Annotated in this window: 56 protein-coding genes, 3 tRNA genes and 1 pseudogene (2 of these 60 cut by a window edge); 27 read left to right on the top strand and 33 right to left on the bottom strand. The window is 49.8% G+C overall.

Annotated features, from left to right (window positions below; genetic code table 11):
- Positions 1–37: the 5' end (the start) of a peroxide stress protein YaaA gene (gene yaaA, locus ACO6S1_RS17525; RefSeq protein ID WP_422343838.1), read on the bottom strand. Its footprint begins 722 nt before the window's first position; the window shows 37 of its 759 coding nt (coding positions 1–37); its start codon is at positions 35–37; its stop codon lies beyond the left edge, outside the window.
- Positions 38–251: 214 nt separating this feature from the next.
- Here yaaA and ACO6S1_RS17520 point away from each other — a divergent pair, with 214 nt between their 5' ends.
- A complete protein-coding gene (locus tag ACO6S1_RS17520; RefSeq protein WP_422343837.1) occupies positions 252–1,538 on the top strand; it encodes a hypothetical protein in 1,287 nt (428 codons plus the stop codon).
- Positions 1,539–1,605: 67 nt separating this feature from the next.
- On the opposite strand, the gene ACO6S1_RS17515 is transcribed toward ACO6S1_RS17520, so the two are convergent.
- Positions 1,606–2,079 carry an Lrp/AsnC family transcriptional regulator gene (locus tag ACO6S1_RS17515; RefSeq protein WP_422343836.1) on the bottom strand — a complete coding sequence of 158 codons (474 nt, stop codon included), beginning with the start codon at positions 2,077–2,079 and terminating at the stop codon, positions 1,606–1,608.
- 178 nt (positions 2,080–2,257) lie between these two features.
- Here ACO6S1_RS17515 and ACO6S1_RS17510 point away from each other — a divergent pair, with 178 nt between their 5' ends.
- The 4 genes from ACO6S1_RS17510 to ACO6S1_RS17495 all read left to right on the top strand — a co-directional run bounded on the left by ACO6S1_RS17510 (position 2,258) and on the right by ACO6S1_RS17495 (position 5,371).
- Complete coding sequence (locus ACO6S1_RS17510) at positions 2,258–3,919, top strand: sensor histidine kinase (protein WP_422343835.1); 1,662 nt, start codon at positions 2,258–2,260, stop codon at positions 3,917–3,919.
- A gap of 219 nt (positions 3,920–4,138) precedes the next feature.
- Positions 4,139–4,972 carry a polysaccharide deacetylase family protein gene (locus ACO6S1_RS17505; RefSeq protein ID WP_422343834.1) on the top strand — a complete coding sequence of 278 codons (834 nt, stop codon included), beginning with the start codon at positions 4,139–4,141 and terminating at the stop codon, positions 4,970–4,972.
- A 138-nt stretch (positions 4,973–5,110) separates the two neighbouring features.
- A tRNA-Ile gene (locus tag ACO6S1_RS17500) sits at positions 5,111–5,187 on the top strand.
- Between the two features lie 107 nt (positions 5,188–5,294).
- A tRNA-Pro gene (locus tag ACO6S1_RS17495) sits at positions 5,295–5,371 on the top strand.
- Between the two features lie 316 nt (positions 5,372–5,687).
- Here ACO6S1_RS17495 and ACO6S1_RS17490 read toward each other — a convergent pair.
- From ACO6S1_RS17490 to ACO6S1_RS17480, 3 genes are all read right to left on the bottom strand, one after another.
- Entirely contained in the window at positions 5,688–5,987 is a 300-nt protein-coding gene (locus tag ACO6S1_RS17490; protein ID WP_422343833.1) for a hypothetical protein, read from the bottom strand.
- Positions 5,988–6,156: 169 nt separating this feature from the next.
- Positions 6,157–6,399 carry a hypothetical protein gene (locus ACO6S1_RS17485; RefSeq protein WP_422343832.1) on the bottom strand — a complete coding sequence of 81 codons (243 nt, stop codon included), beginning with the start codon at positions 6,397–6,399 and terminating at the stop codon, positions 6,157–6,159.
- Positions 6,400–6,402: 3 nt separating this feature from the next.
- Positions 6,403–7,785, bottom strand: a complete 1,383-nt coding sequence (locus tag ACO6S1_RS17480; protein WP_422343831.1) for a M28 family peptidase — start codon at positions 7,783–7,785, stop codon at positions 6,403–6,405.
- Positions 7,786–7,893: 108 nt separating this feature from the next.
- Between ACO6S1_RS17480 and ettA the strand changes: the two genes are divergently transcribed.
- Together ettA and ACO6S1_RS17470 are read left to right on the top strand one after the other, a co-directional pair.
- Positions 7,894–9,573, top strand: coding sequence for an energy-dependent translational throttle protein EttA (ettA, locus tag ACO6S1_RS17475; protein WP_422343830.1), 1,680 nt, complete (start codon positions 7,894–7,896; stop codon positions 9,571–9,573).
- A 48-nt stretch (positions 9,574–9,621) separates the two neighbouring features.
- Complete coding sequence (locus ACO6S1_RS17470) at positions 9,622–9,981, top strand: hypothetical protein (protein WP_422343829.1); 360 nt, start codon at positions 9,622–9,624, stop codon at positions 9,979–9,981.
- A 14-nt stretch (positions 9,982–9,995) separates the two neighbouring features.
- On the opposite strand, the gene putP is transcribed toward ACO6S1_RS17470, so the two are convergent.
- From putP to ACO6S1_RS17440, 6 genes are all read right to left on the bottom strand, one after another.
- Positions 9,996–11,477: a sodium/proline symporter PutP gene (gene putP / locus ACO6S1_RS17465; RefSeq protein ID WP_422343828.1), complete on the bottom strand. Its 1,482-nt coding sequence runs from the start codon at positions 11,475–11,477 to the stop codon at positions 9,996–9,998.
- Positions 11,478–11,481: 4 nt separating this feature from the next.
- Complete coding sequence (locus ACO6S1_RS17460; protein WP_422343827.1) at positions 11,482–12,240, bottom strand: NYN domain-containing protein; 759 nt, start codon at positions 12,238–12,240, stop codon at positions 11,482–11,484.
- A gap of 169 nt (positions 12,241–12,409) precedes the next feature.
- A complete protein-coding gene (locus ACO6S1_RS17455) occupies positions 12,410–12,973 on the bottom strand; it encodes a pyridoxamine 5'-phosphate oxidase family protein (protein ID WP_422346228.1) in 564 nt (187 codons plus the stop codon).
- Positions 12,974–13,032: 59 nt separating this feature from the next.
- Positions 13,033–13,659 (bottom strand): carbonic anhydrase, encoded by a 627-nt coding sequence (locus ACO6S1_RS17450; RefSeq protein WP_422343826.1) that lies wholly within the window; start codon positions 13,657–13,659, stop codon positions 13,033–13,035.
- Positions 13,659–13,970: a P-II family nitrogen regulator gene (locus ACO6S1_RS17445; protein WP_422343825.1), complete on the bottom strand. Its 312-nt coding sequence runs from the start codon at positions 13,968–13,970 to the stop codon at positions 13,659–13,661. The genes ACO6S1_RS17450 and ACO6S1_RS17445 overlap by 1 nt, the downstream gene beginning before the upstream one ends.
- Before the next feature lie 3 nt (positions 13,971–13,973).
- Positions 13,974–14,948, bottom strand: a complete 975-nt coding sequence (locus ACO6S1_RS17440) for a sodium-dependent bicarbonate transport family permease (RefSeq protein WP_422343824.1) — start codon at positions 14,946–14,948, stop codon at positions 13,974–13,976.
- Positions 14,949–15,034: 86 nt separating this feature from the next.
- Between ACO6S1_RS17440 and lipA the strand changes: the two genes are divergently transcribed.
- Positions 15,035–15,985, top strand: a complete 951-nt coding sequence (lipA, locus tag ACO6S1_RS17435) for a lipoyl synthase (RefSeq protein ID WP_422346227.1) — start codon at positions 15,035–15,037, stop codon at positions 15,983–15,985.
- Positions 15,972–16,460, top strand: a complete 489-nt coding sequence (locus ACO6S1_RS17430) for a type II toxin-antitoxin system RatA family toxin (RefSeq protein ID WP_422343823.1) — start codon at positions 15,972–15,974, stop codon at positions 16,458–16,460. Before lipA ends, ACO6S1_RS17430 begins: the two co-directional genes overlap by 14 nt.
- On the opposite strand, the gene ACO6S1_RS17425 is transcribed toward ACO6S1_RS17430, so the two are convergent.
- From ACO6S1_RS17425 to ACO6S1_RS17415, 3 genes are read right to left on the bottom strand one after another with little or no spacing between them, the layout of a single operon-like run.
- Positions 16,409–16,924: a CinA family protein gene (locus tag ACO6S1_RS17425; RefSeq protein ID WP_422343822.1), complete on the bottom strand. Its 516-nt coding sequence runs from the start codon at positions 16,922–16,924 to the stop codon at positions 16,409–16,411. The two genes, ACO6S1_RS17430 and ACO6S1_RS17425, sit on opposite strands and share 52 nt — an antisense overlap.
- A gap of 14 nt (positions 16,925–16,938) precedes the next feature.
- Positions 16,939–17,478 carry a hypothetical protein gene (locus ACO6S1_RS17420; RefSeq protein WP_422343821.1) on the bottom strand — a complete coding sequence of 180 codons (540 nt, stop codon included), beginning with the start codon at positions 17,476–17,478 and terminating at the stop codon, positions 16,939–16,941.
- A 5-nt stretch (positions 17,479–17,483) separates the two neighbouring features.
- Positions 17,484–18,653, bottom strand: a complete 1,170-nt coding sequence (locus tag ACO6S1_RS17415) for a bifunctional 2-C-methyl-D-erythritol 4-phosphate cytidylyltransferase/2-C-methyl-D-erythritol 2,4-cyclodiphosphate synthase (protein ID WP_422343820.1) — start codon at positions 18,651–18,653, stop codon at positions 17,484–17,486.
- 79 nt (positions 18,654–18,732) lie between these two features.
- Here ACO6S1_RS17415 and dusB point away from each other — a divergent pair, with 79 nt between their 5' ends.
- From dusB to hflX, 7 genes and pseudogenes are all read left to right on the top strand, one after another.
- Positions 18,733–19,728 (top strand): tRNA dihydrouridine synthase DusB, encoded by a 996-nt coding sequence (gene dusB / locus ACO6S1_RS17410; RefSeq protein ID WP_422343819.1) that lies wholly within the window; start codon positions 18,733–18,735, stop codon positions 19,726–19,728.
- Complete coding sequence (locus tag ACO6S1_RS17405) at positions 19,728–20,801, top strand: two-component system sensor histidine kinase NtrB (RefSeq protein ID WP_422343818.1); 1,074 nt, start codon at positions 19,728–19,730, stop codon at positions 20,799–20,801. Before dusB ends, ACO6S1_RS17405 begins: the two co-directional genes overlap by 1 nt.
- A 4-nt stretch (positions 20,802–20,805) precedes the next feature.
- The gene (ntrC, locus tag ACO6S1_RS17400) at positions 20,806–22,224 is read left to right on the top strand and encodes a nitrogen regulation protein NR(I) (RefSeq protein ID WP_422343817.1); all 1,419 of its coding nucleotides are present in this window, start codon (positions 20,806–20,808) and stop codon (positions 22,222–22,224) included.
- A gap of 83 nt (positions 22,225–22,307) precedes the next feature.
- The gene (locus ACO6S1_RS17395) at positions 22,308–24,641 is read left to right on the top strand and encodes a sensor histidine kinase (protein ID WP_422343816.1); all 2,334 of its coding nucleotides are present in this window, start codon (positions 22,308–22,310) and stop codon (positions 24,639–24,641) included.
- 11 nt (positions 24,642–24,652) lie between these two features.
- Positions 24,653–26,035, top strand: a complete 1,383-nt coding sequence (locus ACO6S1_RS17390) for a sigma-54-dependent transcriptional regulator (RefSeq protein WP_422343815.1) — start codon at positions 24,653–24,655, stop codon at positions 26,033–26,035.
- Positions 26,036–26,145: 110 nt separating this feature from the next.
- A pseudogene (gene hfq, locus ACO6S1_RS17385) lies at positions 26,146–26,664 on the top strand (RNA chaperone Hfq); the annotation flags it as partial.
- Positions 26,661–27,956 (top strand): GTPase HflX, encoded by a 1,296-nt coding sequence (gene hflX / locus ACO6S1_RS17380; protein ID WP_422343814.1) that lies wholly within the window; start codon positions 26,661–26,663, stop codon positions 27,954–27,956. The pseudogene hfq and the gene hflX, both read left to right, overlap by 4 nt.
- On the opposite strand, the gene mazG is transcribed toward hflX, so the two are convergent.
- The 10 genes from mazG to ACO6S1_RS17330 form a co-directional block, all read right to left on the bottom strand.
- A complete protein-coding gene (mazG, locus tag ACO6S1_RS17375; RefSeq protein WP_422343813.1) occupies positions 27,953–28,687 on the bottom strand; it encodes a nucleoside triphosphate pyrophosphohydrolase in 735 nt (244 codons plus the stop codon). The genes hflX and mazG overlap by 4 nt on opposite strands.
- Before the next feature lie 100 nt (positions 28,688–28,787).
- A complete protein-coding gene (locus ACO6S1_RS17370; protein ID WP_422343812.1) occupies positions 28,788–29,408 on the bottom strand; it encodes a retropepsin-like aspartic protease family protein in 621 nt (206 codons plus the stop codon).
- Between the two features lie 2 nt (positions 29,409–29,410).
- A complete protein-coding gene (locus ACO6S1_RS17365) occupies positions 29,411–30,181 on the bottom strand; it encodes an MBL fold metallo-hydrolase (RefSeq protein WP_422343811.1) in 771 nt (256 codons plus the stop codon).
- Between the two features lie 2 nt (positions 30,182–30,183).
- Positions 30,184–30,960 carry a TatD family hydrolase gene (locus tag ACO6S1_RS17360; protein WP_422343810.1) on the bottom strand — a complete coding sequence of 259 codons (777 nt, stop codon included), beginning with the start codon at positions 30,958–30,960 and terminating at the stop codon, positions 30,184–30,186.
- Between the two features lie 2 nt (positions 30,961–30,962).
- The gene (gene metG / locus ACO6S1_RS17355) at positions 30,963–32,537 is read right to left on the bottom strand and encodes a methionine--tRNA ligase (RefSeq protein ID WP_422343809.1); all 1,575 of its coding nucleotides are present in this window, start codon (positions 32,535–32,537) and stop codon (positions 30,963–30,965) included.
- A gap of 72 nt (positions 32,538–32,609) precedes the next feature.
- Positions 32,610–33,638, bottom strand: coding sequence for an AAA family ATPase (locus ACO6S1_RS17350; protein WP_422343808.1), 1,029 nt, complete (start codon positions 33,636–33,638; stop codon positions 32,610–32,612).
- A 4-nt stretch (positions 33,639–33,642) separates the two neighbouring features.
- On the bottom strand, positions 33,643–34,269 hold the full coding sequence (gene tmk / locus ACO6S1_RS17345; RefSeq protein WP_422343807.1) for a dTMP kinase: 627 nt from the start codon (positions 34,267–34,269) through the stop codon (positions 33,643–33,645).
- Positions 34,266–35,426 (bottom strand): D-alanyl-D-alanine carboxypeptidase family protein, encoded by a 1,161-nt coding sequence (locus ACO6S1_RS17340; protein ID WP_422343806.1) that lies wholly within the window; start codon positions 35,424–35,426, stop codon positions 34,266–34,268. The genes tmk and ACO6S1_RS17340 overlap by 4 nt, the downstream gene beginning before the upstream one ends.
- Before the next feature lie 52 nt (positions 35,427–35,478).
- Entirely contained in the window at positions 35,479–36,537 is a 1,059-nt protein-coding gene (locus ACO6S1_RS17335) for a septal ring lytic transglycosylase RlpA family protein (protein ID WP_422343805.1), read from the bottom strand.
- Positions 36,521–37,561: a lytic murein transglycosylase gene (locus tag ACO6S1_RS17330; RefSeq protein ID WP_422343804.1), complete on the bottom strand. Its 1,041-nt coding sequence runs from the start codon at positions 37,559–37,561 to the stop codon at positions 36,521–36,523. Before ACO6S1_RS17330 ends, ACO6S1_RS17335 begins: the two co-directional genes overlap by 17 nt.
- Positions 37,562–37,747: 186 nt before the next feature.
- Here ACO6S1_RS17330 and ACO6S1_RS17325 point away from each other — a divergent pair.
- Positions 37,748–37,837: transfer RNA gene (locus tag ACO6S1_RS17325), tRNA-Ser, on the top strand.
- An 81-nt stretch (positions 37,838–37,918) separates the two neighbouring features.
- On the opposite strand, the gene ACO6S1_RS17320 is transcribed toward ACO6S1_RS17325, so the two are convergent.
- Together ACO6S1_RS17320 and ACO6S1_RS17315 are read right to left on the bottom strand one after the other, a co-directional pair.
- Positions 37,919–39,310, bottom strand: coding sequence for a sugar transferase (locus ACO6S1_RS17320; RefSeq protein ID WP_422343803.1), 1,392 nt, complete (start codon positions 39,308–39,310; stop codon positions 37,919–37,921).
- Positions 39,311–39,674: 364 nt separating this feature from the next.
- Entirely contained in the window at positions 39,675–39,959 is a 285-nt protein-coding gene (locus tag ACO6S1_RS17315) for a hypothetical protein (RefSeq protein WP_422343802.1), read from the bottom strand.
- A 230-nt stretch (positions 39,960–40,189) separates the two neighbouring features.
- On the opposite strand from ACO6S1_RS17315, the gene ACO6S1_RS17310 reads away from it, so the two are divergent.
- On the top strand, positions 40,190–40,861 hold the full coding sequence (locus tag ACO6S1_RS17310; RefSeq protein ID WP_422343801.1) for a PEPxxWA-CTERM sorting domain-containing protein: 672 nt from the start codon (positions 40,190–40,192) through the stop codon (positions 40,859–40,861).
- Positions 40,862–40,882: 21 nt separating this feature from the next.
- On the opposite strand, the gene ACO6S1_RS17305 is transcribed toward ACO6S1_RS17310, so the two are convergent.
- From ACO6S1_RS17305 to ACO6S1_RS17295, 3 genes are all read right to left on the bottom strand, one after another.
- Positions 40,883–41,344 carry a retropepsin-like aspartic protease family protein gene (locus ACO6S1_RS17305; RefSeq protein ID WP_422343800.1) on the bottom strand — a complete coding sequence of 154 codons (462 nt, stop codon included), beginning with the start codon at positions 41,342–41,344 and terminating at the stop codon, positions 40,883–40,885.
- 126 nt (positions 41,345–41,470) lie between these two features.
- Positions 41,471–42,439 (bottom strand): hypothetical protein, encoded by a 969-nt coding sequence (locus ACO6S1_RS17300; protein WP_422343799.1) that lies wholly within the window; start codon positions 42,437–42,439, stop codon positions 41,471–41,473.
- 175 nt (positions 42,440–42,614) lie between these two features.
- Positions 42,615–43,676 carry a cell wall hydrolase gene (locus ACO6S1_RS17295; protein ID WP_422343798.1) on the bottom strand — a complete coding sequence of 354 codons (1,062 nt, stop codon included), beginning with the start codon at positions 43,674–43,676 and terminating at the stop codon, positions 42,615–42,617.
- Between the two features lie 432 nt (positions 43,677–44,108).
- On the opposite strand from ACO6S1_RS17295, the gene xrtV reads away from it, so the two are divergent.
- Both xrtV and epsI read left to right on the top strand, forming a co-directional pair.
- Complete coding sequence (xrtV, locus tag ACO6S1_RS17290) at positions 44,109–44,987, top strand: exosortase V (RefSeq protein ID WP_422343797.1); 879 nt, start codon at positions 44,109–44,111, stop codon at positions 44,985–44,987.
- A complete protein-coding gene (epsI, locus tag ACO6S1_RS17285) occupies positions 44,984–45,715 on the top strand; it encodes an exosortase-associated protein EpsI, V-type (RefSeq protein WP_422343796.1) in 732 nt (243 codons plus the stop codon). Before xrtV ends, epsI begins: the two co-directional genes overlap by 4 nt.
- A 20-nt stretch (positions 45,716–45,735) precedes the next feature.
- On the opposite strand, the gene ACO6S1_RS17280 is transcribed toward epsI, so the two are convergent.
- The gene (locus tag ACO6S1_RS17280; protein WP_422343795.1) at positions 45,736–45,990 is read right to left on the bottom strand and encodes an XrtV sorting system accessory protein; all 255 of its coding nucleotides are present in this window, start codon (positions 45,988–45,990) and stop codon (positions 45,736–45,738) included.
- Positions 45,991–46,097: 107 nt separating this feature from the next.
- Between ACO6S1_RS17280 and ACO6S1_RS17275 the strand changes: the two genes are divergently transcribed.
- The 3 genes from ACO6S1_RS17275 to ACO6S1_RS17265 all read left to right on the top strand — a co-directional run bounded on the left by ACO6S1_RS17275 (position 46,098) and on the right by ACO6S1_RS17265 (position 49,052).
- The gene (locus ACO6S1_RS17275; protein WP_422343794.1) at positions 46,098–46,994 is read left to right on the top strand and encodes an EpsD family peptidyl-prolyl cis-trans isomerase; all 897 of its coding nucleotides are present in this window, start codon (positions 46,098–46,100) and stop codon (positions 46,992–46,994) included.
- Between the two features lie 163 nt (positions 46,995–47,157).
- The gene (locus tag ACO6S1_RS17270) at positions 47,158–47,796 is read left to right on the top strand and encodes a hypothetical protein (RefSeq protein WP_422343793.1); all 639 of its coding nucleotides are present in this window, start codon (positions 47,158–47,160) and stop codon (positions 47,794–47,796) included.
- A gap of 164 nt (positions 47,797–47,960) precedes the next feature.
- Complete coding sequence (locus ACO6S1_RS17265) at positions 47,961–49,052, top strand: glycosyltransferase family 4 protein (protein WP_422343792.1); 1,092 nt, start codon at positions 47,961–47,963, stop codon at positions 49,050–49,052.
- On the opposite strand, the gene ACO6S1_RS17260 is transcribed toward ACO6S1_RS17265, so the two are convergent.
- The gene (locus tag ACO6S1_RS17260) at positions 49,043–50,020 is read right to left on the bottom strand and encodes a UDP-glucuronic acid decarboxylase family protein (protein WP_422346226.1); all 978 of its coding nucleotides are present in this window, start codon (positions 50,018–50,020) and stop codon (positions 49,043–49,045) included. The genes ACO6S1_RS17265 and ACO6S1_RS17260 overlap by 10 nt on opposite strands.
- Positions 50,021–50,217: 197 nt before the next feature.
- On the opposite strand from ACO6S1_RS17260, the gene ACO6S1_RS17255 reads away from it, so the two are divergent.
- Together ACO6S1_RS17255 and ACO6S1_RS17250 are read left to right on the top strand one after the other, a co-directional pair.
- On the top strand, positions 50,218–51,417 hold the full coding sequence (locus ACO6S1_RS17255; RefSeq protein WP_422343791.1) for a DUF1996 domain-containing protein: 1,200 nt from the start codon (positions 50,218–50,220) through the stop codon (positions 51,415–51,417).
- Positions 51,414–52,646 carry a glycosyltransferase family 2 protein gene (locus ACO6S1_RS17250; RefSeq protein ID WP_422343790.1) on the top strand — a complete coding sequence of 411 codons (1,233 nt, stop codon included), beginning with the start codon at positions 51,414–51,416 and terminating at the stop codon, positions 52,644–52,646. The genes ACO6S1_RS17255 and ACO6S1_RS17250 overlap by 4 nt, the downstream gene beginning before the upstream one ends.
- Before the next feature lie 54 nt (positions 52,647–52,700).
- Here ACO6S1_RS17250 and ACO6S1_RS17245 read toward each other — a convergent pair whose 3' ends face one another.
- Positions 52,701–53,507: a WecB/TagA/CpsF family glycosyltransferase gene (locus ACO6S1_RS17245; RefSeq protein WP_422343789.1), complete on the bottom strand. Its 807-nt coding sequence runs from the start codon at positions 53,505–53,507 to the stop codon at positions 52,701–52,703.
- On the bottom strand, positions 53,507–55,069 hold the full coding sequence (locus tag ACO6S1_RS17240) for a tetratricopeptide repeat protein (RefSeq protein ID WP_422343788.1): 1,563 nt from the start codon (positions 55,067–55,069) through the stop codon (positions 53,507–53,509). The genes ACO6S1_RS17245 and ACO6S1_RS17240 overlap by 1 nt, the downstream gene beginning before the upstream one ends.
- A gap of 192 nt (positions 55,070–55,261) precedes the next feature.
- On the opposite strand from ACO6S1_RS17240, the gene ACO6S1_RS17235 reads away from it, so the two are divergent.
- Together ACO6S1_RS17235 and ACO6S1_RS17230 are read left to right on the top strand one after the other, a co-directional pair.
- Positions 55,262–55,876: a polysaccharide biosynthesis/export family protein gene (locus ACO6S1_RS17235; protein WP_422343787.1), complete on the top strand. Its 615-nt coding sequence runs from the start codon at positions 55,262–55,264 to the stop codon at positions 55,874–55,876.
- Between the two features lie 26 nt (positions 55,877–55,902).
- Positions 55,903–57,045: the 5' portion of a hypothetical protein gene (locus ACO6S1_RS17230; protein WP_422343786.1), read on the top strand. It continues 57 nt past the right edge of the window; only the first 1,143 of its 1,200 coding nucleotides appear in the window; the start codon lies at positions 55,903–55,905; its stop codon lies off the right edge, out of view.

Genomic DNA, 57,045 nt, shown 5'->3' with positions numbered 1-57,045 from the left:
AATCAAGCGATTTGGCAGGGGAGATAATTGCAATCACGTTTAACTAACCTTTTTTTGGGAATTTACACTCTTATACATTTTGCCGACGCAAGAGCGCGGATGTGAGCGGCTCTGTTCAACAACTATTCAGCGGATTCACCCTATAAAAGCATGTGAAACATGGTAATAATGCCAAGACGGTTTATGGTGCAACCATAATCGAAAATCCGATACGGGTTCGGTAACACAAAGTTTTTATTCGGAGGAATTTTATGCGTTTTCTATCTCATTTTTCTATGGCCGTCGCTCTGGCTGCTGCTGGAACATTAGCCATATCAGCTGTGCCGCAAGAAGCGCATGCTCAGAAAAAGAAAAAGGACAAGGCTCCCAAGCTCGAAATTAGCAAAGAAATTCGTCCCAAGGTGGCAGCGATTCAGCAAGCTATGGCAAGTGAAACCCCGGCCACTGCTAAGCCGTTGGTTGAAGCCTTGCTTGCCGAACCACTGGCTGGCGATGACCTGTTTATCGCCGGACAATTGGCTATCCAACTGGGTAGCAGTCTGAAAGATACCGGTCTTCAGGAGCAGGGCATTAATGCTTCATTACAGAGCGGGAAGACATCGGCAGAGCAACAGCCTTCTTTTCTGTTTTTTGCGGGAAATTTTGCCTATTCCGCCGGCCGTTTTGCCGAAGCACAGCAAAAGCTGCAGCAGTCATACGATGCCGGCTATCGCCAGAACAATATCGGCGCACTGATTGCCGAAGCCTATTTCAAGGAAAACAAGATTCAGGAAGGCCTGGCCGCTCTTGATCGCGCGTTGGAAGAGCAGAAAACTGCAGGTAACAAAGCGCCAGAAGACTGGTACCGTCGCGGTGCAGGCATGGCGATGAAAAATAACGTCAACGGAGCAGCCGGAAAGTGGACATACAAGTTGGTTGAAGCCTATCCCACCGGCGAAAACTGGCGTGCCGCTTTGTCGGTATATCGGGATTCGGCCAACCCCAAATTATCGAATCAAGAGAATTTGGAATTGATGCGTCTGATGCGCAAAGCCGATGCTATGGAGAGCGAACGGGATTATTTTGAATATGCTGATGCTGCCGACCCGCGCAGATTGCCTGGTGAAGTTGTGTCTTTGCTGGAAGAGGGGCTAGCAAAGGGCGATGTACCGTCCTCCAGTGCTTATGTGAAAGAAACCCTGGCCGCAGCACGTGGATCCGTCTCAGCTGACAAAGCCAGTCTGCCGGCTTCAGAGCGAGACGCAAAGAGCTCAGCCAATGGCAAAATTGCTCTGGCAACTGCAGATGCCCTGCTTGGATATGCGGAATATGAGAAAGCTGCAGCGCTATATCAGGCCGCTATTACAAAAGGCGGCGTGGATACGGCGCGGGCACAAATGGGTCTTGGTATTGCGAATGTCGGAAAAAGCGATTGGACTGCAGCGAAGCAGGCTTTTGCTAGCGTGACAGGTGGTCGCAAAAGCATTGCCGACTTCTGGTCATTGTGGATTGATCAGCAGGCTGCCGGAAGCGCAGCACCAGCGCCAGCTGCTAGCTAGCAATCTCATGAAATAATAGAAAAAGGGCGCTTTCGGCGCCCTTTTTTGTGTCTTACGTACCTTGAAATCATTCTGTGATGGGAACGCCAGGCAGGTTTTTTGCCGACCGGATGGTCAGTGAGGTTTTGACGCTGGCAACATTGGGGGCCGATGTTAGCTTGCTGGTAAGAAAGCTTTGAAACTCCTGCAAATCCTTGGCAACCACCTTCAGCATGAAGTCTATTTCACCATTGAGCATATAGCATTCACGAACCTCAGGCAGTTGTTGTACATGCTCTTCAAACGCCTGCAAGTCTGACTCGGCCTGACTCTTCAGGCTGACCATCGCAAAAACTGTAATTGTGAAGCCCATTTTTGCCGGATCAATTGCTGCATGATAGGCTGTAATAATCCCGCTATCTTCCAGCGCGCGCATACGACGCAAGCAGGGAGGTGCGGTTAATCCAACGCTTTGCGCAAGTTCGACATTTGTGATCCGCCCCTCGCTCTGAAGCCGTTCCAGAATTTGTAGATCAATTTCGTCTAGATTTATATCAGCCATAGCTTTGCAACTTCCGTTCGCGAATCATTTCATTGATATAATATAATTAGCACATCACGCAATGGCTGCTCACTTGTCCCACATTGTGACGTGATATTTTCAGGGGTTACGGATTAGAAATATTGCCGTTATCGACTTGCTAACGAAATAACAAAAACAAACAAACCGGAACCCTAATTTGCGTTATGATGATCGCCTTAAAACCGTTCTAAAGGGTGCTTTTCCAGAAGGAACGGCTGCAGCGCTGCAATGGCGACAGGTGTCTGATTTAATGGCACAGAAGCAGGGACGGTTGGTGAATGATGATGTTCAAGCCGGACTTACAAGGCTGCGCGATTTGCATGAACGGGTTAGTGAAGCGGACCGGGTTTCCGCCGTTAACGCGCTTGATGGACGACTGCGATCCGCACCGTTGTTGGTCTATTTATGTTCTGATACGGATCCGGTTTGCAATGCTGCCATTCTCGCGGCGGATTTGACGCAAGAAGAGTGGGCGGATGTTATCCCGCAACTACCGGCGCGGGGTCAGGAAATTCTGAAAACACGAACAGATATTCATCCGCTGATCGGCAAATTCTTCGTTAAAGACAAGAAGACGGCGATGGCGGGCAGCGATAATCTGGTTTTAGTGCCGGCATCAGAGAGTGCTGAGCCAACAGAAAAAGCAACTGTGTCTGAAATGGAAGAATCTTCCCAGATCAGTTCGCTTGTAGCAAAAATTGCTGATTATCAGCGCAAACAAGCCAGCGAACTCCCGCATGAGGAGTTGAAGCATCGGAGCTATTTTGTAGAAGCCATTGATGCCATAAATTTTGAAACCGATGACAGCGGTACGATCGTCTGGGCAGAAGGTCCTCCGAAAGGCGCCATAGTAGGTGTTACAATTTCGGAACCGACTTTTGATGATGGACCTGGCCCGGATGCCTACGGAGCAGCTGCTTTCCGGCAGAGAATGCCGTTGGAGAACGCGAGAATGCGCCTGTGCGGGGCACCTGTTGTTGCCGGAGACTGGCGTATTTCAGCCATCCCGTATTTTGGCGAAGAGACCGGCCGTTTTAAGGGGTATCGCGGCGTAATGAGACGCCCCAATGCTGCAGAAGATGTCGGCAACAGTGATTTGGATGTGGAGCGCCGTGAACAGCTTCAACAACTTATTCACGAATTGCGAACACCGCTTAACGCCATTATCGGATTCAGTGAAATAATAGAGCAGCAGCTTTTTGGGCCTGCATCTTTTGAGTATCGGACTTTATCACGCAGCATCACTGATGAGGCGAGGCGATTGCTAACTGGCTTTGAAGATATTGATATCGCTGCGAAAATTGATGCCGGGCAAATGGAAAGTGCGTCGGGATTAACGGAGCCGAACTGGTTGTTGGAGCGTCTTGCCCAGCGGTTGCACAGCTTGACCGACAGCAAATCTGTCGACCTGCACATCAGCAAATCAGAGCCTGTAAGACCTTTCGCCTTAGATAGTGAATCGGTGGAGCGTATCTTTGCCAGACTTTTGTCGGCAGCGATTATTGCATGCGAAAATGGCGAAGAACTAGAAGCTGATCTGCGAACGGAAATAGGTGGACAACCGGTCAACTGTTTCAGCCTCTCACGACCGATGAGAATTAGAGGCATTTCTGAAGAGCAATTGTTAGACCCATCCCAAGGGATTGAAGGAGATAGCAGTGATGCACCGCTTCTAGGGCTGGGTTTTTCGCTTCGTCTGGTGCGCAATCTGGCCAAAACGGCGAATGGTGCTCTAACCTTTTCCGACGATAGGATAGGCTTGACCCTGCCTGCCGCTGCGACTAGCGAGATTGAATTGCGTGAAACGGAATTGGAATAGCAGGCAGGGGACCTGGTTTAACAAGGCGGGGCTACAGTGTTCTCTAAAGTGAAACTAGCCAATGACAGCGTTGATCCCAATCGCCAATCACCTTGGCCGGAAAAGCTTGGTAGCCGATTTCTGATTACCGTTGATACCGAAGAAGAATTTGATTGGGACGGGCCTTTCGAGCGCAGCGGCCATACAAATGTTTCGGTTGGAAAACTCAAGCGCTTTCAAATGTTCGTTGAGAATTATGGGGTCAAGCCCATTTATTTTGCCGATTATTCCATTATCAAAGATCAGGAAGCTTCGACCTTTCTAAAAGAGGTGGTCGAAAAAGACACCGCTGCCGTCGGTGTTCATATGCATCCGTGGATTAACCCTCCCTTCGACGAAGAGTTAAATAATTACAATAGTTTTGCGGGGAATCTTCCAAAAGAACTGGAAGAAAAAAAGATAATAAACTTGTGCGAAGCTATCACATCCAAAGTCGGAATGCGGCCGATTATTTATCGCGCCGGGCGTTACGGCGTTGGACCTAACAGCATCGAGATACTGTTGAAGCATGGATTTGCGATTGATAGCAGCGTGCGCTCTCGATTTGACTATAGCGGCCAATCTGGACCTGATTTCGCCAATATTGGTGCTGAACCATTCTGGCTCGATGATGAGCGCCGTCTCTTGGAATTACCGCTGACAACGGTATTCTCTGGCCCATTGCGCAAGCAGGCAAATCAATTGTCACGCCATTTTAATCGATCAACTCTGATTCAGGCACTATTGTCAAAATCCAAGATGCTGGAACGCATTCCCCTAACACCAGAAGGAGTATCGGCGCGAGAGGCCAAAGAAGCTATTGATATTGCACTCGACGATCAGTTGAGATTGCTGGTATTTTCATTCCATTCACCGTCCTTGTCGCCCGGTCATACACCTTATGTAAAAACAATCGCCGATTTGGACCGTTTCTATGATTGGTGGCGCGCCATTATTGAACATTTGCTGGAGCGAGGAGTAAGCCCGATTGCTCTGGATGAGGTGGTTCGCGAACTTGTTGCGAACCGCAAATAGGCGGCGAATCGAGCGCTGACCCATTCATGGAGTGATGCCAGATGAATTATTTGTTTTAGCCGCTTGCCAAATCATCAGTGGTTCCGCTATCGCAGCGATCCTTGAAGAGCGGTGTTTTAATGAAATACGGTTGTTCTGGGGCCTGTAGCTCAGTTGGTTAGAGCTGGCCGCTCATAACGGCTAGGTCGGGGGTTCGAGTCCCTCCGGGCCCACCAACCTTCGTGCTGGCGAACAAGGAAGCTATCCTTGTATTTCGTAATGCGGTGGTTGTATAAAAAACTCTTTGCTTTTCCCTAAATCACAGCTTAGGGGAGGCGCGCGTCGGGGAGTGGCGCAGGCTGGTAGCGCACCTGGTTTGGGACCAGGGGGTCGCAGGTTCGAATCCTGTCTCCCCGACCAATTTTCCGGATTTTGATCAATTCGGGAAATTGGCGACCGGAAAACCCCAGCGCAAGCATAGCGATGCTGTTGGCGCGATAACGCTCTCTCAAAACAAAAAATACTCCCAGATCAGTTCATTTTGGATGTATAGTTGCAGCAGCACTGTTAGAGTTTGATGCTGAGACTGTTGTGGAGGCTTAATATGTCGACGAATCTCATAATTGGCTATTCGATGATAGCGATTATGGTCGTGATATGTATTCTGGGCGTTCTTATTTTCCGGAGAGAACGGAAGGAAAGACGACGCAAAGATCGTTAGGCAATATTCCGTGTTTTAGCAGGCCTGTGCCACCAAGCGCTTGCGATCAAGGCGCTCCATCATGCTTTTGATGACCGCCGGGTGGAAAGTGTAATCGATTTGACAGCCATATTCGTCATTTTTTTTCCAAAGTAGGTTGGCAGTCAATATATTCATGCTTGGAATTTTGAGAGTCAGCCCGATGTCTGGATTAAGCTGTGCTCCGCATTCGATTTTTATAATCGTATCGGAAATGGTCGTTACCACGCATGGAATCGCGGCAGAATTGCTTTGCTTGACCTGTGCATCGATGTGCAAGGAATCGCCGTAGATCATAATTCGCTCCCCGTTTGTTGCTACAGAATGTCAGCAACCGGCGCCGGTATTTGGCCGATACTATCTGGATATCCGACCTGAGCTAAGTTGAGATAGCGAAATATGGTTAATCAACCGTTCGATAAATTAACCAACAACTGGGAATGGCAAGTAAGCCCGCAGTCTTTGTTTATTGCCCATCTTGAGACTCGTTTTGGTTTGATGTCACAATTCCATCGTCTTCCAATTCGCTCTCGATGTCCGTTTGTAATTCTTGCACGGCTTCCTCGGCTGCCGCTTCCAGCGATTTGGCATCACCCTCGATTTGTTTTTCGATAGCCGCTTTCTCGTCCTCGCCTTGATCATCTGTTGGACTATCTGAGCATGCGCCCAGCAGAATTAGCGCAGGAACCAGAAGGATTGTGACGCGCATCGATTACTCTTTGGCCGGCATGGTGAAATCGACATCACTGTTGGCAATGATGGACAAGACGGTGCTCCATGCCGCGACATTCTGGCGCATCTGCTTCGGATCAATTTTGTCGAGTGTGTCATCGGGTGTGTGATGGAGATCGAAATAGCGGGTACCATCCTGCTGAAGATCGATGACCGCCAGATTATTGCTGGCAATGATATCCCGTACATCAGCGCCGCCAGTGGCTGGCGGTCCACTCGCACTCACGCCCAATGGCAAAAGCGCTTGAGCAATCTGCTTCTCGATGTTTTCGGCGCCATCCGGCAAATTAAACTCGACACGCCAGACACTGTCCGCACCGAAATCCGATTCCATGGCAATGGCATGGTTGCTGCCGGTATGAGCCTTGGCATAGGCTTTTCCGCCCCAAAGGCCGACTTCTTCTGCGCCGGCCCACAGGATGCGGATCGTCCGCAATGGTTGGCCATGATCCATGATATGCTTGGCCGCAGCGGTCACAATGCCGCAACCGGCTGCGTCATCAAACGCACCGGTTGCCAAATCCCAGCTGTCCAGATGACAGGCGACCAGAATCATGCCTTTAGACGGGTCGCGCCCGGTTACTTCCGCGATGACATTGCCGGATTCTTGCTGGCCGATATTCTGCGGCGTCATCACCAGCTTCAGCGTGACAGGTTTGCCGAGTTTGATCATCCGCTCCAGATTGTCAGCATCCGGCAGCGAGAGCGCGCCTGCTGGTATGGGCTTTACGCCTTCAGCAAAGTTCATATTGCCCGTGTGCGGGTTGCGGTGATGATCCGTACCAATGGATTTAATCACATAGGCGACCGCGCCCTTTTTGGACGCGACGCTGGGGCCGATCCAGCGCACGGGTCCATAAGCGCCATAGCTGGAGCCATCTTGCGTGCGATGCATGTCATGGGTCACGAACGCGATTTTACCAGCCAGACTGCCGTCGGGGACTGCCTGCATGGCAGCGAGCGAGTCGAAATAGGCGACTTCGGCTTCAATTCCGGCTGCGCCGGTGCTCGCGCTATTGCCCAGGGCCGTCACATGCATTTTTTGAGGGTAGGGACCTGTTACTTCTGCAGTTTCCGCGCCACGCACCCATGTGGGCATCATGAAAGGTTCGTTGCGGACGTTCTGAAACCCCAAAGACTTGAGCTTTGCTACCGACCAGTCGCGGGCCCGGGCTTCCGCTTCGGTTCCGGCCTGACGCGGGCCGACTTCCGTGGTCAAGCCTTCGGTTATCTCGTAGGCGAGGCTATCTTGCAGCGCTTTCGTTTGAATAGCCGCAGGATCATGCGAATTCGCAAAAGCAGCTGTGGAGAAAAGAAGCGCGGACGCGCCTGCGAGCAGGGTGGAGCTTTTTATCATGGACAACTGCCTAACTTGCCTTTTGCTGTTTGCCAATGCTCTCTTGCGAGTTGGCGTTCATTTCGCTAGGCGGTGCGCAAATCTAACCACATTGAAGTCAAAGGATACCGCCAGATGGCCGTCCAATATAGCTATGTCATGAAAGGTCTCACCAAGACCTTCCCCGGAGCGCCAAAACCGGTTCTCGATAATATTCACCTGCAGTTCCTGCCGGGCACCAAAATTGCCATCATCGGTAAAAACGGTGCGGGTAAATCCACGCTCATGAAAATCATGGCTGGTCAGGATGACGAATTTCAAGGTGAAGCCTGGGCCGGCGAGAATATTCGCGTGGGCTATCTCGCTCAGGAACCCGATCTGGACGAGACCAAGACGGTCAAGGAAAATGTCATGGACGGCGTCCGTCCTGTCGCGGATCTGGTCGAGCGTTTCAACGAAATCTCTAACATCATGGGCGATCCGCCGGAAGATGCTGATTTTGACGCGCTGATGGAAGAAATGGGCACGCTGCAGGAAAAAATTGATGCGGTAGATGGCTGGACATTGGACAATCAGTTGGAAATCGCGATGGAAGCCTTGCGCTGCCCGCCTGGTGACAGCCCGGTGATCGATCTGTCCGGTGGTGAGAAACGCCGTGTGGCGCTGTGCCGCCTGTTGCTCGACAAGCCTGAAATTCTCATGCTCGATGAGCCAACCAACCACCTGGATGCGGAAAGCGTCGCTTGGCTGGAGAAGCATCTGATCGATTATGCCGGCAATGTCATTCTCGTAACCCATGACCGCTACTTCCTCGACAATGTGGTGAATTGGGTGCTGGAAATTGATCGCGGCCGCGGGATCCCGTTTGAAGGCAATTATTCTAACTGGCTCGATGCCAAGGCCAAGCGGATGGCGCAGGAAGAGCGGGAAGATAAGAGCCGGCAGAAAGCTATTGAGAGCGAGCTGCAATGGATGCGGCAGTCTCCCAAAGCGCGGCAAACCAAATCCAAAGCTCGTATCCGCTCATTCGATGATCTGGTCGCGGCACAGGAAAACCGTCAGGTTGGCAAGGCGCAGATATTGATCCAAACACCCGAACGCCTCGGCTCCAAGGTGATTGAGGCCAAGGGTCTGACCAAAGCCTATGGCGACAAGCTATTGTTCGAAAATCTCGAATTCTCGCTGCCGCCCGGTGGTATTGTCGGTATTATCGGGGCCAATGGTGCCGGTAAAACAACGCTTTTCCGGATCATTACCGGGCAAGAAACGCCCGATAGCGGGTCACTCGAACTCGGTGACACGGTGAAACTGGGCTATGTCGATCAAAGCCGGGATACGCTCGACCCGTCGAAAAATATCTGGGAAGAAATTTCTGGTGGCCATGACTTTTTCACCTTCGGGAAAAATGAAGTTCAGACCCGCGCCTATGTCGGTGCGTTCAACTTCAAAGGCACCGATCAGCAGAAGAAAGTCGGCCAGCTATCAGGCGGTGAACGCAATCGCGTGCATCTCGCCAAAATGTTGAAAGAGGGCGGCAACGTGCTGCTACTCGATGAGCCAACCAACGATCTTGATGTCGAAACATTGCGCGCATTGGAAGATGCGCTGGAAAGCTTCGCTGGCTGCGCCGTGGTAATTTCGCATGACCGTTTCTTCCTTGATCGGCTCGCCACCCATATTTTGGCATTCGAAGGCGACAGCCATGTGGAGTGGTTTGAAGGCAATTTCGAAAGCTATGAGGAAGACAAGCGCCGCCGTCTGGGCGATGCAGCGGATCGTCCGACCCGTGTTGCATACAAGAAATTGACGCGGTAGTTTTGCTATAGCACCTAATCAAATTATCGGCATCGGGGATATCAAGCCATGAAAATGGTCCCGGCGACCGGGAAGGCGCGTATATACATCATGCGCAAGGGGTTTGTGGCTGGCCAACAGGGCATGAACATCACCATTGGCGATCAGTTTGACAGCCAGATCCGCAGCAAATATTTCCTGATGGCGGAAGTTGAGCCCGGCACCCATGAAGTCACTGCGCAAATGTCGAGCGGCAGCAAATCGGCAGCCGTTTCGCATGAAGTGACGTTGGCAGAAGGGGAAATTGCTCTGCTGGATATGAAGATCAATATGGGTGCCCTTCAAGGCAAACCTGATTTTACCGAAATTCGGGACGCCAGAGAAGCCAACGGAATGCTGACCGGACTAAAACTGGTTAAGTGGAAATAGCTATCTAGGAAAGCTCAGGCTTCTTGTGCGCTAACTGTCTGACGATTTGAGAGCTTACTAACAGCAATAATAGCCGCCATGGCCATCGCAAATCCCGGGATAATCTCGTAAACGCCCGGCCCGCCCATAAATGCGGTATTCCAGCCCAGCGCGATCCAAATAATCACCACGACCGCACCGGTCACTAATCCCGCAACAGCGCCCGCTCCGGTCATCTGCTTCCATGTCAACGACAGCAAGATTAACGGCCCAAACGCAGCACCAAAGCCGGCCCAAGCGTTGCTCACTAGTCCCAGAACCTGACTATCTGGATCACGCGCTATATAGATAGCCAGCAAAGCCACCAAAGCGACGAATAATCGCCCGACATTAACCGTCTCCCGCTCGCTGGCTTGTTTGCGCAGGAATAACCGATAGAAATCCTCGGTCAACGAACTGGACGATACCAGCAGCTGTGAACTGATCGTGCTCATGATGGCGGCCAGCAGAGCGGCGAGGAGGAAGCCGGTGATGAGCGGATGGAACAGGGTGTTGGCCAGCAGGATGAAGATGGTTTCGGGGTCTTCCAGCACCAATCCGTTCATCTCGACATGAGCGCGGCCTGTGATTCCGACACCGATCGCTCCGAGCAAAGCCACACCCATCCAGCTCATACCGATATTCCTCGCTTTGGGGACTTCCGCGACCGAACGGATCGCCATGAACCGCACGATTATATGCGGTTGTCCGAAATAGCCTAACCCCCAGGTTACTGCGGAAAGAAAGCCTACAAAGGACAATCCAGCGGTCAGGCTTAAATAGCTTGGATCAATCGCATTGAGTTGCGATGTGACAGCCCCGACCCCGCCATCACCACTCAAAACGACTAGTGGCATCAGCACCAATGCGACAACCATGATGCAGCCCTGGACAAAATCGGTCAGGCTGACCGCAAGAAACCCGCCCACCATAGTATAGGCGAGCACTACACCCGCGGTAATCCAGATACCAATCATATAGTCGCTCATCGCCGTTTGGCCGAACAGCCCGGCGAAACTGGTCTCGAACAGTTTGCCTCCGCCGACTAGCCCGGCGGCGGTATAGACCGCGAAAAACAATACGATGATGATGGCTGACGTGACGCGCAAAGCCAGTGCCTTGTCAGGAAAGCGGTTGGCGAGAAATTCGGGGATGGTGAGGGCGTTGCCGAGTTGTTCCGTCTGTTCGCGCAGGCGGGGCGCGACAATGATCCAGTTGATCAGCGCGCCGACAAACAGCCCAATTCCGATCCAGACCTCAACCAGTCCCGCCGCATAAAGCGCGCCGGGCAGGCCGAGCAGCAGCCAGCCCGACATGTCGGAGGCCCCGGCGGAAAGGGCCGCCACTGCAGGGCTGAGCTTGCGCCCGCCGAGCAGATAGCCTTCGCTGCTATCGGTTGATTTGCGCCACGCATAAAATCCGATGGCAAGCATGGCGGCAAAATACAGGGCGAGCGATATCAATGTTCCGGTTTGCATGGCGCTAGCGCAACCGTTTCACAAATAACTGACTCTTATCATCACGTTTTGTCTGAAAGTTCGGAACTTCTTCGAACATGTCCGATAGCCTTGAAAAGCCGTAATTGCGCACATCGAAGCTGGAACGGTTGCCGGCAATCTTCCCGACTTCCGACAGGCTTGCATAGCCTTCGGCATCCCGCTTGCTCGCCTGGTAAGCGTCGATGAGCAGCTTGAGCAATTGGTCATCGACCTTGCCCCGTGCACTGGGCTCCTCCTCACCATCATCGGCTTTCGCAGCCGTCTTGGCGTCACTATCGCCGCCGCGTTCTCTTTTATTGGCCTTGATCAGCGCATCGACATCGATGAAACGACTGCAGGCCTGTTTGAAGGCTTCCGGCGTCTTGGCGCTGCCAAAGCCGTAGACGGGAATGCCTTCCTGACGAATGCGCATGGCCAGCGGCATGAAGTCGCTGTCGCTGCTCATAATACCAAAACCGCCAATTTTGCCTCGGAACAGAAGATCCATCGCATCGATCGTCATTTTCATGTCCGTTGCATTTTTGCCCTTGGTCATGTCAAATTGCTGTTGGGGGTCGATGCCGTATTTGTGCAGGATATCGACCCAGCCCTTGAGCGATTGTTTGCGCCAGTTGCCATAGGCGCGACGGATATTCACCGTTCCGAGCTCAGCCAATGCTGTCAAAACGGGATCAATCCCGGCATGACTGGCATTGTCGGAATCGATCAGCAGGGCGATATTGTCATTATGTAATTTGCTCATCACGTGATGATGTACCTGGGGCAGGGAGTGTTCAAGCGGAAATATCGGCTTTGCCCACATCGCTTGGATTCTATCACTTGCTCTCAGATACTTGTTATATCCATATTTTGTTGACGATTCTGGTTAGAAACCATGTAAATTCACTCAGATTTCAATCCTTGGCTATCATCTAAGGGACCAGCCACTCTCCGTTCCAATTACCTGATTCTTCATCCCAGGAGAAGCGCGCACGCCGGTGACCGGAATGGGCAAGGTACAGCCATTCGATCTTATCTATTTCTGCCAACAATATCGCAAAATTTGACCGTCCTGGCAGAACTTCCTCTGCACCAGGTTTGCGACCTTCCAAATCGGCACTAAGGCCGGATATCGGACCGGGTGACGGCGTTCCGGGGCCAGGATTGGCAAGGTAGCATCGCTTGCCATAGAGCGATGTCTCCTGCCAGGCTTTGTCCGCCGCTGGACTGTCCGTTTCTATGCGGGCCGTTCCTGACAGCCGTAACTGTATTTTCGCACCGGGATGATAGCCAAGGACCGAAATCGGTGCGCCATCGGCAATATCGCTGATCTTGTCTGTCCGGTTGTCCGTGTGAAATCGCAAGAAGCGATTCTCTTTGCAAACTTCTCGCAAGATCATGATTCGCTGACGGGGCAGGCCGGCTGGACTAATTGTGCCTATGCATGGCATGTGCAGTGGTGATTTACGGTCCTTCGATCCGCGACAAAGCAACATCCATGCTTCGGCAAGAGAGAGCCTCAGGTCGTTTAGAAAAGATTGTTCGGATTGTTCGTTCATTCGACGACAGTAAATCTGCCATCGGCTTCATCAAGCGTATATAAGGTGGCTTCGCCAATGGCATACCAGGCGCCGTGAAGCTTTATCTCTCCCCGTTTTTCGCGCTCTGCAATAAAGGGAAAACTGCGCAAGTTCTCGATACTGAGTTTGATTGCCTCCAGTTCCAGTGCTCTTTGCGGATCGGTTGGCGCATCGGTTATTACTTGATCACGGGCTTCTGTGATAATCGACATCCATTCGTCGATGAAGGTGTAACCGGGAAGGCCAAGTTCGCCACCTTTCAAGGCCGCACTGATTCCACCGCACTGGCCATGTCCGAGCACGACAATATGTTTCACATTCAAGCCGGTCACGCCGAATTCTATGGCTGCCGATGATCCATGCAGTCCGCCGCTATCATCATAAGGGGGAACGAGATTTGCAACATTCCGTAGTGCAAACATCTGTCCCGGGCTGGTGTCAAAAATCGTCGCAGGATCAACCCGGCTGTCACAGCAGGAAATGACCATGATCGGCGGTGCCTGACCTTCTTTTGCCAACGCGTCATAACGTGCCCGTTGTTTGGGATAAGAATCTTCCCGAAAACGTTTATATCCTTCTAGTAACGCGTGAAATTCTGGCATTAAAAGCGATCCCCCCGAACGACCTCCACATTAGCGATGGTCAACAACAAACTATGACTGTCCAGTAAAGGTGCCAGCGCATCAGTCAACTGCTGTGCCTTCTCTTTATTGGCAATCATAAGGATTATCGATTTGGCAGCAGCGCCGGTAATCTCATCATGCTGCCAGCGCCCATCGCGCCCACCGCCAGAAGCGATTTTAATGACACTCCATCCCGAAATATCAACCTGCTTGGCAAAGCCGATAATCTTGGGAACCAGCGGTGTATCCACCAATATTTCGATGCGTTTGCGTTGAACAGTGTCGACCATATTTTACCCCAGAAATTTTGCAAATGCGGCAAACAGAGAAATACCGAACAAGATGTTGAATGGAAAGGTGATACCCAGCGACATGGCCAGATATATTCCCGGATCAGCCTGTGGCAAAGCAAGGCGCATCGCAGCAGGCACCGCAATATAAGAAGCACTGGCGCACAGCACGCCCAATATTGCTGCAGACCCGGGATCAAGGCCAATCAAGGTCCCGACAATCACACCGATTGTGCCGTTGATGATCGGTAAAATAATTCCCAACGCAGCCAGTGGAACAGTAATTTTTCGTGTTTCTAGCAATCGGCGAGCAGCGATCAGGCCCATATCTAACAGGAATAAGCACAGGACACCTTTAAAGCCTGCATCGAAGAGTGGTTTAATCGGAGCAAATCCTTCCGCTCCAGCAATGAAACCTATAACAAAAGCGCCCAGCAGCAGTATCACAGACCCATTGGTCAGCACTTCGTGCATCAGGCTGCTTTCGCCCTCATGGCGTACACTTTCAGTTTCTTTCAGTCTTTTGGAATAGGCACGCGCGAGAAGTAATCCGGTAATAATCGCCGGGATCTCCATCAACGCCATAACGCCAACCATGAACCCATCCGGCCTTATACCCTGGAGGGTGAGCAGTTCGATGGCTGTTACAAAGGTTACAACACTCACTGAACCGTAATGTGCGGCAACCGCGCCAGCATCGATGGCGCTGAGCTTTGCAAAAGACCGAAGCAGAACAAAAGCCAGAACGGGCAGGGTGAAGCCCAAGAGCACTCCCGAAACAGCGGCTGCTGCAAGATCCAAAGAAAAACCGGTTGCGGCTACCTCCACGCCGCCTTTTAAACCAATGGCAGCCATCAAGTATATGGACATGGCTTTGGCGAAGGCTTCGGGGATGTTCAGATCGGATCGGATGCACGCGGCGAAGAAGCCAAGAATGAAGAACAGAATGACAGGGGAGGTCAGTGTATCGATGATCATGGAGGCTCCCTATCAAAATCAATTGATAACCGATTAGCAGCCTGAACGTGGTTGGCAAGCGGGCTAGTGATCGCTATCTGTCAGTCATGAACGAAATTACCAAAATACCAACACCTGCTGGGAAACCTGTTCGCCAGCGCAAGCCCGATTGGATTCGCGTAAAAGCGCCGATGGGCAAAGGCTTTGAAGAAACACGCAAGTTGATGCGTGAGCACAAACTTAACACGGTTTGCGAAGAAGCTGCCTGTCCGAATATCGGTGAATGCTGGACCAAGAAACATGCAACCGTGATGATTCTTGGCGACGTCTGCACGCGGGCCTGCGCGTTTTGCAATGTTAAAACGGGTATGCCGCTAAAGGTCGATCCGTTGGAGCCTCAGCATACAGCAGATGCCGCTGCAAAGCTTGGTTTGGAACATATTGTTATTACATCCGTGGATCGTGATGATCTTCCCGATGGTGGAGCAAGCCAGTTCGTGAAGGTCATTGAGGCGCTGCGACGGACAACGCCAAATACGACGATCGAGATTTTAACTCCCGATTTCCGTAACAAAGCGGACGCTGCGGTCGAAGCGATCGTGCAGGCACGTCCCGATGTTTATAACCATAACCTGGAAACGGTGCCGCGGCTTTATCCAAATATCAGACCGGGCGCGCGCTATTATGCGTCACTGCGTCTTCTCGAGCAGGTGAAGCGCCTCGACCCATCGATTTTTACCAAATCGGGGATCATGCTGGGATTGAGCGAGCAGCGGCTTGAGGTGCATCAGGTTATGGATGACATGCGATCTGCGGATATCGACTTCCTGACGATGGGACAATATCTGCAACCCACGCCCAAGCATGTGAAAGTGGATGAGTTTATTAAACCGCAAGCCTTTGATGCTTACGCATCAATTGCCAGGGCCAAGGGCTTTTTGTTGGTTGCGTCCAGTCCCCTGACGAGATCGTCTTATCATGCAGGCGATGATTTTGCCAAAATGCGGCAAGCGCGCGAAGAAAAGCTGGCTCGAGAAGGCAAGAATGCCAGCGCATAGGGAGACCCGAGAGCTTCCCCACAGCGACGCCCAAATGTATGCACTTGTAGCTGATGTAGGACGCTATGAGGAATTCCTGCCGTGGGTTGTCGGAACCCGCATAAGATCAAATAGCGAAACGGAAATGGTTGCGGACATGATTGTCGGCTTCAAAGGCATGCGCGAACAATTTGCGTCGCGCGTCGTTAAAAATCCGGTCAATCGGACCATCCAGGTTGATTATCTGGATGGACCGCTAAAGCAGCTTCACAATGAATGGGTATTTCGTGAACGTGCCGGAGGCGGGAGCTACGTCGATTTTTACGTAGAATTCACTTTTAAAAATCGGATGTTCGAAAAACTAGCTGGACAGATGTTCGCTAAAGCCCTGCACAAAATGACCAGCGCTTTTGTTGATCGCGCTAGAGATATTTATGGCAGCAATTATTCGGATGTATCCGGCAATAGCAGTTCGAGCGCCACGAGCACTGCTTGAAGCCTTATATCTGCCCGGCTTTTGTCTGCCCCGAAATTATGTCGATCAGCGACAACATCATCGATGCTTTTACCTTTTTCAGCTTTAGCAAAAACAACGGTTCCGACCGGCTTTTTCTCCGTTCCACCGCCAGGTCCAGCAACCCCGGTGATCGCAACTGCAACATCGCAGTTCGATTTTTCCAAGGCACCTTGGGCCATACCCCAGGCAACAGCAATCGAAACAGCGCCAAACGTTTCCAACAGGTCTTCGCTAACGTCTAGCATGCTCTGCTTGGCGGCATTTGAATAAGTATTGAAACCGCATTCAAAGACATCGCTGCTTCCGGCGATTTCGGTCAATGCGGCGGCGACAAGTCCGCCTGTGCAGCTCTCAGCGACGGCAATCCGGCGATTGGCTTGCCTGTTGGCGATAACAACTTGTTCCGCCAATGTGACGAGCTCTTGCGGCAATAAGTTTTGCATGGTGTCCCGCTAGCCTATTCAGCTGCGTCTTTGCAAATATTGAAAGGATCTTTTCTGCGACTTTCACCCTCTACATCGCTATCCTTGCCGAGTTGAGCCAGCATGACGGTCAGGCTGGCCAAGTTGGCAGTCGGCATGGGTTCGAGCAGTGTATAAACCTTGTTGATATTAGGACAATCGGCCGGTTTGACTTCTTGCGCTATCAGTGCCGGGATCATCGCATCAACAAATGGTCTAACTACGTCAATGCCAATGTCTTCAGGCAAGTCTTCGCCAAACATTGAACGCATTGCGAGGCTGGCTTGCGGCCAGGCATTGCGCGATGCTTCTTCATATCTTTGCATCTGATCAGAGTTTGACTGTAACAAAGCGGCTGTTGCCGGCAGGCTGTCAGCGCAGCTGCTCCTAACCGCACCGAGCGCGCCCGGAATGACATAGGTTATCAAAGATTCTGCCGCTTCGGCAGATATACACTGCCCGGTTTCTGCGGCCTGGATTGATGTAGAATTGATTAACGCAATTATTGCTGCTGCGCCTGAAAGTTTCCGAAACATAACAATTACTCCATTACTGTTGTGGCAACGGCTTGCGCTGCAATGCCTTCTCCGCGGCCGGTAAATCCTAGTCTCTCGGTTGTCGTTGCCTTCACACTTACCCGATCAATCGAAAGGTCAAGCATTTCGGCGATATTCTTCCGCATTGCCTCACGATAGGGCTTGATTTTGGGCGCTTCGCAAATGACCGTCATATCAACATTATTGATGTGCCCACCTTTCTCGTTAATGACTGATACCGCAAATTTTACAAATTTATCTGATGAGGCGTTGCGCCACTGCGGATCAGATGGAGGGAAATGATCGCCGATATCTCCTGCACCAGCCGCGCCCAGCAAAGCGTCAGTCAGCGCATGCAACAGTACATCTGCATCGCTATGCCCTGCAAGGCCTCTGTCATGGTCGATTCTCAGCCCGCCAAGCCAGAGCTCCTCACCAGCAACCAGTTGATGAACATCGAACCCTATTCCGCTACGTGTCACCATCTCATATCTTTCTGAAGTGTCTTTAAAGTCGTTTGCTGTCGTATATTTTTTTAGTGCTTCATCGCCTTCGACGATCGCTATTCTGTTACCCGCTGCCTTAAAAATCTGCCCATCGTCGGTCGCTCGATTGTCAGCATTCCATTGCTTGTGAGCCTGAGTCAGTTTTTTGAAGTTGAACGCTTGCGGAGTCTGCACTCGCCAAAGTGCATCACGATCTAACGTCTGTTCGGCATAACCATCGGTCACAGATATCATTGTATCTGTTGTAGGAAGCACTGGAATTGCTCCTTCCACGCGCGTCAACGAAGCAAGCAGCCTGTCAATCATTTGGAACGACAAAAAGGGTCTGGCCGCGTCATGAATAAGAATATTTGTTACATCACCTGATGTCGCGACAGCTGATAAACCTTTTCTAACACTCTCTTGGCGTGTTGCACCCCCCATAACAACTTCATAGTCTTTCAATCCATCCAACGCATTTTTTAGCAGAAGTTCATGACCTGGCTGGATCACTACCCAAAGTTTTGAGATTTTCGGATGCTCGAGAAATGTTTTGGCGCTATAACGCACCATAGGGCGCCCTTTCAAAAGAGCATATTGCTTGGGAAGCCTAAGGCCAGATCGCTCGCCCTGGCCAGCGGCGACGATTATTACATCGTTTCTGACAATTTGAGGATTAGAATCAGTCATCGCGCATGATCTAGCTCAGTCCCCGCTTGCCTGCTAGCAGCTTTGACGATAAAGGCTGCTTAAATATTAGGCAGATTTCATGACACTAAAACCGATTTCAATTGATAAGATTACGATAAAGAGCCCGGTGCTGCTGGCGCCGATGACTGGCGTGACCGATCTTCCATTTCGTAAGTTGGTGCGGCGTTTCGGATCAGGTCTGAACGTAACAGAGATGATTGCCAGTCAGGCGATGATCCGTGAAACGCGCCAATCACTACAAAAGTGCGCCTGGGATCCCACTGAGGAACCAGTATCGATGCAGCTCGCCGGCTGTTCGCCTGAAGCTATGGCGGAAGCGGCTAAACTCAACGAAGATCGCGGTGCTCAAATTATTGATATTAATATGGGATGCCCGGTTAAAAAGGTTGTGAATGGTGACGCAGGCTCTGCATTGATGCGCGATTTACCACTCGCCGCTGCACTGATAAAGGCAACGGTGAAGGCGGTAAACGTTCCGGTCACGGTAAAGATGCGAATGGGTTGGGATCATAACAGCCTGAACGCGCCGGAATTGGCTCATATTGCAGAAGATCTTGGTGCCAAGATGATCACTGTGCATGGCCGGACACGATGTCAGATGTACAAAGGCAGTGCGGATTGGACCTTTGTCAGACAGGTCAAAGACGCGGTGTCTGTTCCCGTGATTGTCAATGGAGACATTTGTACGTTAGCTGACTGTGAACAGGCTCTTGCCGAAAGTGGTGCTGACGGCTTGATGATCGGGCGAGGTGCCTATGGCAAGCCCTGGTTGCTTGGACAGGTAATGCATTGGTTTGAACATGGCACTGTTTTGCCTGATCCTGATCTGCAGTCTCAATATGCCGTGTTGGAAGAACATTACCGCGCCATGCTTGATCTTTATGGCGAAGATATTGGCGTTAAGGTCGCTCGCAAACATATTGGCTGGTACACGAAAGGCCTTCCTGGATCGGCAGAGTTTCGAAACCTGGCCAACAAAGAAATGGACGCATCAAAAGTACTCGGGATGTTGCGGGACTTCTACGCGCCCTGGCTTGACAAAGCGGCGGCCTGATGACCGATTTACCGTCGGCAGAACAGATTTTTGCAGGTTTGCCGGACGCACTTCTGATAATTGACGAACATCACAAGATAGCGAAAGTTAATCCAGTCGCCGAAAGTTTTCTCGGTCAAAGTTCCAGACACTTGATTGGAACCCATGTTGCAGATCAAATCAAGTTTCAAGATAAACGATTGGTCAATGCACTGGTTGACAAGGATGCTAATGTTGCCGCCCGCCGCGTTCCGGTCATGTTGAAAGCCCGCGATGCTGGATTTGTCAATTTTGACATTCACACGCTTCCGGCAGATCAAAGATGGCGCATCCTGTCTATCGCGCCGTTGCCAACTGATGCCCCCGTTGTTGAACAACTATCCAGCAAGCAGGACCAGTTTTCCGTACGTGCACCTGACATATTGGGGCATGAAATCAAAAATCCGCTTGCCGCCATTAAAGGCGCGGCGCAATTGCTCGATCGTTCTCTTTCAGAGGATCAAAGGTCGCTAACACATATAATAAAGGGTGAAGTAGAGCGAATTGCCAAACTGCTTGATCGAATGCAAAGTCTCTCAACCAAACAACCCGCCAAAGTTGAACCGATTAATGTCCACTCTCTTATCGATCGGGCGAGGCAGTCAATTGAAACCGCCTATAACGGAGATATTGAGATAAAAGATCGGTTCGATCCTTCCTTACCCAATGTACTGGTTGACCCTGATGCAATGATGCAGGTTTTGACCAATTTACTATCGAATGCCGTGGATGCGACAAAGGGACTTGAAAATCGGAACATTAAGGTAATTACGCGATATAGTTTCGGAGCATCACTGTCGGTTCATGGTTCGAACCATATGGTACGATTGCCGGTTGAAATTATTATCACCGACAATGGGCCTGGCGTTCCATCAGAACTCGAGCAGGATATCTTCTCGCCGTTCGTGTCGACGAAAAGGGATGGGCAGGGGCTTGGGCTCGCACTGGTCAGAAAATTAATGAGCGATATGAATGGACGCGTTCGATATGAACGTCCTCGCGGTGCTCGAAAAACTCAGTTCATTTTGTTTCTGCCAGTAGCCGAGCAAGGATAGACCGATGGTTAAGCAGACTGTTTTGTTGGTAGAGGATGATCCTTCGGTCAGTCATATCATATCGACCGCGTTAAAAGCCGAAGGAATGGCGGTCGACAGTTGCAAATCCGTTGGAGATCGAGATGCTCTGCTGGCGAGCGGTAAGTATGACCTGCTGATCACTGATGTGGGTTTAGGCGAAGAAGATGGAATCGCGACTTTAGATGCCGTCAAAAAGCGCGATTCTGATATACCGATCATTGTTATTTCGGCACAAAATACATTGAATACCGCAGTGCGGGCGTCAGAAACTGGCGCCTTTGAATATTTCCCAAAACCTTTTGATCTGGATGAGCTGGTCGAGGTCGTTCAGCAAGCAATGAAGCCGCGGAAAACGGAGTTATCAAACGAAAATCTAGAAGAAGACAATCTTCCATTGGTGGGGCGCAGTCCGGCAATGCAAGAAGTGTATCGAATGATCGCTAGGCTTCTGCGCAATGATCTTTCTGTTCTTATCCTTGGAGAATCTGGTACCGGCAAAGAATTGGTCGCAGAAGCTATACATAATCTGGGACATCGCAAAGCTGGCCCCTTTATCGCGGTTAATATGGCGGCGATTCCGACAGACTTGATAGAAGCAGAGCTGTTCGGCCATGAAAAAGGCGCCTTTACCGGAGCAGTAAACAGCGCAGCCGGTAAATTTGAACAAGCTCAGGGAGGGACACTTTTTCTCGATGAAATTGGTGATATGCCGATGCATGCCCAAACCCGATTGTTGCGCGCCTTGCAATCAGGTGAAATTAATCGCGTTGGTGGGAAAGGGCTGATCAAACTGGATGTACGGATCATCGCAGCGACTAACCAGGACTTCGTGAATTTAATCGAAAAAGGCAAGTTCCGTGAAGACCTTTACTACCGCATCAATGTTGTTCCGATAGAATTGCCGCCACTGCGAGACAGGGCAAGTGATGTGCCGGCATTGGCCACCCATTTTCTTAATCTTGCTGCTTCGGAGGGACTCCCCAAGAAGGTGCTCTCGGCCGATGGTATGGAGTTGCTTTCCCGCCATGGCTGGCGAGGAAACGTGAGAGAATTGAAAAATCTGATTTACCGTCTTGTGGTAACCGCCCGAGAGGAAGAACTATCGGAAACAGCAATTAGACAAATATTGCAATCCGATCATGGTGAAGATCACGACCAGAGCGCAGAATTTGGCTTTTCTGACAGAGTGAAAGCGATTGTCGGTGATTTGATGCTAGACAAAGAGCAGAGCAGTTCGCTTTACACGAGAGCTTTGGAAAAGTTCGAAAAACCGATGCTTGAAGAAGTGCTGCGCAAAGCAAATGGAAATCAGATCAAGGCGGCAACCATGCTTGGCATCAACCGCAATACGTTGCGAAAAAAGCTGACCGAATATGACATTGATCCAGCGTTATCGCGATAAGCTGACTCTCACATGCGCTAAGGCGTGACATTTCGGCGACATTAGTGCTGTTTTTACAACGAAACTGTTGTATTGATATCACAATGAATGCGCCGCAGCCGCCTTTTGAAAAACGTTCCCCGGCTTGGCTGAGGCGATTGTCGCTTATTGTCGAGAACGACAAGGCCATGAAGCGTGTTGAATGGGGAATGATAGTCCTGTTACTGTCTACGGCTGCAGGTAGCTACCTGTTATTGAATTCACAGCCGGGCCGGACTGATTTCATTTCGCCTCCATTGACAGCGGCACTTTTGGTCGCAAATCTCATACCAGCGATCATATTATTGGTTCTGCTTGGTCGGCGCATGGCCAAGGGCAGGGCGGCAAAATCAGCCATTGGAAGCAGTGGCCGATTGCATGTTCGGCTTGTCGCTTTGTTTTCGCTCGTGGCTAGCATTCCCATGCTACTGGTTGTGATTTTCGCATCATTATTATTTCAATATGGCGTTGATTTCTGGTTTTCTGATCGGGCTCGCGGAATGCTCGAAAATGCCAACAGTCTTGCGCGAGGCTATTATGAACAAAACCGCCAGGACGTTGGTCAAGAAACGATAACAATGGCTAGTGATCTACGAAGTTTTCTGGCTGAGAAAGGGCTTGATCACCCCGAATTTGCAGAAAATTATTCGTTTCAGGTTTTGACGAGAAAACTGAATGAATCGGCTATAATTCAGCTTGGCGAAGACGGTGTGGCGCGAACCGCTGCTGCAGTGAATCCTGATAATAGCACCGAAGATCCGAAAATCACCCAAGACGTAATAGACCAACTGATGGCAGGTGAGAGTTATGTCGTGACTGCCAAGGCAAGAAAAATTGAAGCGGTAACTTTACTTGATCAGGAATCGCAGGTTTTCCTTTACGCAGGTCGTGATTCCGACATGTTAGCTCTTAGTCAATGGCAGCGAGCGCAATCAGTGCTCGCAGATTATGATAACCTGTTCACACGCTCTCGAAGTCTCCAGCTTCAATTTAATGTCGCTTTGTTTGTGGTTTCGCTTTTCATCGTAGGATTGGCACTTTGGATAGCGCTGGCAGTTGCCGATCGCATGGTAAGGCCGGTTGGCGATCTTGTTCACGCTGCCAAACGGATTACGCAAGGAGATTTGGCAACCCGGGTCCCCACGCCGGTCGAGAAGGATGAAATAGGTACGCTGGGCAGGGCGTTTAATCGGATGACCGAGCGCTTGGAGACTCAAACATCAGCCCTATTGACGGCCAATGAACAACTGGGCAGTCGCCGCGCATTTATCGAAACCGTTCTGGAATCAGTAACCGCAGGCATTATCAGTTTGGACAATGCTGGGTGTGTCAGTTTGTTTAATTCTAGGGCACAGGCTTTGCTTGCAAGACAGAATGAAGATCTTCTCGAGTCAAAAATATCAGACGTTGCACCTGAATTTGCGGCACTAATTCAGGAAGGTGTAGAAAATTCAATAATTCAGTTTTCCACTGGTAATGAAGTCCGAACTCTGGAGGTTAAGATTGTCAGTGGCACATCTGGTCATGTGATAACTTTTGAAGATATTACCCAAAGGCTTTTGGACCAGCGCCGTGCGGCATGGTCGGATGTCGCACGCCGAATTGCGCATGAAATCAAAAACCCTTTAACTCCTATTCAACTTGCTGCTGAGCGATTGCAAAGACGGTTCGGTAAGAACATAATTGAAGGGTCGTCGATATTTTCACAATTGACTGGCACGATCGTTCGTCAGGTTGGTGATTTGCGCAATATTGTGGACGAATTTTCTTCGTTTGCACGCATGCCGAAGCCGGTTTTTCGGCACGAAAATCTCATTGATATTGTGAAGCAAGCCCTTTTCTTGCAGGAAGTCGCTCACCCCAAGATTCGTTTCCGGTTTGTGTCGGATGTCCAGCAAATCCCGTTGGTTTGCGATCGTAGGCAGTTGGGGCAAGCCCTCACTAACATTTTAAAAAATGCTGTCGAAGCTATTGAACAAAAGGCGGAAACAAATTCTGGGTTCTCGCTTGAAGAGGGTGCGATTTGTATGTCCGTCGTCCAACGAGATGACGATATTGAAATCCAGCTTGACGATAATGGTATCGGTCTGCCTGCAGAGCGAGAGAGCATTGTAGAGCCTTACATGACTACCCGAGACAAAGGCACTGGATTGGGATTGGCCATTGTAAAGAAAATTATTGAAGAGCATTTTGGTACGATCGCTTTCACCGATTCCTGCTCGGCGGAAGAAGGTGGTGGAACGCGGGTCATTATTATCTTTAATCCACAGAAGTTGGAGCGCTTGGAAAGCAGTCTTTCCGAAGGAAACTCGGTTGGCGGTCAGTCCAAGCAAGCCAGCGCACAAACTATTTCGGACCGCAGCGAGCGTCCTCAAGCAGATAAACTACCCCCAATTTAGAGGTCGAAAATATGGCATTAGATATTCTTATTGTTGATGATGAACCGGATATCCGTGAGTTGATTTCTGGCGTTCTCGAGGATGATGGATATGAAACCAGAGTTGCAGGTGATAGTGATTCCGCACTTGCAGCTGTCAAAGAGCGCAAGCCCTCGCTCGTTTTGTTAGACGTCTGGCTGAGAGGTTCTCGCTTGGATGGTCTCGAACTGCTTACTGAAATCAAGAAAATTGATCCAAAATTGCCTGTCATTGTTATTTCCGGACATGGCAATATTGATACAGCCGTTGCAGCTATTTCCCAAGGTGCTGTCGATTTTATCGAAAAACCGTTCGAAGCCGAGCATCTGATGCATTTGGTTGCAAGAGCTACCGAAACCGAGAGCTTGCGACGAGAGAATGAGATATTGAAGGCGAGAGTTGGGTTCGCTGACGAACTCACCGGAAATAGTGCCGCCGTGAATTCTGTACGCGCAACGCTTAAAAGAGTGGCGGGCACAGGCAGTCGATTGTTAATTTCCGGCCCGGCAGGCGTCGGTAAAGAAGTTGCTGCTCGCCTGATGCATAATTGGAGCACACGCGCCAACGCACCATTTGTTACCATTAGCGCCGCTCGCCTCTCGCCAGAAAGTGTCGAGGAAGAGTTGTTTGGGACTGAGAAGAATGGTGTCGTAGAAAAAATCGGATTGCTTGAGGAAGCGCATGGCGGAACTTTGTTCATCGATGAGGTCGCTGACATGCCGCTGGATACGCAAGGGAAAATTTTGCGTGTATTGACCGAGCAGAGTTTTGTCCGTCTCGGCGGGATGCAACGGGTCAAAGTTGACGTCCGTGTCGTATCCGCAACATCCCGCAATCTGGATGAGGAAATTCAGGAAAAGCGATTCAGGGAAGATCTGTTTTATCGTTTGAATGTGGTTCCGGTTGAATTACCGCCGCTGAACCAGCGCCGAGAAGACATTCCGACGCTGGTTGAACATTATTCGGCACGATTTGCTGCAGATCAGCGCCTGAATCCACCTGAAATCTCAACAGAAGCTATGGCCGCTTTGCAGGCTTGCGATTGGCCGGGTAATGTGCGCCAATTGCGCAACGTTATTGAGCGTACCATCATATTGGCTCCGAAAGACAATTTTACCAAAATCGAAATTGAAATGCTTCCGCCCGAAATATTGGGCAATGAAGATGACCTTGATCAGGGCGTTGCATCGTTAATGGGATCACCATTGCGCGAAGCCAGAGAGAGTTTTGAGCGAGAGTATTTGAAAGTCCAGATTAGACGTTTCTCCGGCAATATATCAAAAACGGCCAATTTTATCGGGATGGAGCGATCAGCACTGCACCGGAAGCTAAAAATTCTAGGACTTGCGACGAAGAAGAAACAGAGCGTCGAGTAACAGCTCGTCCGATTGCGGTTGTAGCTTTCAAAGCAAATCCATATATATCCAACAGGTAGCCTCCCCCTATTACAAAAGGCTGCCACTAAAAACCTGTCTGCGGTCTTTGTGCCGCCAAAAACCGGAAGTCAAAAATGACCGATAAATCAAATAATTTACAGGATCTTTTCCTAAACTCTCTCCGTAAATCAAAGATGCCCGTAACGATGTTCTTGGTGAAGGGCGTTAAGTTACAGGGCATTGTGACCTGGTTTGATAATTTTTCAGTGTTGCTGCGTCGCGATGGCCAGTCCCAGCTCGTTTACAAACATGCCATTTCAACCATCATGCCATCCCAGAGCATGGAAATGCAGGCATTCACGGATCTGATGGATCGTGCAAAAACAAAAAACGGCGTATTGCAGGAAGTGTTCCTGACCGCCGTTAGAGATAGCAATGATCCTGTGACAATGTTCCTGGTGAATGGTGTCATGCTTCAAGGCGAGGTGGCGGCCTATGATCTGTTTTGTATCTTGCTGGAAAGAGAAGGCTTGGCGCAGCTGGTATATAAGCATGCGATTTCGACCATTCAGCCAAGCGGGGCCATTAACCTGGCCGATTACAACAATACCGACGAAGGCGCCCATTGATCCCATTTGAAAAAAACGAAGTTGATGGAACCAAAGATCAGGCTGTAATTGTTCATCCTGATCTAGGGTCATTGAGTCAAAATGCGCTCGAGAACCGGTTGGAAGAGGCTGTTGGCTTGGCGCTCGCTATTGGGCTTAAATCAACTTCCGCTCGATATTTCACTGTTCGGGCACCCAAACCAGGAACGTTATTTGGTTCTGGTCAGGTAGAACAGATAAAAACAATTCTGGTTCAGGAAGACGCTGGCATCTTGATTGTCGACGGAACTTTAAGTGCTATCCAGCAGCGCAATCTCGAAGAAGCTCTTAAGGTAAAGGTAATTGATCGAACTGGCTTGATTCTAGAGATTTTTGGAGCGAGAGCCGCGACCGCGGAGGGAGGGCTGCAGGTTGAATTAGCGCATCTGGATTATCAGGCCGGTCGGTTGGTGCGAAGCTGGACCCACTTGGAAAGACAGCGCGGCGGATTTGGGTTCTTGGGTGGACCAGGCGAGACGCAAATTGAATCTGATCGCCGGATGATCCGTGATCGGATGGCAAAACTGCGCAAAGAACTGTCTCATTTGCGCAAAACACGGGGCCTGCATCGATCGAGGAGACAAAAGGCGCCTTGGCCGGTAATTGCATTGGTCGGCTATACTAATGCTGGAAAATCAACACTTTTCAATCGCTTAACGGGTGCTGATGTTTTTGCTGAAGATTTGCTGTTCGCAACCTTGGACCCGACAATGCGACAATTCACGTTGCCTGGATATGACAAGGCGATTATTTCAGACACTGTGGGTTTTGTCTCGGACCTTCCTACACAACTTGTCGCTGCCTTTCGTGCAACACTTGAGGAGGTTACCGCGGCAGATGTGATTATTCATGTTCGTGACATTTCTCATGCTTCTAGTGATGAGCAAGCGCGTGATGTTGAGCAAATTCTACTGGAATTAGGAGTCGATCTGGAGGAGGGGCAGGGTGCCCCCATTATCGAAGCCTGGAACAAAATTGATCTGATCGATCCCGACGATCCTGAAACGATTAAGCTACCGCAATATATTCCGGGAAACGTCTGCTTGATTTCAGCAGCTAAGGGTGACGGAGTTGATGCATTGATCGAAATGATCACTGAAAATCTTTCGCGCAATCATAATATCGAAACCGTTAAATTGCCGGTATCCGATGGCAAACGGTTGGCATGGTTGCATGAAAATGGGCGCATTTTGGAATCAGAACAGGAAAATGGGAATTTTGTATTGGCTGTGCAAATGTCCAATCGCAATTGGGGCAGATTTCAAGCGCTTTAATCTGAGGATTTTGCTTTTTCCCATTCTTCTTCTAGCTCGTCGATAGACATATTATTCATATCCTGCCGCACTGAAGATTCTACAATATTGAAACGTTTCGAAAACTTTCGGGTTGCGTCAGCAAGAGCCTGTTCGGCATCGACGCCGTAATGACGAGCGAGGTTAACGGCCGAGAAGAGTACGTCGCCAATCTCTTCATGAATGTCTTCTTGTGTTTTGGCTTGCTCAACCTCTTCGAGTTCTTCGAGTAGTTTTGCCTTCACAGGTGCTTTATCAGGCCAGTCAAATCCGACACGTGCGGCGCGTTTTTGAATCTTTTGTGCACGCAGCAAGGCAGGAAGTGCCAAAGCAACGCCGTCCAATGCGCTCGCTTTACCATTTTGCGCCCGTTCCTGGGCCTTAATTTGTTCCCAACCTGGTGTGTTATCGGCCTCGCTGAAAATATGGGGGTGCCGTCTTATCATTTTTTCACATATGGCTTCGACAACATCAACAAATGAGAAGTGACCTTGGTCTGTTGCGATCTGGCTATGAAACACCACTTGCAAAAGCAGATCACCTAGTTCGTCCTTGAGCCCATCCATATCCGAACGTTCAATCGCATCCGCCACTTCGTAAGCTTCTTCGATTGTGTAGGGTGCGATGCTTTCAAAAGTTTGGACAGTATCCCATTCGCAACCAGTTTCAGGGTCCCTCAAACGGCGCATGATTTCGAGCAGGGGAGTAATCACTGGCTTTCAATTCCTCAATAATTGGTTTGGTAAAATGAGGGGATTACATATCATAGCAAACCAATATAGTAATTAGGTTGATAATATATATTATGTTAAATTATTGTTTCTCCGCTCTCTCGGGAGGTTCTAGAATCATTTCACCGTTTTCTACGCGCCAGCTCTTCATTTCCGACAAAAAGTTCATTCCTATCACGTTGGAATCGCCAAATGCATCTGCCACAACAACTGGCAGATCTAATGCCATCATCGGACCAACCCGCAAAGTTTCGACTGTTCCGCGCTGCGCTTCAACCATGCCATTGGCTGTATTCAGATATGTAGGGAAACTGCTTTCATGAATTTCGACATTAGATGCTTGAGCAGTATTTAGGTTGATGGCTGTCGTTGTAGCTCCACTATCGATTAAAAAGCGAACCGGCGTGCCATTGACTTCAGCATCTGCCCAATAGTGGCCATCGGCCGATTGGCGTATTTTCAAGGTGCCGCCGACCACTTTTTGGTCATTGGCTCCTGTTAGCTCCCCGGTAACCTTGTGCCAAACGGCGGTCAGTTCGGATTTATAAGAGAATGCCACTATGAAAATCGCAAATATCGCGATCCAACCTAGCACCGACCGGATAACTTCCCCCAACCCCATACGTCTGGAAAACAAAGCGCTGGCAACCAGCACTAGTGCTCCGATAGCAAAAACGAGATTGATATTTTGGTCTTCAGTCACATCTAAAATTCTATCACAAATCCATCATAAGCCGGTCGAATATCTTCCGGTAAGATAGAGCAGAGATGGTGATAGTCCATTGATTTATCCATATGTGTCAATAGGCTTAGTCCAGGCTTTACGGACTTAATAAAGTCTAATGTCATACTCAGGTGGGCATGGGTTGGGTGTGGCTGTTCACGAAGGGCATCTACGACAAATATGTCGCTCGATTCGAACATATTAATCATATGATCCGTAACTTCTCCGAAATCTGTTGCATAGGAGATTGTCTTTTCTTCATGTTCGAAACGCAATCCAGCCGAAGTGACTCCACCGTGTGGCATATCAACTGATTTAACCGTGATATCACCAATTTCAGTGCGTGTTTCCAAGAGTTTATCTGCACAAATTGACGGATAATATTCATGGCCACTAAACGCATAGGCAAATCGTTGTTTCAGACTTTCAATAGTATCTGGTCTCCCATAGGCCGGAACTGCTTCACGCCTCTTCTGATAAACTTGCCTTAAATCATCAATTCCGTGGCAGTGATCGGCATGGTCATGCGTCCAAATGACATTATCGATTGTGTCGATGTTACAGGCAAGAAATTGCGTGCGGAGATCCGGCGATGTATCAACCAATATCCGGGTGGTTGGACTTTCCACAACGATTGACACCCTGCTCCGCCGGTTCTTGGGTTCATTCGGATCGCAGTCGCCCCAATCATTTCCGATTCTCGGAACACCCGAAGATGTACCGCAACCAAGAATAGTGAGCCTCATAGTCAAGATCAGGGCCGTGCTTTGCTGAATAGACGGTAGAAATTCTTGGCTGTTGTCTCGCAAAGTTCAGAATATTTCTCTCCACGTAACTCAGCAAGAAATCTGGCCGTATCTGCGACAAAAGCCGGCTCTCCGGTTTTACCGCGATGCGGTACGGGAGCAAGGAATGGAGCATCGGTTTCCACCAGCAATCGATCCATTGGCAATTTGGCTGCTATTGCCTGCAAATCCTTTGCGTTTTTGAACGTCACGATACCTGAAATGGAAATATAAAGCCCTAAATCCAGTGCTTTATGAGCAAAATCTTCGCTTGCTGTGAAGCAATGGATTACGCCGGTATAAGCGCCCTGCTCCATCTCTTCCGCCATGATTGCCGCAGTATCATCCTCAGCATCCCGGGTATGCACGATTATCGGCAAGCCCGTTTCACGGGCCGCATGAATGTGGGTACGAAAACTCTGCCGCTGGCGATCGCGGTCGCTATGGTCGTAATAATAATCAAGGCCAGTTTCGCCGATGGCGACAACGCGTTCGTGCTCTGCTTCCTTGATCAGCTTCGAACGATCAATGTCGGGATGCGCATCAGCTTCATGAGGATGAATGCCAATGCTGGACCAGACGTCGTTTTCTCGCTCTGCGGTGGCCACAATATCGCGCCACTCGCTTTCGCGGGTTGAAATGTTGAGCATGGCGGTGACACCGCTTTCCCGCGCGCGATCAAGCACAGCACCCTGCTCTTCGATCAGGCCCTGATAGTTGAGGTGACAGTGACTATCGACAAGCATGCTCACCCTTCCCCGTCGGCTGCTGGCATTTCCAGTCGCGGGAATATGCCGCTCGGCGGTGGCAGCGTCAGGCCAGGCTCGATTGCGTTTGCCATATGTTTAAACTCCCGCTCGTCCGGACTTTGAGCCAGCAGGTCAAGCATCTTGTCACAGCTTTCGGGAATGACCCAACGCAGCATGATTGCCAGCTGGCGAATGGACTCTGCGGTATAATGGAGCACCGTATCAGCTCTTGCCGGATCAGTTTTGCGCAAGGCCCAAGGCGCTTGATCTGCAAAATACTGATTGGTCGCGCTAAGCCGCTCCCGCAGCAGATCTATGGCGGCATGGATAGGAAATTCGCCATTTTCCATTAGAGTGTTCAAATTGGTGAAACAGGTCTCTAACTGGCTGATAAGTTGCTCTTCTGCTTCGGTTTTAATCCCCGCTTCGGGTACTTTACCATCGCAATTTTTTGCAATCATCGACAGGCTGCGCTGGGCGAGATTGCCGAAATTATTAGCGAGATCGGCATTAGTCTTGGTCACGATCATTTCCGCCGAATAGCTACCATCTTTGCCGAATATCACTTCGGACAGCAGAAAATAACGCAGTTGATCGACGCCAAAAGCATCGGCCAAAGCAATTGGATCGACCACGTTGCCAACCGACTTTGACATTTTTTGTCCACGGTTCAGCAGGAAGCCATGACCGAAAACCTGCTTGGGAAGCGGCAAATTTGCACTCATCAAAAAGGCTGGCCAGTATATGGTATGAAAGCGCACAATATCTTTGCCAATAATATGCGTAATGTCGCCACCTTCGGTCCAGTATTTTGGATAAAGGTCTGTTTCTTCAGGATATCCTAAACCGGTCAAGTAGTTGGTTAATGCGTCGACCCAAACATACATCACGTGATTGTCGCTGCCCGGAACTTTTACCCCCCAATCAAAACTGGTGCGGGAAATCGAAAGATCATTCAGGCCGCCTTCGACAAATTTGATCATTTCATTGCGGCGGCTGTCGGGTTTCAGAAACTCGGGGTTCTCTTTGAAAAGCTTGAGCAAAGGCTCTTGATATTTGGACAGACGGAAGAACCAGCTTTCCTCAACCGTCCATTCTACCGGCGTGCCTTGTGGAGACAGTTTTTCTTTCGCGCCGCTCTCACCTTCGGCCTCGATCAGTTCACTGTCATCATAATAGGCTTCATCACGAACCGAGTACCAGCCTTCATATTTATCGAGGTACAGATCGCCATTAGCTTCCATGGCCTGCCAAATTGCCTGACTGGCTTTGTGATGATCCGCTTCTGTGGTGCGAATGAACCGATCATAAGAGACGTTAAGTTTATCGCACATCACTATGAATTGATTCGCCATTTCATCAGCTAAATCTTGGGGAGCGATATTTTTAGCCGCGGCTGCTTGCGCCATTTTCAAGCCATGTTCGTCCGTACCGGTCTGAAAGCGAACGTCACGACCGGACAAGCGTTGAAAACGGGCAATTGCATCTGTCGCGATGGCTTCATAGGCGTGTCCAATATGCGGCGGGCCATTGGGATAGCTGATCGCGGTAGTTATGTAAAAAGGCTTGGACATGAATGGCTTTCCTGAATCCCGGCCACAACCCCAACTCGAATCTTGATAAGGTCTGACGCTTGTTGCTTCTCTTTATGCGCGCTCATCGTGTTGGGCAAGCGATCCCATCAGACTACCGAGACGAAATATAACTGCCTGATTATCCAATGCTTTGGGTGAAGCCATTGCGGCGAGGTTGCTCGCTTCGCGCCATAGTTCGATTGCATTGTTATGGGGCATTTTACCTGCCGACTTGATATGCTGTGCCATCAGACTGGGTGCCCGGGCCAGAAATGCCTGATACCGTGGTGTGGCGGCTTTGAGGGACAATTTGCGCGCCAGGTCGCTCTTGATCTGATTGCTCTTGTCCCCTGTGCGCATGATTTCACGGGCGAGCCCCTCGAGTTCTGCAAGCCCGGCATCTACATATTGCAAAGATCGACCAGGCGAACCCTCCCCTGCCGCGACCAGCGCATTCAGCTCCACGTCATTTAGCTTGGGTGCCACATCGGACAGCACTTGCCGCATCTGCCCGTCGTCTAGTGGATCAAAGCGCAATATCTGACACCGCGACCGGATCGTCGGCAGCAAGCGTTCCGGCGCATGGCTGACCAGCAGGAAAACCGTATCTTTTGGCGGTTCTTCAAGGTTTTTGAGCAGCGCATTGGCGCCACCGCGTTCGAGATCATCAATCGCGTCGATCACAACGATCCGATAGGTGGAGATTGAAGGCTGCGTAGCAAAAAGTGATTGCAGGTCGCGGATTTGCGCTATCGAGATATTGCGTTTCAGCTCATGTTCTTCCAGCGAATCCACCCCCTCTTCCCGGGCTTTTTTCTCTTCCTTTTCAGTTTTTCCACCCCGCTGGACAAGCCGGAAGTCGGGATGGCTGCGGGCTGCGAGCAGCTTCGCGCCCTGGCTCTCATTATCCAGATTGAAGCCGGTCTCATTTGCTGGGCCTCGAATGTGTGAATCCAGTAAGAACTGGGCTGCTTGTTTGGCAAATCCTGCTTTGCCAAGGCCTTTAGGTCCAGCTAATATCCACGCGTGATGCAGCGTTCCCTTGTCGTAGGATTGCCGGAAAATGCGCTGCACCTTGTCATGGCCGATAAATGACGTCATGCCGTCAGCTTATCAGATCGGCCAGATTTTGCAGCAAATTTGCTGTAACATCCTCAGGTGATTGTGATGCGTCGACCATAGTGACGCGATCAGGTTCTTCATCAGCATATTGCCGGAATTTGGCCATAACCGAGTGGTGGTAGTCGCTGTCGCGGCTACCTATGCGATCGCTGTCGCCGCGGTCCCGGGCTTTCGCACGGCGTGTGGCGACCTCTTCCGGTAGATCGAGAATGAAAGTGCGGTCGGGCATCAGGCTCTCGCTGCCAACATGATGCAGGGTCATGATATCTTTATCGCTCAACAATCCACTCACGCTCTGGTAGGCGCGGCTGCTATCGATAAACCGGTCACTGATGACCCATTCGCCGCGTTCCAGTGCTGGCTTAATCAGAGACTGACAATGTTCGGACCGCGCCGCAGCAAATAGCAGCGCTTCGGTTCGCATATTCCATTTTTCATCATGACCGCTTAAAAGCAGTTCGCGAATAACCTCTGCACCAGGAGTTCCGCCGGGCTCGCGCGTCAAATGCACAGTTAAACCTTTAACCCTGAGAGCTGCTGCTAGTGCTTTGGCCTGTGTAGACTTTCCAGTCCCCTCGCCGCCCTCCAGACTGATCAAGCGTCCGGTCATGACAAACCCAACAGGGATTTCAGGCCTGCCCATACCCGATCAAAGAAACCGGCTTCTTCGACAGTATCACCCGCCACCAATGGCATGGACTGCGTACCAGCATCCTCAGTTGACACAAGCAGCGTCGCGATTTGCTGGCCTGCCGCGATTGGCGCCTTGATGGGGCCGTTGTAACGAACTTTCATTGAAAGCCGTCCATCAGAACCTTTGGGCAGTGTAGCGAAGAGGTCTTTGGGTGCAACCAGATCAACGGAAGAGCTGTTACCCAACTGCACTTCCGCAGTTTGAACCTTTGTACCTTTTTTGAACAGGTTTTTGGTTTCCCAGGCATTGAAGCCCCAGTTCATGAATTTCACCGATTCACTGCTGCGGCCGCCATAGCTGTCTAATCCAGCCAGCACAGAGATAATGCGGCGACCCTTTTGTTCGGCAGAGCCAGTGAAGCCATAACCGGCTTCTTCCGTATGGCCGGTTTTTAAGCCGTCAGCGCCGTCGATTTTGCCAAGCAAAGGATTTCGATTGGGTTGTGTAATCGGTTCACCGCTATTGGTTTTGCCCCAGGTAAATTCTGTTAGCCCGAAAAAATCCTTGTAAAGCTTTGGAAAGTCGTTGGAAAGCCGCGCGCCGAGAATCCCGAGATCGCGCGCGGTTACCAGCGTTTTGCCTTCATCGGGCCATCCGGTGCTATTACCAAAGCGGCTGTTTTTCATGCCGATGCGCTTGGCTGTCTTGGTCATTAGATCCGCGAAATTCGCTTCCGTGCCACCAACGGCCTCGGCCAAAACGACGCTGGCATCATTACCGGACAGCGTAACAATGCCATGCAACAAGTCTTTGACGGTAGGCTCGTCATTGACACCAAGAAACATTGTCGAGCCCTGCCCAGTCCATTTTTGCCAGGTTGCCCGCTGGATTTTGACTTTCTGATCGAGTGCCAGCTTGCCCTTTTTAATCTGGTCAAAAGCAACATAGACGGTCATCATCTTCGCCATTGAAGCTGGTGGAATTTGCTTGTCCGCGTTTTTCTCAAACAGGATCGCGCCGGATGAGAGATCCGTCATATAGGCTATCGGCGCATCGGTTTCATAGACTGGTGCCGCTAGGACAGCAGTGGAAGTGGCGAGTAGCGGCAGTGATGCCCAAAAAATCCTGTTCATTAAATTCCCGGTTCCAGATCAGTTGTTAGCTTATAGACCTGTACCCCAGTTTCTACTTCCCAGGATGCAGGATTCTTGCATCGCTATAGCCGCGCTTTCGCGCCTGTGCCAGCCCAGCCTTGGCATCATTTTCGGTGGCATAGGGGCCGTAGCGCACGCGCCAAATCCGCCCGCTGCCATCAGACACAACCTTTGCATCAATTTTGCGTGCCATAGCATCCGCGCGGTTCTTGTCGCCGAATGCTGCGACCTGAACCGTATAACCGCCAGTTGCAATCTGGGATGTGCTTTTTGTTGCCGGTTTTGTAACGCGTTTCTGTACGGATGCAGATGCTTTCGCCTGCTGTCCGGTGCCTTCGATGATGAATTTCCCATCCCTTGACCCGGTCTGCACTGGCGCAGGACCAGTTGTCGGAACATAAGAAGCACCGATACCGCTATTATTGACTGGCCTGATGGGTGCCGGGACACTGGTGTGCTGGACCTTGGTATCCGGCGTTGGTAATTTTGCGAGATTTTTGCGAAGAATGGATAGCAGGGAATCCGGTGTCGCTATCCGTTCAGTGGCAATCCCGCCATTGCGCAAGACAGCGCGTTCCTGCTCATTAGGATTCACTTTACGCACCCGTACACCGGCGACGCCCTGTTGATCGATACCAAGTTGCTTTGCAGCGCCATGGGACAGGTCAATCAGACGATCATTCGCAAACGGCCCACGATCATTGACCCTGACCAATATCGTACGCCCTGTCTCCAGTGCTGTTACTTCCACATAGCTCGGTAGCGGCAGCGTCCTGTGAGCCGCGCTGATGCCGTCCGCATTAAACCGTTCGCCGTTGGCCGTCAGATTGCCGGCTAGCTCATCGCCATACCAGCTGGCATAGCCAACCGTGTCATAACTCGCGACATCTTCGGGTGTGTAAGTCTTTCCGTGCACCTCATATGGCTCGCCAATCTTGACTGGAAAATCGGATATCCCGCTGGATACTGCACTAGTCGCTGGGGGTGGAACGCGGATATCGGCATTGTCATTCACACCATCAATTGTGCCGCAACTCCCTAGCAAAGCGGCAAGTGAGCTGGCACTTAATATTCTAATTGCGAATTTCATCTGCCAATAGCCCCACTGATAACGCGTAAAAATTTGAACAGTTATAATCCAATATCACACGGTAGTTGCCGGTAAGTAAATATGCTGTTTTTCCTTGCCCGTCAGGCTCCAGCAGGGTTGCCATTGTGTCGTTACTCAAACGCCGTCCGGTTACCGGCGCGACGCCAAGAGATTGCCATTCGGCCATGCTTTTCCATTGGCTGTGGCGCTCGTGCACCCTCGGGCAACGCACGGCTTGGGTTTTGTTTTTTATCGCGTCGCGGTCGAGTGAATCCGGCACCCGAACGGCAATGCCCCAAGGCTCGCCGCGCCGCCAACCGGCATTTACGAAATAATTCGCAATTGAGGTCACCGCATCAGCCTCGCTGTTCCAAATATCAGCGTAGCCGTCCCCGCTGCCGTCCTTCGCAAGCCGGAGATAGACCGATGGCAGAAACTGGGGTTTACCCATCGCTCCTGCCCAGCTGCCCTTCATGGCCGATTGCGGAACACCGTTATCGATCATTTTCAGAACCGCGAGAAATTCTGCTTCGAATAGCTCACGCCTGCGGCCCTCATAAGCAAGGGTTGCAAGTGCTCTTGGAATATCGAAATTTCCGGTGATCCGACCGTAGTTGGTTTCGTGCCCGTAAATCGCCATGATCATCGGTCCTGGCACACCATATTCACGTTCGACATCCGCAAGTTTTGAAATGAGCTGCCGATATTTCGCTTTGCCGCCGTTGATGCGTGCAGCATCGACATGCCGGCGCTTATAAGGGGCAAAGGGCGGGATAGCGCTATTCGGCCTGCCGCCTGGTTGGGACTGGTCGAGCTGTATAACGCGCGGATTGTAAGTAAGGCTAGGCAATACGTTATCCAGTGTGCGCTGGCTAACCCCCTGTTCTAAAGCCTTGCGGCCGACCTCTTGAAGATAAGTGTCAAAACTGCTCGTGGACTGTGCAACAGCAACATTGTTGCTATGCGTATAAGGCAAACTGAAAAAAGCAATTGCGCTACAAGCGATCGCGGTAATGAAACGCATGAAAAACTTCCCTTCGTCTATATGCTGTCGCACAAAGTGGCTTTAAGGGGAATCCCTAATATTGCAGAACAGCGACAGCTTGCCGGATAAGCACGTTTATCGAAGTTTCCTATATCCAAACATGTAAATACGATAAAATTCTTTGCGCTTTCAAATGGAGGGCGCTAGGAGGCGGTCGGCTAGAGCGGACAGGTGGCAGAGTGGTCGAATGCACCGGTCTTGAAAACCGGCGAGGGTGCAAGCTCTCCGTGGGTTCGAATCCCACCCTGTCCGCCAGCCATTTCCCTAATTTTCGTATTTATGGATGGGTTGCAAAATAGACGCCAGAATTAGTGAAAACGTCTCAAATATCGCACATTAATAAGCATTTGGATGTATGAGAACCTTAACTGTCTGAAACAAGATCGTGACGTCACGCCACATTCGCCAACCTTCCAGATATTCCAGATCAGATTGCAGTCGTGCCTCCAGATCTTCCTGACGATCGGTGGCTCCACGGTATCCTCTGACTTGCGCCAAACCGGTGATCCCAGGTTTTAGCGCATGACGAAGCCAGTAGCGTTGATTGATCTCCCAAAAAAGTTTGTCCCCAGCCAATGATCCCAAAGCGTGCGGACGCGGCCCGACAACGCTCATTTCATTGCGTAATACATTTATTAGCTGTGGCAGCTCGTCAATACTGGTTTTTCTGATGAAATTACCAACTCTTGTAATCCGATGGTCATTAACCTGTGTCGATTGATCGCCGTTTTGATCGCCGTTTTCTGTACGCATGCTACGAAACTTGTAGATACTGAATATCCGGTTTCCTTGTCCCACTCTTGGCTGCCGGAATAAAATCGGTCCGGGGCTATCGAGCTTTATTGCTATGGCCACAACAATTAAAAGGGGTGCAAGAAAAACGAGCAACGGGATAGTGACTGCCAGGTCGAAAGCGCGTTTTTTCAATCGATTGACAAGGCTCAGCGTGCCTCTGGAAACAACTAATGTATCGTTTCCATCAAAATCACCCAGACCGATGGCACCAAGGTTATTCGCCCCACTTACCAAAAGCTCGCCGGTGACGTCAGACCCTTTAAGAAACAATGCCCAATCAGATCTACGTTCTCTTGTGCAGGCGACGACGATGCGATCATAACCTTTAACAACCTGGGACAATTTGGACAGCATATGAGGGTTCATCGGATCGGGATAAAGCTTTTCCGCCTGAGCATCGACACAATACATGCCTTTTTCAAAGGCAAGAGGTGGTACGCCATCCAAAATCAACAGTTGGTCAGTTACGATGCCACGTAGTTTCCACCATACGATTTGGTTGACGACAAATCGGCCGACAGCCAACAAAGCCGCACTGGCTGCGAAAGCAAAAGCGAAAGCAAGTCGGGATATGTCTGTCCCAGTCTGGGAGAAGAAGGTGAACATCATCACGACCAGTGCCGTCGCAAATAATGCTGAAAATGGCCGGCGAACGCTTTCGGACAGGCGTTTCAACGACTCAATTGAATAAGAATCGCGCGTAAATGCGAACATCAGAAATATTGGCACCACCAACAATACAATATGATAGCCTTGCGGAGACAGCCATTTATCCTCTCGCAGGAAGCTGGCCATCAGAAAGCCAGCGACTATTGCAATAACATCAAGAAATTGCAGGAGAAAATATAGACTCAACCGCACAGATTTGAGCGGCCAACGCTCCGTTGTCCCCCTATCTAACTGCTGACCTGAAAATGGGTAACTCTCGTTCAACTAACGCACCATTTGCCTTCACATAAATGTGCAACCCGGTAGTTTGTTAGAGCAAAATCAATCGTAAGGCCACAAACTAATGATTTGTTAACCAATATTTCTCAAGGCGTTGAGAAGTTGGGCTTTTCTAGAATTTTGGTTTTCGCTGCCTGATTGGACGGCCAATAGGTTCCAAATTGGAAATGTAGAAAAACTGCCTGTGATTTGTCTTTTTTGGCAGAAAATCTATGCTGACATCATCTATATCTGCTTAGGGAGCATAGGCAGTCTGCGGTTTAGTTGCCGCTGGCCAGGACCGAAAATGGGTTGCTACTCACTTTTCAGGGCAGTTGACCGTTTCAACGATCGAAACCGGAACAATTACCTATTTGTAAACTGACAACGCCAGGGCAATCAGGCCCGTCCATAGGATTATTGAGCTTCCAGTAATAATTGAAATACTGGTGATTCCGCTAAATTTTTCAGCTGGTTGAATGACACTACCATCGATAAACTGCTGATGAAGTTGTTGATGTAATTCCCGGGCAGGCGACGAACTATCGCTCAAGTCCGAAAAATCGGCTGCCGTCATCATGGGTGAATTCGCAGCGGTTTTCTGCTTCTCTTCCTCAACAAACTGATCATCAAATCGAATTTTAGGCACAGCCATATAAAATCTCCGACGATGGATTTGCACTGATATTGGTTTCGCAATCGTTAACAACGCAAAAAATCATCAGACACGTCTCTGGACTCGTGGGAAACATCTGATTTTACAAATTTGTACATCTAGATTGGCCAAAACTGGTTAACTCTGTTGCAAAAAATGATAGTATGGCTAATAAATCGCATTTCAAGGTCATCACAACCAGTTGGTCTTTTAATTCAAGGAAGTTCCCTTTGTCAGATAACCTAACCGGATTGATTGCATCAGCAAACCGACGTCGTCGTGCTGCAGTGCTTATATTCGCGTCTGTTGTAGGACTAGCGGCTTTGTTTCCCCACAACGACCGGGCCATGTGGGTTCCCGAGAGAGAAGCACCATTCGTTTTTACAGCGGTTCCTGAAAAATTGCCGATAACTTATCTGACCATTGGCGGTACGGATACTTTGCTTAATCGACTATTGCGCGATACCAGCGGGGCGCCGGAACGTAATCTGAGATCTCGATTTATACCATCGGATCCGCGTGATGTTGCTCCACAAAGCAGTGGAGGCAATGGTCCGACCGCAGCTGTGCCACAATTTGAGGACATGCCCACGCAATTAGCGCAGGCACCGACAGCTCCAGGCGGTATTTTGAATCCCGGATCGAGTAGCGGAGGCAATGGGCCAGGAACTTCTGGACGAAATCCCGGCGTCTCCGGTGGTGGTCCGGTGCCAACCTCAGGAACAGTCAATCCAGACCCTGTGGCCGACCCGCCTGTCGATGAGCCACCAGTTGATGAGCCTCCTGTAATCCCACCGATTTTTGCGCCAGTGCCAGAGCCACTGACCTGGGCAATGTTTATATTTGGATTTGCAATGGTGGGGTCTGCGTTGCGTCGTCGTCGCAAAACATTTCTCGCATAAAACCAAATCTTGTGGTTCGTTTTATTCGATTATCAATTGATTTTTCTTGATTGTAATCGTTTCCATCCTCGATAATGCATTGAGGCCCAGAAGCGAAATCGCTGGCCCGTCAGGCATTATGGCAACTTCCATATTACCTAGGTTCCTGCCAGCTAAGGTGAAATCATCGGCTTGCGCCCAAATCATACTGGCATAGCCTGAAGCTGTTCGAATGCGCTGATTTGCTGATCGTGTAGGATCCAATCCAACACGTTCTGCATCGCTGGCATTTAAAACAACCACGGATGCCCCGGTATCCACCGCAAACTTAACCGAAATACCGTCGATAGTGCCGTCAATGTAAAACAATCCGTCGGCCGAGCGGTTTACTATTAGCTGCCCTTTTGCTCGCTCCGAGGTCAATTCCGTAGCCGCCGGCTTGATGGATGCCGTCAAAGCTGATGGCGGCGTTGTCGAGAACATAGCAATCTGTACTGCAGCCAATAGGGATCCAGACAAGGCCATTAGGCTGAGAAACAAACTGATGGGTTGCAAGAACATCTGCGGGTATTAACGCAGCCGCCGTTTGTGAACCCTTCAACAAAAGGGTAAATGGCCCATTAACAATTGTCAGGCTTTCTCGATACCGTTCTTGAGCCGCCTATATTGACGGCGTTGAAACAACCCGATTAACAGCGCGCCAAGTCCGAAAAGCAAAAATTGCCATGCCGCTCCCCAATATGGCCAACGAAGGTCATCTGGGTTGCGATAAAGCACATAGTGATCCGGATGCACTTCAACGCCTGCTTTTTCATACAAAAGTACAATTTCGTCCGGCAACCCATCTTGGCGCAATACACCCGTCACCGAGCCGCTGGGGCCATCCCTAGTGGGGGTGATCAGGCCCTGCTCCAACAGATGCTCGCGCTCCGGCATCCGACCAGGCATTACATTTCTTGGTAGAACAAATTCTGGCCGAAAAACCTGGACAAAATATCGAGTAGATTTCCGGTCAGCTATTTGGCTTACGATCGGAATGAAATAGGTCCGTTGACTGGCCACGACGAGATTACGTTTGATCGTTGCCAGCTTTTGCCAGTCGAGAGTGCCACTTAACTCCGCTGCGCCTTCTTTTGGTTCGGTAAATGGGACACTACCAACATTGATGTTCTGAATATCTCCCTTTTCATTGGGCAGCATCAGCATCAATAGCAGCGTAACAATCACCGCAATAATCGAAAGAGCGGAAAGAACTAAAAAACTGATCATGGTCAGCCTGGTTTTGTTGATCGCCTGCTTGATTTGCTGCTCCAGCACCATTGCAGGTTCTTCTTGATTTTTGTTTCTGAAACGGAAGAACAGCCAGAAAATAAGCAGGAGTATAATGGTCAGTAAAATGACCGGAAGGATGACGGTGAGGATTGGAAAGTAATTGCCAAACCATGTAAACTGCCATTCCGCCAATCGCGAAACCAGGCCTCGATAGAATATCGATTGTGGGAGCAAAAACAAAAAAATGAATAGCGCAAAGGCGATTGAGACAGGAATTAAGTTGTCGCGTACGGACGCAAGAAATCCGGATTGTGTTTTTTCAGACATAGTTATCACCCTTGTAAATCGGGAGTTATCGGTGATGCGTCTGTAAGTCTAGGTTATTAAGGGTTATGTTTGCAAAACTCTAACTTTTTACAGTTCGAAACGTTTCATCTGGTTTCTCCGGACCCAAATTGCCGAAGATAGAGGGTAATTTACAAATTCTCCGAATGGAGATGCGCTAATCCAGGATCAAAGTACCTGTGTTGCTATCGGCTGCAATCGGGCTTCTGGTGTCATCGGCTGTGATGCCGCTCTCGCCTGGCAATATCCCATCATTAGATGGAGCCACAAATTTTGGTGTCGTGATCGGATCAACTTTAGGAATGAAACTTGTTTGTGCATCAGATAATTGTTCATCCAGATCGTACTCCAAGATACTATTGTCCTCTTCATTTGCACTGGTCAGATCCGAGAGGTCCTCTCCCGTATACCGCTGGGTAAAGGCTCCCCGCATCCCCCAATAGCCAGTCCATCTATAGAAGATGTGAGAGCCGACAGTTTTCACCTTGTCTAAACTTTTTGCCCAATAAGGTACAATCCAGACGGTATGATAATGGGTCGCTGTTCCGACGCTTTTTTCAACCGTTCCGTTTAACGCTTGTGCCGCGATTTGCTGCGCCCTCTGCCAGATAGCCGGATTTGGTCTGCGGGCCAGAGAGCCGTCACAGGTGAAAGAAAACTGGCAACCTGTCGAACGCTCAGAACCTTGAAAAACCACGCCGCATACATTGTTCGGATAAGCAGGATGTCTTACACGGTTTAGGACCACTTGTGCCACAGCTCGCTGACCACGCTCTGCTTCGATTGCAGCTTCATAATAAATGGCCGATGTAAGACAATTGATGGCTGTGCTGCGCGACAGCGCTGAGGCAACCGTATCGGGTATGAAGAAAGGCTTAGCCGGAACCAGCTCTGCCGTTGAATCGGGAACGGCTTCATTCAACTTCATTGCCTCTTCCGCACTAAGATTCAAACTGTTTGTGGCATCTGGAGTTTCTCCAGGCAGTCCTGGCAAAGATGAAACCGAATCCTTGGAAGGTGGTGTCAGCGGCATTGAAGAGCCGCCTTTAGTCAACGAACTTCCCTGCTTGAAGATTGAATCAGCCGAAAAAAAGAGACCTGCTGCCGGGATCAAACAAAAGAGTATAACGAACAAAATAAAAGTCCGTCGGCGTGCTCTGGAGCTTTTGCTCGGCTGAGCGATTTCTTTAGATATTGGATCCACGTTTGATGTTTTCATTTGCTTTAACGTTTTGCGATCTTGACCGCATGTGACCCTTACCAACTATGTGCCAACGCGCCCTACACACATTTATCTGCAATAACAAATCTGCACTGATCAAAACTGAACAGGCCCGTTCCATCAGCCATTACCACATGTGGTTCTCAAATGTGTATTGCTAATCTGGTAAGCATTTTGGCCCATTTTGTACCGAATTAGCACATATCCGAATGAGGAGAGATCAGGTGTCTGTATTTCTGGAAACTGAGTGTTGGATGTGATAGCGCGCACTTTACAAAGCAGTAAATAAATCAAAACTAGATTTGTTAGAAGGGTGATCATGCAGATGTTCAATCACACGTTCCAAATAGAGAGCCTGCGGGGCGGTAAGTCCTTCAGACTGGTGCGTTCTACTTCATCCACACCTTCAAATGTTCGGATCAATCTTTCATGACCAGCACGACTGCAAAGTTCCCCATTCCTCCATTAAATTTAGCGAATATTTTGCTGGCCGTGGGACTGGCAGCAATCATCATTCCAACGATGATGTTTGTTTCCCAGGAAAGTTGGTCGCAAGAAACCGGAGCCCATGGACCGATTGTTCTATTTACAGGGCTTTGGCTGCTACGCAGACGCTGGGTCGTGGCCAGGCCGGTAATGCGCCCTGCCCCCACATTGCCGATAATCCTGCTTGCGACAATATGTCTGCCGCTATTCTTATTCGCGCGTATTACCCAAATTGTCGAAATTGAAGGCTATTTGATGTATGGTCTTGTGCTAATTGCGCTTTACAGCATCGTTGGTCGTGCCGCGATGAAGCTAATGTGGTTTCCTCTATTCTATCTGCTGTTCGTTTTCCCCCCGCCTGACACGATAATAGCCCTGATTACACAACCCTTGAAAATTCTTATTTCCCAGGCTGCTATCGGCTTTCTGCACATGCTTGGATATCCCATTGGCGGGGCGGGTGTAATGATCCAAATCGGACAGTATCAACTGCTGGTTGCGGCGGCGTGTTCCGGACTCAACTCGCTGGTGTCGCTGTCAGCAATTTCGCTATTCTACATCTACGTTCGGCATCAGGCGAACTGGCGCTATTCGCTGCTGTTGAGTTCTATGATCATTCCAGTGGCCATAATTGCAAACTTCATCCGGGTGCTGATACTGATCTTGCTGACGTACCATTATGGTGAGTCTGCAGCACAGGGTTTCCTTCACAATTTCGCCGGAATAACGATGTTTATGATTGCTGTTTTGACAATCTTTGCGATCGACAGCGTGCTGGAGCCGATTTGGCGGCGGTTTAATAATCGGGAGAGTGCAGCATGACTGATGATGCAATGAAAGATGGCGTTGTGAATGATGAAACTGTTGCAAGAAGCTCGATAGTTAATCGTCGGCATTTGATTATGGGCGGCGCATTTTGTCTTGCCGCCGGTTTGGCCTATGCGCGTACACCGCAAGTGGTGTTCCCGCTGGTCGAAAAGGAAGATTTTGAGGGCCTGGTTCCCAAGACAATTGGTCCCTGGAAATTTGAATCGTCCAGTGGTGTCGTATTGCCGCCGCCAGATGCCCTTTCTGATCGCTTGTATGACAATCTGGTAACGCGAGTTTATTCTGGTTCCGAAGAACCTCCGGTAATGTTCCTGACCGCCTACAGCAATACGCAGGATGGCGTATTGCAGGTTCATCGTCCGGAAATATGTTATCCTGCGGGCGGCTACAATCTGACGCCTACCCGTCCGATAGATATTGAAAATGGACTTGGCGGCAAGACACCTGCCAATATCTTTACCGCTACTGGCCGGGACAGAACCGAGCATGTGCTCTATTGGACCCGTATCGGCAAAGAATTTCCATTAACTTGGAGCCAGCAAAGATTGGCAGTAATTCGAGCCAATTTGAATGGCATTATTCCTGATGGCGTTTTGGTTCGCGCCTCCCTGATCGCGCCGACCGTCGAAGAGGCAATGCCGCATCTAACCAATTTTGCGGCCCAGTTAAATCGTAGCATGAATGAACGAGGCAGGTCGCTACTGAGCGGAATAAACGGCTAAAATAGTCGAATTGCCTGAACTTATTCCTTGGGTTTGTTGAACTTGTCGAACGGTTTCAGAACCATCATTATGTAAGTGATGACGGTTGCAATCACCGCGACCGCTGCGAACTGATATCCCTCGTTGCCAAGATAGTTGGCACCGGCACAGCCGACAGATGCAACAAGATATTGCCATAAATGATCAGGCGGATCATCCTCGACTGATCGGTCCAGAAATAATACTATCAAGCCGCCAAAAATTGCGACCGTTAGCCAATCGTAAATGGTTTCCAATCTAGCCTCCCGTTGCTATGTACGTCCCTGTATATTTTTATGGGTCGCCAAACAAGCCAATGATTCGTTTTGTCTTTTTACTGGACAAAACTCCAGGAGAAGTAACGATGTTTAGTATTATGTCTGTCAAAAACCGCGCCGTGATGGGTCTGGCAGTGGGCGCAATCATATTGACGGGCTGTGAAAAGTCCGCCGAAGGTCAGGTGGCCGCGATAGTGAATGGTGAAGAAGTCACCCTTCAGGAAATCAACGCAGCATTGAGCGAAGCCAATATCCCTGAAGGCGCCGACAAGGAATTGCTACAGCAACGGGCATTGCAACAGATTGTTGATCGCCGTCTGTTAGCGCAGGCTGCGAAAGAGAGCGGCATTGATCAAGACCCGACCTATCTTATCCGGCAACGCCAACTTACCGAGGCTTTGCTGGTTCGCATGTATGCCGACAAGGCTGGCACAACGATCAAAGTTCCAGATCAGGCGGCAATCGACAAATATACCGAAGCGCATCCATTCTCTTTTGCCAATCGTACCATCTATGCTGTCGATCAGATCATTTTCCCTGCCCCGGCCAATCTTGGTGAATTGAAGAAACTGGAATCAGCCAACACTCTTGCCGATGTCGCGGAAATACTGACCAGCATGGGCATTAATTATACCAGCAAATCGGCGCAAATGGATTCGGTTCAGGTACCGCCAGCAATGATGGCCCAGATTGTCTCATTGGCCCCCGGCGAACCTTTCGTGATTCCAACGGGAGCAACCGTTACAGCCAACGTGATCAAGGCGCAGCAAAAAGTGCCCTATAACGCTGAACAGGCGGGACCTATTGCTGTCAAAGCTATTCGCAACGAAGAGATGGCGGAAATTATGAAGCAACGATTGACCGAAGCCAAAGCGAAAGCTGAAATCACTTATCAAACCGGTTTCGCTCCTCCGGCCGAAAAGGATAAGGCGGGCGATACGCCAGATGTAATCAAAAAAGCGGTCGAATCTCCTACAGGGTAAACATCGGGATTGATTGTTGGTCAACGTTTGAGGCTTTCGCAGGTCTATAGCGGTTCGACCTTAGTCCGATCAGTGTAAGGCAGATCTATTGGCTACATTTTTTGACAGTTTCGATAGAGTCAGAATCGTAAGTCTTCCCGATCGTGCAGATCGCCGGAAGCAGATGACTGACGAAATTAGGCGGATCAAAGCCGGTGATCATCGTGATTTATCCTTTTTTGACGCGCTAGTTCTGCCGGATGCAGGTTGCTTCAGGAGCAAGGGCTCGCATGGCTGCTACAAAAGCCATCTGCAAATTCTGAAAGAAGCGGCTGATGCGAATGAAACAGTCCTTATTCTTCAGGATGATTGCGATTTTTTGCCAAAGATTTTCGATTATAAGCTGCCTGAAAAGTGGGATGTTTTTTATGGTGGTTATTATGCTGATGACCCCAATGATCTGCAAAATACTAACATTATCGGAGCGCATTTTATGGCATTCAGCGTGGATGCCGCAAAAAAGGCGAGCAAATATCTGGAAGACTTGCTTGATCCCGCTTTTCCGCCCGACCCAATTGGCGCCAGCGCGGAAGGGTTCAATCCTGCAATTCGTCCACCAATAGACGGCTCATTGGTATGGTTTCGTCGAGCCCATCCCGAACTGGAAACGATCTTTGCTTTGTTGAGTTATCAAAGACCATCACGCACCGACTTGGGTATATCACAATGGCTTGATCGCGTTCCGATCATGAAGCAGCTGTCCGGTTTGCTGAGAGCCGGAAAAAGAAAAGCGCTGCAATTGAGATATTCGATAAGGCAATAATCTCCCACTTGTTAGCTAGGCCACCAGATTGACAGCTGCCTTCTTTTTGTCTTTCAATTCAGGGCGTTTCTGAAAATGGCCGGGAAAGATAAACATTATTAACGCGATTGATTTCGTTCTCTATTGCGGTAACGGAACAGAGCATTTCGGGGATATTTTTGACCATGAGACTTTTGTTCGCGTTACCGGGATTTCACAAATATGAGCGCGGCGCAGAAATCGCTCTGCTGTCAGTTGCGACAGAACTCGCAAAAATTGGCGAAGATGTAACTGTTATTGGATCAGGACGGGCCCGTCCTGATGATCCTTACAAATTCATCCATGCCGGTTCGATCAACCGGGAATATTTCGAAAAATTCCCGTTTATGCCAGTTTTCCGGAGTGAGACTGTCTATGAGGAGGCCACATTTGCAGCCGGTCTTATGCGGCGATATCGGCCAACCGACTTCGATGCCGTGCTGACTTGTTCGTTCCCATTTACAAATATGATTCTCCGCCGTCCGGTTTTGAATGGCACCAAACCACTTAACATATTTGTGACTCAAAATGGGGAATGGCCCGCAACATCCAATGACGCGGAATACCGGTTTTTCTCTTGCGATGGTCTGGTTTGTACCAATCCTGATTATTACGAAACCAACAAGAAACGCTGGAATTGTGCGCTTATTCCGAACGGTATTTCAATCGATCGGTTTAAAATTGGCGCTGGTGACCGCGCCAATCTGGGTTTTCCCAGTAATCGCAAAGTGGTTCTTATGGTTAGTGCGCTTATCCCGACAAAGCGGGTTATGGACGGCATAAGAGCAGTGGCGCCGATGAACGATACGCATCTGGTGGTTGCAGGCGATGGTCCGATGCGTGAAGAAGTAAAGGCCTTGGCCGCCGAATTGTTGCCGGAGCGCTTTACTCAGCTGACCGTGACGCCGGACCAGATGCCAACACTCTATCAATCTGCGGATGTGTTCCTGCATATGTCGCTGCTCGAATCCTTTGGAAATGTGTTTCCAGAAGCAATGGCCTGCGGTTTACCGATTGTCGGGCATGATACCCCTCGCCTGCGCTGGATTGTGGGAGACGAAGAGTTTCTCGTAGATACGCAAAACATTCCCGCTGTAACAGAAGCCCTCACCCATGCTTTGGCAGCCAGGGAGTCTGCGCCGGCGAAAGTTTCAGAGCGCGCTGCTAGTTTCGCCTGGACCAACATAGCACGCCAGTATCAGGAATATTTGACTGGATTAATGCGCGATCAGGCCTGAGCCGGCATCTTGTCTAGTTTTTCAAAATAAGCGATTGTTTTTTCGAGACCTTGCCTAAGTTCAATCGAAGGCCCCCACCCCAATTCTGATTTAGCCAATCCGATATTGGGCTGTCGTTGTTTCGGATCATCTTGCGGCAATGGTAGATCGATGATCTTCGAACCGGAATTGGTCATTTCAACGACCAACTCCGCCAGTTCACGAATAGAAAACTCATTGGGATTGCCAATATTTACCGGTCCGGTAAAACCTTCACGACTGTTCATCAGTTTCATCAAGCCTTCGACCAAATCGTCGACGTAGCAGAAGCTCCGGGTCTGGCTGCCGTTCCCGAAAATTGTAATATCTTCGCCTTTGATCGCCTGCATGATGAAATTGGAGACAACCCGACCGTCAGAGGGGTGCATCCGCGGGCCGTAGGTGTTGAAAATCCGTGCGACCTTAATCTCAATGCCATGTTGCCGGTTATAGTCGAAGAAAAGTGTTTCTGCGCAACGCTTACCTTCATCATAGCAGGAACGAATGCCAATCGGATTAACATTGCCCCAGTAATCTTCAGTTTGGGGATGGACAACTGGATCGCCGTACACTTCGCTCGTGGAAGCTTGCAGAATGCGACATTTTAGGCGCTTGGCAAGGCCCAGCATATTGATCGCGCCATGTACTGAGACCTTCGTGGTTTGAACCGGGTCATGCTGATAGTGGATTGGAGAAGCTGGGCAGGCAAGATTGTATATTTCATCCACTTCGACAAAAAGCGGCAGACAAATATCATGCCGCATGAATTCAAAGCGGGGGTGCTGCAGCAAATGGGCGATATTGCTCTTTGAGCCGGTGAACAAATTGTCGACGCAAAGGACTTCATGCCCCTCCTCAATAAGGCGGTCGATGAGGTGCGAGCCAAGAAAACCACAGCCGCCAGTAACTAGTACACGTTTTTGTAAAAAGTAATCGCGGCTCATGCCCATTTCTCCGGTAATTTTACTGTGATTTTCGATACAGAGGGGGCTTATAGCTAGCAAGAGTGATAATTTGTTTAAAACCAGTTCCTTAAAAATACAGGGAAAATCGAGATGCTGGAAAAAGATAATCATCGTGACGCGAGAACAGTGTTTTGTTACGCTCATGCGCATTGAGAATTCCAACCGTTGAAAGACCACAATAGATGCTTCCTGTTTTGCGTATGGCACTTGGTTTAGTTGCGAGCTGCAGCGCGGTGCTGGTTCTCGCTCAGTCGGCAGCCATATCTTCCGATGTTGAACTTCCTTCGATCGCGAGCAATTTTGACACAGAGTCCGAATATGTTGCCGGTTGGGGACAAGGCAAAATTCCACCTAGTGCAGCCCCCGATGTTGTTGGTGCGTTTCGTTTCTTATGTAGTCCCGGACATCTAAGTTATGACGATCCGATCGTTTATCCGGGTGAACCCGGCAGATCGCATTTGCATCAGTTTTTCGGCAATACCCTGGCTGACGCACATTCAACTTATGAAAGTCTCCGCAAATCTGGCGATAGCACGTGCAATAATCGCCTGAATCGCTCTGCTTATTGGATGCCGGCGATGATGAACGGGCGCGGTAAAGTGGTGAAACCTCATCATTTCAATGTCTATTATAAGCGGCTTCCTGATTCCTCACCCGAATGTGCAGGACGAGACGGCGAACCCGAACAAAAATGCGTTGCCATTCCCCGCGGTCTGCGTTTCATTTTTGGTCATGACATGCTGAACAAATCAGGTGAAAAGACAGGTAATGGCTATTTCAAATGCAAGGGCCCTACAGCAAAACCGGGTAGATTTCCTGATATCGTAACGGCAGCACAAAATTGTCCTCCCGGTAATCAGCTTGGTGCCTTGATCAGAGCGCCCGATTGCTGGGATGGCCGCAATCTTGATAGCGCAGATCATCGTTCTCACGTCGCGTATAAAAAATACGGAAACGATGGCAAGGCGAGATGCCCCGAAAGTCATCCTTATATCATAGCTGCGTTCACCTTGTCGGCCTGGTACGAAACCGATGAGACATTGGATCGATCGGGCACTTGGGATCCCGATAATCCAAGCTGGCATCTCTCTTCTGATTATATGCCAGGCATGAAGCCGTCCAAGCCGGGTTCAACCTTTCATACCGATTGGTTCGGAGCCTGGGATGATGAAGCATTGGCTTTGTGGACAGAGCATTGCATCAACAAGATGCTCAATTGCTCCGGTGGTGAATTGGGTAATGGAAAACGATTGAAACCAACCATGGGTTATAAAAACGATGGGAAGAAGAGAATATTCGATCCACCCCCTGACCCTGGCTTGCATCATCACGGCCACGAAAACCAAGCAAACATGACCATGGAGAGTGATGGGCGTTCATGACTATATTGGAAAGCACGCTTTCAGTCTTGTCTTGGTTGTTAGCAGCGCCGCTCGTTTTTCTTTTCGGAATTTATGCTCTGGAGCTTTTAACTGGCCTCGCTCCCGTGAAACAGGAAGATAGCCTTGCTGATAGTGCTAGAACTGTGGCAACCAAATTGGCGATATTGGTGCCGGCCCATAACGAAGCCGGTCAAATAGTGGATACCCTATCGGCGCTACTCAACAATGTACCGCAAGGAACCCGGACATTGGTGGTCGCAGACAATTGCAGTGACGATACAGCTGAATTAGCTCGGAAGGCAGGCGCAGATGTGGCGGAGCGTCAAGATCAGGAGTTCCGTGGCAAGGGATATGCGCTTGCTTTTGGCCGCGACATTCTCGCTGCCGACCCACCGGATTGCGTTATTATTTTGGACGCCGATTGCAAACTGGCGGCAGGAAGCGCTGAAAAATTGGCAGCCGCGGTCGCGATCAAATCGGTTCCCGTGCAGGCAACCAACCTTATTCATAGCTCATCTGAGGCGCCGCCAGTGGTCCAAATATCCAACTTTGCGATGCTGGTGAAAAACCTTGTGCGACAACGGGGAATGACCCGGCTCGGCGGCGCTGCTCTTTTGACTGGTACGGGAATGGCTTTCCCTTGGCAGATATTCGCAAAAGCTCCACTTGCCAATAGCGACTTGGCGGAGGATTTGGCGCTAGGAATAACCATTACCAAACAAGGCAATCCGCCCTACTTCCTCGCATCTGCCGGCGTGTCGAGCGAAGCTGCTGCGGAGGAAGATACGATCGTCCAGCGCACCAGGTGGGAGCATGGCTTCCTAACAACTGCGCGGCGACATGCTCTTCCATTGATCATGTCAGGCTTGCGGCATTTATCAAGGTCTCAGCTTTTTCTTGGATTGCATCTTTTGGTGCCGCCATTGGCATTGCTGATGGCTACTGGCTTTGGTGTGTTGGCTCTGTTGGCTAGTTTGTTTGTCCTAGGGATATCCCCCCTCCCCTTTTCGCTACTGCTGGCAATTGTTACGATTGCCGTGCTGCTTACTTTCGCGGCCTGGTGGTTGGAGGCGCGGCATATTTTATCGCCCAGCGCCCTGGCTCGAATTCCGCTTTACGTTCTTTGGAAAATTCCGGTCTATCTCAAGTTGCTGCGGGGCAGCGAAACTCGCTGGATCAGAACCCGACGCACTGGCGAGAACCCAGGGCCCGATGACAAAAGCGCATAGCATGGAAATTACTCAGTAAAATTGCCCCTTTGCCCGAGCACAGGGGCTCTTTCCCTAAGGCTTTCCAGACTTGTTATGCGCCAGAAAAATTTTGAAAATTCGCGGACCTTCAACAAGGTAGCGGCGCCAAAGTCGAGAAGGTTCGGAGAGTAATCTGAACGACCATTCCAGACCTGCTTTTTGCATCCATATCGGAGCGCGTTTTTTCGCTGAAGTAATGAATTCCAGAGAAGCACCGATGCATAAAGCAACACCAGAACACTTGCCGGATTGTTGGCATTTGTGCGCTATAATCTCGCTTTGTGGTGAACCGATTGCAAGCAGAACATAGTGAGCATTCGTATCCTCTATGAACTGCACGATGTCGGAAATGGCTTCCGGTTTGTTGAGTACGCCCATTGGCGGGATATGCTGGACATAGCTGGGCTTCGGGAAAAGTCGCGACAGATCATTCAGCAAGCTTTTGTCACCGCCGATAATAGCGACCTGATCGCCCTGCCCCAATCTTTTCTGGAACAGCGCGGCTGTCATGTCACTGCCGGGTACTACGGTCAGCTCGATGCCGGCGAATCGGGCCAATGCACGGACAATGCGGCTATCACATAATGTTAGTGACGCGGCTTCATAGGCGTCACGAAAAGCCTTTGTACGGACGTCGTATACTTCAGGATACAGATTAACAAAGTGATCGACATTGGGGGTGACAACATAGGAGAACCTGTCACTTCTCGCCATTTGGTCCACTCGGTCCAAAGCTTGCTCAAGATTTAATGGAGCAATCGCAACACCAAGGAAATCTATGGTGGTTTCTGGCAATGGCGTTGTCGTTTTTTCAGACGGATGATTAGCAAGGCCAGGCATTATCGCAGACGCCCGAAAAGTCCGCGGGTGGGAGGTGCGCCGGGAGGTAAATCGATGGCATAAATTATTTTGGCGACTTTTTCGCCAGCCAATGCTTCCAGCTTGCATCGATCCAATGCCGCTCTGGCACAAACGTCTTGATATAATTGCCAGGCCTTGATCGAGGCCGGCGTATCACGAGCAAAACCGCGGGTTATTGCGACAGCACGGATGCTATCGTCATTTTCAATAAGATGATTGGCGTAGGCCCGAAAAAGTATAAGGTCTTGCGGCAGTTGCTTGCTGGCGTCAGTAAAAACCCTTTTTACACCACCATTATCATTTTGAGCTTTGTAAACATCGACAAGACTTAGATACCCAGCACGAAGTTTGGGGTTATCCCTGATGACGATCTGTAGGTCATTTTTGGCCTGTCCATAATCCCGTTCAGAGATTGCCTGCTTGGCGCGTATCAATAGCGCATCGGCATTTGTCTCGTCATCTTCGAGAATATCCAGTGCTATTTGCAATGCCTTTTCGGTTTCTCCTGCATCAAATAATGTTCGCGCATGGAGCGCCGTTGCTTCAACAGAAAATCGTGAAGAAACCGACCGTAAAATCCGCTCCCCTTCTTCAGGCTTCCCGATTGCCAGCAGATAGCGGGTAATCTCAATCCGGGACTCAAGAGAACCTTCTTTTTCCAGAAAAGCCAGAAGCCCTTCATTTAGCGGCGCAGTTTCATATTCCAACCAAAGCTCGGTGATCGTCGTGAGGGCCTGGCGTTGGGTAAGGTTGTTCCGCAGCATAGTTTCGATCACCGCGCGTGCTTCAGCACCTTCACCTGTTTTATACAGCGTATTGGCATAATCCAGCCTCAAGGCAACATCATCGGGTCTGCGGGCCATCAGCCTTTTGAAAGTCGCTTTCATCTGTTCAAGATTACTTGTCTCTCGGTAAAGCTCGATCAGTGTCAAATCGACACCTTCCGTGTAGTTTTCGTTGTTGGAAGAGCTCAACAAAACTTCAAGCGCCTCCGAGGTTTTGTTGGTTACGCCTAAAATTCGCGCCTTCAAGATAAGCCCTGCCTCATCGCCCGGGCGGACAGCCAAGATCCGTTCTGACAATTCCAAAGCATCTTTATACTTTCTGCGAATCAATGCTATTAAACCCTTGGTTAAGAGAGCTTCAGGAAGTTCTGGGGAAAAGGACAACATCGTGTCAGCGGCCCGCTCGGCTTCACGCAAATAGCCTGTTTGCAGACCCAGCTGTGAAACTGCTTGCAGTGCTTCAGGATTGGTTGATTCCAATGAAAGGGCATCGGAATAGGCCAGAAACGCATCTGTCCGCCGTCCGGATGCCAGTTCGATACGGCCTTTCAAAATATGTAACTGCGGATCATCATCGCGCTCGTTCAATGCGTTGGTTATCGACTTGCGGGCTTCAAAATAATTCTGTTGGTCAAAATGACGCTGCGCTTCCGCTCCCGCCTCTGCCGCTTTTTCGGCGGAAGAGGTGCATCCGATAGCCAATACTGTGAAAGAACCGATCAAAAACAGAGTTTGAATCTTTCGAATCAGTGGCATTAACGATAAATTGTTACGTATCATGGTATCAAAATGTCACAGTTCAAAAGGCAAAATGGCGCTATAATCCAACAGAATACATGGTAAACGCTGGGTTTCTGCTAGGAAACACTGCGTTTTGCAGTGGCAACGCCTGATGTTAGGCTATATAGCACGCACTTGTGAAGTTGAAATGATGGATGAGTAAAATCTATGAAGAAATTATTGTTGGCCGTGATTTTCGCGCTGGCTTCAGTATCGGCCAGCGCGCAGACCACAACAGCTGTTGCTGAAAGTGCGGCTTCAACAAGCGCTAATCAAGCGGCCTATCGCATAAATGCCGGCGATGACATTGAAGTTTATGTTTGGGGCGAAGAACGCCTGCAGCGGCAAATCCGGGTTCTGCCCGATGGTACATTCTCTTTTCCTTTGGTGGGTAGAATAGAAGCAGCAGGAAAGCTGCCCTATGAGATTGAAACTGTTGTCAGCAAAGGGCTGGAAAACCAGTATCGCGGACAGGTGCCACAGGTAACCGTATCCGTCACGACGCCGTCCGGATTGCAATTTTCGGTCATGGGACGCGTTAACGCACCAGGCAGCTTTACACCCGGGCGCTATGTTAATCTGTTAGAAGCCTTGAGCTTGGCTGGCGGTCCCAGCCAATTTGCAGACCTGGACGGAATATCCATTGTCCGGAAGACGCCAAATGGATTGACCACAATCCGCGCAAACTTGGGAGGTTTGTTCAAACGCACCGGAGCGGCTGACGCTGTTTCAAAACGCGCTATTCCAAATATCCAGTCCGGCGACACGGTAATCGTGCCTTAAAAGAAACACTCGGGGGAGTTAAAAACTTGAATAGATCGATATATTATACCAGCCAGCTTAGCCTGGTAGCTGGAACCATGTTATGTGCTGCTCCGGCGATGGCCGAGACCGAATTTGTAACAGATTTATCCGTTGGCGTGGGTGCATCAACCAACCCATATCTGGAAAATGGTCCGGTGGAATCCACCGCGAGCGCTTCTATTAGTGTTACACCAAGGCTGACCATCAAGGATGATGTCACCACTTTCAATTTGCGTGGCTTTGCTCGTATTGAGGAATATGAGGAAGATTTTCGCACAAACTCGAGCTACGGCTTCGATGGCAGCGTAAATCATGCGCTTTCTGAGCGCACACAATTGCGCGGTCGTTTAGGTTACCGAGGAAATATCGTCGGTGTTAATGACGCCTTTTTCAATCCTCCCGACGTCATTGATGATAATTTTCTTCCGCCAGTGGCTGACGACATAGCGCTTAATGGACTGAACCAGAGAAGGCACACTTTTCAGACGGGCATTGGGCTTACACAGACCCTGTCGGAGCTGGATAGTGTCAGTGTTGATTTAGGGGCAACGGCAGTTCGTTTTTCGAATTCATCGGCTCAAGATGAGTTTAACTCGTTCAATCAAACCCTTGGTTACTCAAGAGTTTTATCCGACCGAACATCGATAGGCGCGTCCATCGGGTTTAGCGAAGTGAACTATTTAGGGCAAAGGGCGGGAGATTCTACGATAATTACTCCATCCCTGAATGTCTCTCATCAGATTTCTGAAGCATTCAATGTTTCAGCATCTGCGGGCGTTTCTTTCTCCCGATCAAAAAATGTCATAGGAAGCACCAAATCATCTGATCTGGCAGCATCTTTTGATCTGTGTCGTAGTACTGAAAGAACCGATCTTTGCATCGGGGCAAGCAGACAAACATTGCCAACATCTTTCGATGGCGTTCGATCCCAGACATCCTTCAATATCGGTTATAATCGACAACTCACACGTGATGATAGAATTAACCTCAGTGCGAGCTATTCAAGGTCATCCAACGCCGTTTTCGGGATATCCGAAGATTTCGATTATCTCCGTACCTCCGCGACATTTAATCATGATTTCAACCAACGTTTCAGCGGATTTGTCTCAGCGGGCTATTCCGACTCCTATCAGGACGGTATAAACCGC

Source organism: Parasphingorhabdus sp. (genome assembly GCF_965233695.1).
Lineage (GTDB): Bacteria > Pseudomonadota > Alphaproteobacteria > Sphingomonadales > Sphingomonadaceae > Parasphingorhabdus.
This window is presented reverse-complemented; position numbering and strand designations above follow the sequence as displayed.

Coding starts and splice junctions, on each gene's coding strand:
- ACO6S1_RS17275 (WP_422343794.1), top strand. CDS start 46,098: ATGTTTAGTATTATGTCTGTCAAAAACCGCGCCGTGATGGGTCTGGCA.
- ACO6S1_RS17350 (WP_422343808.1), bottom strand. CDS start 33,638: ATGACGTCATTTATCGGCCATGACAAGGTGCAGCGCATTTTCCGGCAA.
- ACO6S1_RS17390 (WP_422343815.1), top strand. CDS start 24,653: ATGGCATTAGATATTCTTATTGTTGATGATGAACCGGATATCCGTGAG.
- epsI (WP_422343796.1), top strand. CDS start 44,984: ATGACTGATGATGCAATGAAAGATGGCGTTGTGAATGATGAAACTGTT.
- ACO6S1_RS17505 (WP_422343834.1), top strand. CDS start 4,139: ATGTTCGTTGAGAATTATGGGGTCAAGCCCATTTATTTTGCCGATTAT.
- ACO6S1_RS17470 (WP_422343829.1), top strand. CDS start 9,622: ATGAAAATGGTCCCGGCGACCGGGAAGGCGCGTATATACATCATGCGC.
- ACO6S1_RS17250 (WP_422343790.1), top strand. CDS start 51,414: ATGACTATATTGGAAAGCACGCTTTCAGTCTTGTCTTGGTTGTTAGCA.
- ACO6S1_RS17430 (WP_422343823.1), top strand. CDS start 15,972: ATGCCAGCGCATAGGGAGACCCGAGAGCTTCCCCACAGCGACGCCCAA.
- ACO6S1_RS17295 (WP_422343798.1), bottom strand. CDS start 43,676: ATGAAAACATCAAACGTGGATCCAATATCTAAAGAAATCGCTCAGCCG.
- ACO6S1_RS17520 (WP_422343837.1), top strand. CDS start 252: ATGCGTTTTCTATCTCATTTTTCTATGGCCGTCGCTCTGGCTGCTGCT.
- putP (WP_422343828.1), bottom strand. CDS start 11,477: ATGCAAACCGGAACATTGATATCGCTCGCCCTGTATTTTGCCGCCATG.
- ACO6S1_RS17420 (WP_422343821.1), bottom strand. CDS start 17,478: ATGTTTCGGAAACTTTCAGGCGCAGCAGCAATAATTGCGTTAATCAAT.
- metG (WP_422343809.1), bottom strand. CDS start 32,537: ATGTCCAAGCCTTTTTACATAACTACCGCGATCAGCTATCCCAATGGC.
- ACO6S1_RS17440 (WP_422343824.1), bottom strand. CDS start 14,948: ATGATCATCGATACACTGACCTCCCCTGTCATTCTGTTCTTCATTCTT.
- ACO6S1_RS17405 (WP_422343818.1), top strand. CDS start 19,728: ATGACCGATTTACCGTCGGCAGAACAGATTTTTGCAGGTTTGCCGGAC.
- ACO6S1_RS17240 (WP_422343788.1), bottom strand. CDS start 55,069: ATGCCACTGATTCGAAAGATTCAAACTCTGTTTTTGATCGGTTCTTTC.
- ACO6S1_RS17455 (WP_422346228.1), bottom strand. CDS start 12,973: ATGTTGCTTTGTCGCGGATCGAAGGACCGTAAATCACCACTGCACATG.
- ACO6S1_RS17340 (WP_422343806.1), bottom strand. CDS start 35,426: ATGAACAGGATTTTTTGGGCATCACTGCCGCTACTCGCCACTTCCACT.
- ACO6S1_RS17395 (WP_422343816.1), top strand. CDS start 22,308: ATGAATGCGCCGCAGCCGCCTTTTGAAAAACGTTCCCCGGCTTGGCTG.
- ACO6S1_RS17335 (WP_422343805.1), bottom strand. CDS start 36,537: ATGAAATTCGCAATTAGAATATTAAGTGCCAGCTCACTTGCCGCTTTG.
- ACO6S1_RS17490 (WP_422343833.1), bottom strand. CDS start 5,987: ATGATCTACGGCGATTCCTTGCACATCGATGCACAGGTCAAGCAAAGC.
- ACO6S1_RS17425 (WP_422343822.1), bottom strand. CDS start 16,924: ATGCAAAACTTATTGCCGCAAGAGCTCGTCACATTGGCGGAACAAGTT.
- ACO6S1_RS17255 (WP_422343791.1), top strand. CDS start 50,218: ATGCTTCCTGTTTTGCGTATGGCACTTGGTTTAGTTGCGAGCTGCAGC.
- ACO6S1_RS17245 (WP_422343789.1), bottom strand. CDS start 53,507: ATGCCTGGCCTTGCTAATCATCCGTCTGAAAAAACGACAACGCCATTG.
- ACO6S1_RS17235 (WP_422343787.1), top strand. CDS start 55,262: ATGAAGAAATTATTGTTGGCCGTGATTTTCGCGCTGGCTTCAGTATCG.
- ACO6S1_RS17360 (WP_422343810.1), bottom strand. CDS start 30,960: ATGCTTGTCGATAGTCACTGTCACCTCAACTATCAGGGCCTGATCGAA.
- xrtV (WP_422343797.1), top strand. CDS start 44,109: ATGACCAGCACGACTGCAAAGTTCCCCATTCCTCCATTAAATTTAGCG.
- ACO6S1_RS17415 (WP_422343820.1), bottom strand. CDS start 18,653: ATGACTGATTCTAATCCTCAAATTGTCAGAAACGATGTAATAATCGTC.
- ACO6S1_RS17460 (WP_422343827.1), bottom strand. CDS start 12,240: ATGAGCAAATTACATAATGACAATATCGCCCTGCTGATCGATTCCGAC.
- ACO6S1_RS17260 (WP_422346226.1), bottom strand. CDS start 50,020: ATGGGCATGAGCCGCGATTACTTTTTACAAAAACGTGTACTAGTTACT.
- ACO6S1_RS17315 (WP_422343802.1), bottom strand. CDS start 39,959: ATGGCTGTGCCTAAAATTCGATTTGATGATCAGTTTGTTGAGGAAGAG.
- ACO6S1_RS17515 (WP_422343836.1), bottom strand. CDS start 2,079: ATGGCTGATATAAATCTAGACGAAATTGATCTACAAATTCTGGAACGG.
- tmk (WP_422343807.1), bottom strand. CDS start 34,269: ATGACCGGACGCTTGATCAGTCTGGAGGGCGGCGAGGGGACTGGAAAG.
- dusB (WP_422343819.1), top strand. CDS start 18,733: ATGACACTAAAACCGATTTCAATTGATAAGATTACGATAAAGAGCCCG.
- ACO6S1_RS17330 (WP_422343804.1), bottom strand. CDS start 37,561: ATGCGTTTCATTACCGCGATCGCTTGTAGCGCAATTGCTTTTTTCAGT.
- ACO6S1_RS17450 (WP_422343826.1), bottom strand. CDS start 13,659: ATGCCAGAATTTCACGCGTTACTAGAAGGATATAAACGTTTTCGGGAA.
- ACO6S1_RS17265 (WP_422343792.1), top strand. CDS start 47,961: ATGAGACTTTTGTTCGCGTTACCGGGATTTCACAAATATGAGCGCGGC.
- lipA (WP_422346227.1), top strand. CDS start 15,035: ATGAACGAAATTACCAAAATACCAACACCTGCTGGGAAACCTGTTCGC.
- ettA (WP_422343830.1), top strand. CDS start 7,894: ATGGCCGTCCAATATAGCTATGTCATGAAAGGTCTCACCAAGACCTTC.
- ACO6S1_RS17270 (WP_422343793.1), top strand. CDS start 47,158: ATGACTGACGAAATTAGGCGGATCAAAGCCGGTGATCATCGTGATTTA.
- ACO6S1_RS17445 (WP_422343825.1), bottom strand. CDS start 13,970: ATGGTCGACACTGTTCAACGCAAACGCATCGAAATATTGGTGGATACA.
- ntrC (WP_422343817.1), top strand. CDS start 20,806: ATGGTTAAGCAGACTGTTTTGTTGGTAGAGGATGATCCTTCGGTCAGT.
- ACO6S1_RS17485 (WP_422343832.1), bottom strand. CDS start 6,399: ATGCGCGTCACAATCCTTCTGGTTCCTGCGCTAATTCTGCTGGGCGCA.
- ACO6S1_RS17300 (WP_422343799.1), bottom strand. CDS start 42,439: ATGTCTGAAAAAACACAATCCGGATTTCTTGCGTCCGTACGCGACAAC.